Source organism: Streptomyces sp. NPDC126497, from assembly GCF_040302425.1.
Taxonomy (GTDB): Bacteria; Actinomycetota; Actinomycetes; order Streptomycetales; family Streptomycetaceae; genus Streptomyces.
Genome location: NZ_JBEORT010000048.1, coordinates 2,270 through 47,592 on the forward strand (window position 1 = coordinate 2,270; position 45,323 = coordinate 47,592).

The window sequence follows — 45,323 nt, forward strand, 5'->3', positions numbered from 1 at the left end:
CAGTTCCCGGTGATGTCCGGGAACTGCGCCACGACGCCTTCACGTTGACCGGGCGACCGGACCGGCGGCACGGAGGCGCCGACCCCTGCCGGTCCCCCCGCACCACAACCGCACACCCCGCCGTTCCCCCGCACTGTGACGTGTGGCACGATGCTGGCCACCCCACCGGCACAGCCCTCACAGGAGACACTCCTCGTGCAGCCTTCCGCCGTCCCGGAGCTCGCCCACACGCACACCCGGCCCATCCACTGGGTCGCCACCGCCACGGCTCTCGCCGGTGTCGTGGCCCTCTCCTCGGTCCTGCAGCCCGACGCCGCCACCGCGGCCCCGCCCCCCGGACCGCAGACGAGGAGCGCCCCGGCGCACACCGCCCCGCCCGACCCCGCGGCCGCCGAGTTCCCCCTCGACTGCGGCCGGGTGAAGCCCGTGGTGAAGAAGAAGGCCTCCGGCGACCTCGACGGCGACGGCCGCCCGGAGACCGTGGCCGTGGTCCACTGCGACAGCCCGATGGGCACCCCGCCCGACGGCGTGTACGTCCTCACCCGGGGCGCGGGCGGCACGGCACCGCGCGTGGTCGCCACCCTCGTCGACCCCGAGGACCGTACCAACGTCGGCGACTTCGCCGTGCGTGACGGCGAGGTCACCGCCACGCTCTTCGGCTACTCCTCCGCCGACGTGCCCCGTTGCTGTCCCGATGTGCGCGAGAACGTGAAGTGGCGGTGGAAGAACGGCACGTTCGTGAGGTCCGCCCCGTCCGGCGCCCGGAGCGTGTGACCCGCGCGCGGGCGTGCGGCAGGGCACGTGTCCCGACCCGTGAGGAACCAGGCGTTCGTGACGCGTCGTGCCATACCGGTCACCCGGCGTCCGGCCCGTGCACCTCGACGCCGTCCGAAACCCTGCGGACGTGGATGCACTCGCCCGGGCACTCCCGCGCCGAGTCGACCACATCCGTGAGCAGCGGCAGCGGCACGGGCGTCGTCGCCCCCCGGTCCTGCAACAGCTCGTCCCGCGGGCCCTTCACATAGGCCAGACCGTCGATGTCCAGCTCGAACACCTCGGGTGCGTACTGGGCGCAGATGCCGTCACCGGTACACAGGTCCTGGTCGATCCAGACCTCCAGGTCCTCGCCGCCGACCCCGGCCTCCTGCTGCACGCTCATCTCTCCTGCCGTTTCCTGCGTCGAACCGAACGGGAATCCGGCCAGCTCTGACGGGTGTTGAACACTTCGACCCTACCTTCGCCTGGGTTCCAATCATCTTCGGTGGGTATTCCCCTGGCGTGAGGGAGAGCGCAAGGGTGAAGATCGGACACACCCCGACCGTCTTTGTGATCTAGGGGTTTCAATCGACACCCGCCCAGGTAGGGTCTGGAAGCGTCCAGCTCCCCTTGGAGGAGGTGAGGACCGTGGCAGCCCACGACGACGACATGAACCGCGGCATCCGCCCGGGACGCGGGTCCGACGACCCGGCCGGGCAGATTGCCTACCTTGAGCAGGAGATCGCCGTCCTGCGACGCAAGCTCGCCGACTCTCCGCGACACACGAGGATTCTCGAAGAGCGGATCGTCGAGCTGCAGACCAATCTGGCCGGCGTGTCCGCCCAGAACGAACGACTCGCGGGCACGCTCCGTGAGGCCCGCGACCAGATCGTGGCCCTCAAGGAGGAAGTCGACCGGCTCGCGCAGCCCCCGGCCGGCTTCGGCGTCTTCCTCACGGCGAACGAGGACGGCACGGCCGACATCTTCACCGGCGGCCGCAAGCTGCGGGTGAACGTCAGCCCCGGCGTCGAGCTCGACGAGCTCCGGCGCGGCCAGGAAGTGATGCTCAACGAAGCGCTCAACGTGGTCGAGGCCATGGAGTTCGAGCGCGTCGGGGACATCGTCACCCTCAAGGAGATCCTCGAGGACGGCGAGCGGGCCCTGGTGGTCGGGCACACCGACGAGGAACGGGTGGTGCGGCTCGCCGAGCCGCTGCTGGACGTCACCATCCGCCCCGGCGACGCCCTGCTCATGGAGCCCCGCTCCGGATACGTCTACGAGGTCGTCCCCAAGAGCGAGGTCGAGGAGCTCGTCCTCGAGGAAGTCCCCGACATCGGCTACGAGCAGATCGGCGGCCTCGGCGGCCAGATCGAGGCCATCCGCGACGCCGTCGAGCTGCCGTACCTCTACCCGGACCTGTTCAAGGAGCACGAACTGCGGCCGCCCAAGGGCGTGCTGCTCTACGGGCCCCCCGGATGCGGAAAGACGCTCATCGCCAAGGCCGTCGCCAACTCGCTGGCCAAGAAGGTCGCCGAGGTCACCGGCCAGGCCGCCGGCAAGAGCTTCTTCCTCAACATCAAGGGCCCCGAGCTGCTGAACAAGTACGTCGGCGAGACCGAGCGGCAGATCCGCCTGGTCTTCCAGCGGGCCCGGGAGAAGGCCAGCGAGGGCACCCCCGTCATCGTCTTCTTCGACGAGATGGAATCCCTCTTCCGCACCCGTGGCTCCGGCGTCAGCTCGGACGTGGAGAACACCATCGTCCCGCAGCTGCTCGCCGAGATCGACGGCGTGGAGGGCCTGCAGAACGTGGTCGTGATCGGCGCCTCCAACCGCGAGGACATGATCGACCCCGCCATCCTGCGGCCCGGCCGGCTGGACGTGAAGATCAAGATCGAGCGTCCGGACGCCGAGGCGGCCCAGGACATCTTCGGCAAGTACCTCACCGAGCGCCTCCCGCTGCACGGCGACGACCTCGCCGAGCACGCCGGCGACAAGGCCATGACGGTCCAGAGCATGATCCGGACCGCCGTGGAACAGATGTACGCCGAGTCCGAGGAGAACCGCTTCCTGGAAGTCACCTACGCCAACGGCGACAAGGAAGTCCTCTACTTCAAGGACTTCAATTCCGGCGCCATGATCGAGAACATCGTGGGCCGCGCCAAGAAGATGGCGATCAAGGACTTCCTCGAGAAGAACCAGAAGGGCCTGCGCGTCTCCCACCTGCTCCAGGCCTGCGTGGACGAGTTCAAGGAGAACGAGGACCTGCCCAACACCACCAACCCGGACGACTGGGCCCGGATCTCCGGGAAGAAGGGTGAGCGGATCGTCTACATCCGTACGCTCATCACCGGAAAGCAGGGATCGGACACCGGACGCTCCATCGACACGGTGGCGAATACCGGTCAGTACCTGTAAAAGCCAGGGCGGCTGCGGGTGCCCTCCGTGGGTACCCGCAGCCGGCTGCTTTCGGTGCCACGGCTGGAGCACAGCAATGACGCAAATGATCTCCCCACCAGCGCAAAGGCGTTCTAGGCTCTCTGGTACCGCCGAGTCGCGCAGTGCGGGGACGGGCACCGCACACGCACCGGAGCGCCGGCGGTACAGCAGCGCCCCCGACCGGGGACGCCGCCGGGCAAGGAGGGCCGCATGACCGTACGGCGAGTAATGGGCATCGAGACGGAGTACGGCATCTCCGTCCCCGGCCACCCCAACGCCAATGCCATGCTCACCTCGTCCCAGATCGTGAACGCCTACGCGGCGGCGATGCACCGGGCCCGCCGGGCCCGCTGGGACTTCGAGGAGGAGAATCCGCTGCGGGACGCGCGAGGCTTCGACCTCGCCCGCGAGGCCGCCGACGCCAGCCAGCTCACCGACGAGGACATCGGCCTGGCCAACGTCATCCTCACCAACGGCGCGCGGCTCTACGTGGACCACGCCCATCCGGAGTACAGCGCCCCCGAGGTCACCAACCCGCGCGACGCCGTCCTCTGGGACAAGGCCGGGGAGCGGATCATGGCCGAGGCGGCGGAGCGGGCCGGCCAGCTCCCCGGCGCCCAGCCGATCCACCTCTACAAGAACAACACCGACAACAAGGGCGCCTCCTACGGCACGCACGAGAACTACCTGATGAAGCGGGAGACCCCCTTCTCGGACATCGTGCGCCACCTGACGCCGTTCTTCGTCACCCGCCAGGTCTTCACCGGCGCCGGCCGCGTCGGCATCGGCCAGGACGGCCACGAGCACGGCTTCCAGCTCAGCCAGCGGGCGGACTACTTCGAGGTCGAGGTGGGCCTGGAGACGACGCTGAAGCGCCCGATCATCAACACGCGCGACGAACCGCACGCGGACGCGGAGAAGTACCGCCGGCTGCACGTGATCATCGGCGACGCGAACCTGTCCGAGATCTCGACGTACCTGAAGCTGGGCACGACGGCACTGGTGCTGTCCATGATCGAGGACGGCTTCATCGCGGTGGACCTGGCGGTCGACCAGCCGGTGCGGACCCTGCACCAGGTCTCGCACGATCCGACCCTGAAACGGCTCGTCACGCTGCGCAGCGGGCGGACCCTGACCGCCGTGCAGCTCCAGATGGAGTACTACGAGCTGGCGCGCAAGTACGTCGAGGAGCGGTTCGGGGCGGACGCCGACGAGCAGACCAAGGACGTCCTGGCGCGCTGGGAGGACACGCTCGCCCGCCTGGAGAGCGATCCGATGAGCCTGGCCGGGGAGCTGGACTGGGTCGCCAAGCGGGAGCTCATGGAGGGCTACCGGCGCAGGGACGGCCTGGACTGGGACGCCGCCCGGCTGCACCTGGTGGACCTGCAGTACGCCGACGTGCGCCCGGAGAAGGGCCTGTACAACCGTCTGGTGGCCCGTGGACGGATGAAGCGGCTGCTGGACGAGGGAGAGGTCGAGCGGGCGCGCACGAAGCCTCCGGAGGACACCCGGGCGTACTTCCGCGGGCGCTGTCTGGAGCAGTACGCGGACGACGTCGCGGCGGCCTCCTGGGACTCGGTGATCTTCGATCTGCCGGGCCGGGACTCGCTGCAGCGGGTTCCAACCCTGGAACCGCTTCGCGGAACGCGTAATCACGTCAAGGAGCTCCTGGACCGCTGCCGTACGGCGGAAGACCTGGTCAGGGTGCTGTCGGGAAACTGAGCGGGTACCCGGGTACCCGGGAAGGGCCGGCCGGACAGGGTGGAGAACGCCGGGTCCGGGAATCATCGAGGTGGTCCCCGCGGGTTGGAGCAACCGCGGGGGCATTGTCGGACCCGGCGAGTAGGGTCTGATCTTGACCGAGCAAGTGTGTCGGGCGAACCGAGCGGGGTGAGGGTGATGGCGACCAAGGACACCGGCGGCGGACAGCAGAAGGCCACCCGGTCCACGGAGGAGGTCGAGGAGCAGGCGGCGGAGGCGCAGGCTTCGGAGGACCTCAAGGAGCGACAGGAAAAGCTGAGCGAGGACGTGGACGACGTCCTGGACGAGATCGACGACGTGCTCGAGGCCAACGCCGAGGATTTCGTGAGGTCCTTCGTTCAGAAGGGTGGACAGTAAGCCGCATACGCGGACGACGCCACGAGGCGTTCGCGGCGCCGGGAGGAAAGGCCGCGGGCGGCGTTCGCCGGCGGCACGTCCCTGCGCGGCGGCCTTCGAGCGTCCTGCCGGGAGCACTCGGGCGAGTGCTCCCGGCGGCGCCGGAAGGCGAAAGGGCGGGTGGCTCGCAAGGAGGTGCCCGCCCCGTCCGGGCATGAGCGCGGCCGTGGCTGCGACGAGGCGGAGCCCCGCGGCGAGTGGCGCCGCGGGAACGGTGCCGCGGAGGGGCCGGCGGGCCGGTGCGGGGCGGCGTACCACCTTCGTCGCAAGTGCGGCCTCACTCCAGTGGCGTTGGACGCGGTGCTCGCGGAGCGGCAGGGCGTCCGTCGTGCATGTCGTGCCGCCCCGGCCGGGCATGTGGATCACTGCCACGAGACGGGTAGGGTCCGTGGCGTACTGTGCTTCAGCCGCACCGTGGCGCTGGGGCAGTTCAAGGATCGGCCCGATGCCATAAGGCGGGCTGCCGCATACGTGGAAGGAATCGCGTGGAAGCCAACACTCGTAGCACCGGGCGTCTGCCAGCTGCCTTCCTGACGCCAGGCTCTTCCTCCTTCATGGACTTCCTCTCCGAGCACCAGCCGGAGCTGCTGCCGGGCAAGAGGTCGTTGCCGCCCGTGAAGGGCGTGATCGAGGCCCCGCACGGGACGACGATCGTGGCCGTCACGTTCCCGGGCGGCGTGGTTCTCGCCGGTGACCGGCGGGCCACCATGGGGAACGTCATCGCGCAGCGGGACATCGAGAAGGTGTTCCCGGCCGATGAGTACTCGGCGGTGGGGATCGCCGGTACGGCGGGGCTGGCCGTGGAGATGGTGAAGCTGTTCCAGCTGGAGCTGGAGCACTTCGAGAAGGTCGAGGGCGCGCAGCTGTCGCTGGAGGGCAAGGCGAACCGGCTGTCGACGATGATCCGCTCGAACCTGGGCATGGCCATGCAGGGGCTGGCCGTGGTCCCGCTGTTCGCCGGGTACGACGTGGACCGGGAGAAGGGGCGGATCTTCTCCTACGACGTCACGGGCGGGCGTTCGGAGGAGCACGGGTACGCCGCGACCGGTTCCGGGTCGATCTTCGCGCGCGGCGCGATGAAGAAGCTGTTCCGGGACGACCTGAGTGAGGCCGAGGCCACCACGCTGGTGGTGCAGGCGCTGTACGACGCGGCAGACGACGACTCGGCGACCGGCGGTCCCGATGTCGCCCGCCGGATCTACCCGATCGTCACCGTGATCACCGAGGACGGCTTCCGCCGGCTCACCGAGGACGAGGCGGCCGACATCGCCCGGTCGGTGCTGGAGCGGCGGCTGGAGCAGCCGGACGGTCCGCGGGCCTCGCTGCTGTAGGCGCGGGCGGGTTGTTCGGTTGTTTGGTGGTCCAGTGACTTTGACAGGAAGGGACGGATAACCGGTGTCGACGCCGTTCTATGTCTCACCCCAGCAGGCGATGGCGGACCGGGCGGAGTACGCCCGCAAGGGCATCGCCCGCGGCCGCAGCCTGGTCGTGCTGCAGTACACCGACGGGATCGTGTTCGTCGGTGAGAACCCGTCCCGCGCGCTGCACAAGTTCAGCGAGATCTACGACCGGATCGGGTTCGCCGCGGCCGGCAAGTACAACGAGTACGAGAACCTGCGGATCGGAGGCGTGCGCTACGCCGATCTGCGGGGTTACACCTACGACCGGGACGACGTGACGGCCCGGGGCCTGGCGAACGTGTACGCGCAGACGCTGGGGACGATCTTCTCGAGCGTGGGGGAGAAGCCGTACGAGGTGGAGCTGGTGGTGGCCGAGGTCGGGGAGACCCCGGAGCAGGACCAGATCTACCGGCTGCCGCACGACGGGTCCATCGTGGACGAGCACGGCTCGGTGGCGGTGGGGGGCAACGCGGAGCAGATCAGCGGATACCTCGATCAGCGGCACCGGGACGGGATGACGCTGGCGGAGGCGCTGAAGCTGGCGGTGCAGTCGTTGTCCCGCGACACCAACGGCAGCGAGCGGGAGATCCCCGCGGAGCGGCTGGAGGTGGCGGTGCTGGACCGGACGCGCCCGCAGAAGCGGAAGTTCAAGCGGATCGAGGGGCGCCAGCTGTCCCGTCTGCTGGAAGCCGGTGCCGTGGAGACGGCCTCCGGGGCGGAGGCGGGGACGGACTCCGGCGGAGACGTCGAGTAGCCCGGCTGCGGCTGCGGCTGCGGCTGTGGCTGTGGCTTCGGCGGGGCCCGGGTGGCGCCTGCGGCCGGTGGGTGGGTCGGGGCCGGGTCGGGGGTGTCCGTCCTCGGGCCGGCGCGGATCACGCGTGCTGGAGGGGGTGCGGGGTGCGGACGCGCCGGTCGCTGCGGGCGGCCGCCCCCGCCCCGTTCCCTCCGCGCCGCGGGCGGCGTTCCCGCCGTTCCCCCCTGCGGGCAGTCGGGCCGCCGGGGTGAAGGGGAAGGCACCCCGTAAGCGCCGGGCCGTGCGGATTCCCCGGTCGGCCGCAAACCGTCAGTGCGGGGATCGCGCCGGGGCCGTGGAGCCCCGTACCACCAGCTCGACCTGGATGTCACCCCCCGGGGGCACGCGGCCCTCCAGGACCGCCAACAGCGCCTGCATCCCCCGCTCCCCGAACAGCTCCGCGTCCAGCCGGACGGTCGTCAGCTCCGGATCGATCGCCGTCGCCAGCGCCAGGTCGTCCAGCCCGGTGACGGACAGCTCCTCCGGGATCCGCAGCCCCAGCCGCCGCGCCGCCTTGTAGGTCCCGGCCGCCAGCTGGTCGTCGTCACAGATCACGGCGGTCGGGCGGGGCGCCGGCGCCCCGGCGAGCGCGGCCTCCGCCGAGGCCTGCGCACCCTTGATCGAGATGGGCGCCCGCGCCGTGCGCAACGACGTGTCCGGAACCTCCCGCAGCCGCGCCGCCAGCTCCCGCGCGCGCACCTCGAAGGTCCAGGACGCCACGTCCGCCGCCAGGTGGAGGAAGTGGCGGTGGCCCAGGGCCAGGAGGTGGTCGGTGACCTGGCGGACGCCGTCGGCGATGTCGAGGTTGACCGTGGCCGCGCCCACACTGCCGTCCGGGTCGCTGTCCAGCATCACCAGCGGCAGCTGGTCGCCGCGGATCGCGGTGAGGGCCTCCGCGGCCATGGAGGAGGCGATGACGCCGTCCAGGGCGGCCTGCGCGGACGCGAAGGGGTCGCGGGCGGGGCCGATGCCCTCGGGGGAGGGGTAGAGGACCACGCCGAAGCCGTGCCGCGAGGCGACCCGGGCCGCTCCCGTGTAGACGCCGGCGAAGAACTCCGTGGTGAGGGCGGGGACGACCAGCAGGACCGTGCGGGTGCGGCCCAGGCGCAGGTTGCGGGCGGCCAGGTTGGGTCGGTAGCCCAGGGAGCGCGCGGCCTCGCGGACGCGTTCCGCCGTGGTCTCGGAGACCCGGCCGCGCCACTTGTCGCCGAGGACCAGGGAGACCGCGGCCTGGGAGACCCCGGCGGCCCGGGCGACGTCCCGGCTGGTGGGGCGGGTGCCGGCTCGGGGCATCGTCGGGCCGCTCCTTCGTCTGGACTGGTGAACAGCGGACATGGTACGTATGGAGACCGTAGTTATACGTAAAACGTCCAGTGGAGGGCCCGCATGGCCACGGGATACCTGGAGATCCTCCGGGCGCGACACGCCGCCCGGCTGCTCGTGGGCACGCTCGTGGGACGGCTGCCCAACGCGACCGCCGCCATCGCGATCGTGCTGTTCGTGCGCGCGGAGGGCGGCACGTACAGCCTGGCCGGTGCGCTGGCGGCGGTGTACGGCGTCGCCAACGCCGTCGGGCAGCCGGTGCTGGGGCGGCTGGTGGACCTGCGCGGGCAGCCGCGGGTGCAGCTGCCGGCCGCCGTGCTGTCGGCGCTGGCGATGGCGCTGTTCGCCTTCACGGGGACCGGGTCGCCCGCGGTGGCCTACGGCGCGGTGGCCGCGGCGGGGCTCTTCACCCCGCCCCTGGAGGGCGGGCTGCGCGCCCTGTGGTCGTCCGTGCTGCCCGAGGAGGACCATGTCCACCGGGCGTACGCCATGGACGCCGTGGCGCAGGAGGTGATGTTCACCGTCGGGCCGCTGCTGGTGACGGTGTGCGCCTCGCTGTGGTCGGCGCAGGCCGCGCTGCTCGTGCTGAACGTCATCGGGGTGCTGGGCGCCCTCTCCGTGGTCGTCTCGCCGCCCTCGCGCGCCTGGCGGTCGGCGCCGCGCGAGGCGCACTGGCTGGGCGCGCTGCGCTCGCCGGGGCTGCTCGCGCTGCTGGGCGCCTTCCTGGCCGTGGGGATGGCGCTGGGGTCCATCACCGTGGCGGCGGTGTCCTACGCGGACGAGCACGGCGGTGACCAGGTGTACGGCTGGCTGATGGCCGGGATCGGGCTGGGCGCGCTCATCGGCGGTACGGCGTACGGGGCGCGGCAGTGGGCGGGGGAGCCCGCGCGGCGACTGAGGGTGCTGGTGGCCCTCCTGGCGGTGTGTTACCTGCCGCTGATGCTGATGCCCGGCGTGGTGGCCATGACGTTGCTCACCGTGGTCGCCGGGCTCTTCCTGGCCCCGGCCATCGCCTGCGCCTTCGTGCTGGTCGACCGGCACGCGCCGCGCGGCACGGTCACCGAGGCCTTCTCCTGGCTGGTGACCACCTTCACCGTCGGAGCGTCGGTCGGAACGGGTCTCACCGGACCGGTCGTCGAGGCGGGCGGGGCGCTGTGGGGGTTCGCCGTGCCGGGGGTCGCGGGCGGCGTGTCGCTGCTGGTTCTGACCGCCACGGGACGGGTACTGGCAGGTCCCGCCGGGAGGGCGGTGGTCGCGGCCCGTTCGGAAAATGATCCAAATCGTGCCGTCGAACCCCGTTTCAGGTCGGGGGATCGGGCGTAATGTTCCCTCATGGACCGCCGCATTTTCGGGCTGGAGAACGAGTACGGCGTCACGTGCACGTTCAGGGGACAGCGCCGCCTGTCGCCTGACGAGGTGGCGCGGTACCTCTTCCGCCGTGTCGTGTCATGGGGCCGCAGCAGCAATGTCTTTCTGCGGAACGGCGCCCGCCTCTATCTCGACGTGGGATCGCATCCGGAATACGCAACGCCGGAATGCGACAACGTGACCGAACTGGTCACCCACGACAAGGCCGGCGAGCGCATTCTCGAAGGGCTCCTGGTGGACGCCGAACGACGCCTGCACGAGGAGGGAATCGCGGGCGACGTCTACCTCTTCAAGAACAACACCGACTCCGCCGGCAACTCCTACGGCTGTCACGAGAATTACCTGGTGGCCCGGCACGGGGAGTTCTCGCGGCTCGCGGACATCCTCATCCCCTTCCTGGTGACCAGGCAGCTGCTGTGCGGCGCGGGCAAGGTGCTGCAGACACCGCGCGGCGCCGTGTACTGCGTCAGCCAGCGGGCCGAGCACATCTGGGAGGGCGTCTCCTCGGCGACGACCCGTTCGAGGCCCATCATCAACACGCGCGACGAGCCGCACGCGGACGCCGAGCGCTACCGCCGGCTGCACGTCATCGTGGGCGACTCGAACATGTCCGAGACGACCATGCTGCTCAAGGTCGGCGCCACCGACCTGGTGCTGCGCATGATCGAGGCGGGCACCGTGATGCGCGACCTCACCCTGGAGAACCCGATCCGGGCGATCCGCGAGGTCAGCCACGACATCACCGGGCGCAGGAAGGTGCGCCTGGCCAGCGGCCGGGAGGCGTCCGCGCTGGAGGTGCAGCGCGAGTACTACGAGAAGGCGCTGGACTTCTGCGAGCGCCGGGGCATCCGCACCGGCACCGTGGAGCAGGTGCTGGAGCTGTGGGGCCGCACGCTGGACGCGATCGAGTCCGAGGACCTCGACCGCATCGGCACCGAGATCGACTGGGTCATGAAGTACAAGCTCCTGGAGCGGTACCGGGCCAAGCACAACATGACGATGTCGCACCCGAGGGTCGCGCAGATAGACCTCGCCTACCACGACATCCACCGCCGGCGGGGTCTGTACTACCTGCTGGAGAAAAAGGGGCAAGCGGCCCGGATCTGCAACGATTTGAAGATCTTCGAGGGCAAGTCCGTTCCGCCGCAGACCACTCGGGCCCGGCTGCGCGGCGACTTCATCCGGCGGGCCCAGGAACAGCGCCGCGACTTCACCGTCGACTGGGTGCACCTCAAGCTCAACGACCAGGCCCAGCGCACCGTGTTGTGCAAGGACCCGTTCCGTTCGGTGGACGAACGGGTGGAGAAGCTGATCGCCGGAATGTGAGAGGCGCGTTCCGCCAGGGGCCGGAAAATCCCCGGAACGTCACACGGGCGCCGTACGTTACACCGTGCGGCGCCCTTCGCACGCCGTAGAGTTGCGCGGACGCCATCCACAAGATCGACGATTACGAGGCCCCCACCGTGCGCCGACGCTCACTTCTCATTGCCGTTCCCGCCGGACTGGCCACCCTCGCCGCGTGCGGCGACGACAAGTCCGACTCGGGCAAGGCCAGCGACAGCGCGTCGCCCTCGGCGCAGGAGACGTCCGCGGCCCCGCCGCCGAAGATCGTCGACGGACCGCTGCCGGCGATCACCGCGGGCACGGAGTTCGGGGAGAAGCCGACGGTCGCCAAGGGCAGCGGCGACCCCTCCAAGGACCTCGCGGTCAAGACGGTCATCGCGGGCGGCGGCAGGACGGTCGCGGAGAACGACTTCGTCGTCGCCCACTACCTGGGCCAGGTGTGGAGCACCGCGAAGGTGTTCGACAACTCCTACGACCGCAAGAGCCCGCTGGCCATCCAGCTCGCCCAGGGCACCATCATCGACGGCTGGCGGTACGCGCTGACCGGCAAGAAGACCGGCAGCCGCGTCCAGATGGCCGTCCCGCCCACCTGGGGGTACGGCGAGCAGGGCAACGAGCAGGCGGGGATCAAGGGCACCGACACGCTGGTGTTCGTGGTCGACATCCAGGACACGTTCAACGCCAAGAGCTCCGCCAAGGGCACCGAGGTGCCCCAGGACGACGAGGACCTGCCGAAGGTCGGCACCAACACCGACGGCAAGGCGCCCGCCATCGAGGTGCCCGACGCGAACGCCCCGGAGAAGCTCGTGTCGAGCTACGTCATCGAGGGCGACGGCGAGGAGGTCGGCGCCGAGAACAGCGTCCTGGTGCAGTACAAGGGGGTGCTGTGGGACGGCGGCAAGGAGTTCGACTCCACGTACGGCCGGGGTCAGCTGACGTCGTTCTCGCTGCAGCAGGTCGTCAAGGGCTGGGCGCAGGGACTGACCGGGAAGAAGGTCGGCAGCCGGGTCCTCATCGTCATCCCGCCGGAGCTGGGCTACGGCGACAACCCGCCGCAGGGCAGCGAGATCAAGAAGGACTCCACGCTGGTCTTCTCGGTCGACATCCTCGCGAAGCTGTGAGGCCGTGGGGATGTAAGACTGTGCGTGTTCGCCTTTCCGCAGACAAGCAGGAGCGTTAGACGTGAGCATCGACAAGCCCGAGATCGACTTCCCGGGCGGCGAGCCCCCGGCGGACCTCGAGATCAAGGACATCTGGGAGGGCGACGGCGAGGTGGCGCAGGCGGGCCAGACCGTCACCGTGCACTACGTCGGTGTCGCTTTCAGCACGGGCGAGGAGTTCGACGCCAGCTGGAACCGTGGCACTCCCTTCCGCTTCCCGCTGGGCGGCGGCCGGGTCATCAAGGGCTGGGACCAGGGCGTGCAGGGCATGAAGGTCGGCGGCCGCCGCCAGCTGACCATCCCCGCCCACCTCGCCTACGGCGACCAGAGCCCCACCCCGGCGATCAAGCCCGGTGAGACCCTGATCTTCGTGGTCGACCTGCTCGGCGTCTGATCCGACCGGAGTCGACCGTCCGGGGCCCACGCCTGTCCGGGCGTGGGCCCTCGGCTTTTGCCGTGCCACCCCGGGACGGTACGGTCATCGGTCGTAAGCACCTGAGGGAGGCGAAGCGGGTCGATGGCCATTGCCAAGGCCGAGCGGCTGATGAACCTGGCGCTGTGTCTGCTCGGGACGCGCCGGCCGCTCAGCAAGCGCGAGCTGCGCGAATCCATCGAGGCGTACCTCGAAGCGGGCTCGGACGACTCCTTCAACCGCATGTTCGAGCGCGACAAGGACGACCTGCGCGAGCTCGGACTGGTCATCGAGACCGTGGAGAACCTCGACGGCGAGGTCGGCTACCTCGCCCGCCGCGACAGCAACCGGCTGCCGCCCATCACCCTCGACGCCGAGGAGGCCGCCGCCCTCGGGCTCGCCGCCAAGGTGTGGCAGCAGGCCCGGCTCGCCGGAGCGGCCAGCGGCGCCCTGCAGAAGCTGCGCGCGGCCGGCCTTCCCGAGGACGTCGACCCGTACGGCGCCCACGGCGCGCTGGAGCCGCGCATCCCGGTGCACGAGGCCGCGTTCGAGCCGCTGATGCTGGCCTGCCGGGACCGCCGGCCGGTCGTCTTCGACTACCGCAAGGCCAACGCCGCCCAGCCCGGGCAGCGGCACGTCGAACCGTGGGCGCTGGAGTGCTGGCGCGGTCACTGGTACCTGGCCGGCTGGGACCGGGACCGGGGCGCCGAACGGGTCTTCCGGCTCTCCCGGATCACCGGGAAGGTGCGCTCGCGCAGCGGCCGGTTCACCGTTCCGGTGCCGGACGTCGTCACCGTGCGGGAGACCGTGGCGAGCTGGGCCGGGGAGACCGCGGACCGCTCGGCGCGGATCCGGCTGCGCTCCGACGCCGGTTACCCCCTGCGGGCGAGGGCCACCGCGGTGCGGGAGCTCGGCGACGGCTGGGACGAGCTGGAGATCCCGTACGGGCACGGCCTGGACGCCTGGCTGGTGGAGTTCGGACCGGACGTGGTGGTCCTGGAGCCCGCGGAGCTGCGGGCCGACGTGGTGGACCGGCTGCGTGCCGTGGCCAAGGGCTGAGGGAGAGCGGACGAGAACGTGGCAGGCAAACCGGTCAGGCCCGTGAACGCCATCGACCAGACCCGGCGGATGCTCTCCCTGGTGACGTATCTGCGCGAGCGCCCCGGCGCCCGGATCGAGGACGTGGCGCGCGCCTTCGGGATCACCGAGGACGAGCTGGTCTCCGACCTCGACGTGCTGCCCATGTGCGGCACCAGCTTCCGCGGCGGCGATCTGCTGGACATCGACACCGACGGCGAGCGCATCTGGTGGCACAACCCGGCCGCCCTCGGCGCGGAGGCGGCCGAGCCGCTGCGGCTCGCCGCCGACGAGGCCACCGCGCTGCTGGTCGCCGCCCGTGCCGTGGCCACGCTGCCGGGGCTGCGGGAGGGCGACCGGCAGGCGCTGCTGCGGGCCACCGCGAAGGTGGAGACCGCGGCCGGCGAGGCGGCCGGCGCCAGCGCCCGGCTGTCGGTGACCTTCGAGTCCGAGGGCGGCGTCTTCGCGGACGTCGACCGGGCCATCGCCGAGCGCCGCAGACTGTGGATCCGCTACTACTCGCCCGCGCGCGACGAGGTCACCGAGCGGGAGATCGACCCCATCCGTCTGGTCAGCGTGGGCCACACCTATGTAGAGGCCTGGTGCCGGCGCTCCGAGGCGCGCCGCACCTTCCGGCTCGACCGGGTCGCCGAGATCCGGATCCTCGACGAGCCGTCCGCGCCGCCCGAGGTCGAGCTGCGGGACCTGTCGGAGGCGCTGGTGCAGCCGGCGGCCGAGGACCCCGAGGTGGTGGTCGAGGTCGGTCCGGGCGGGCGCTGGGTCGCGGAGTACTACCCGCACGACAGCGCGGACGAGCTCCCCGACGGCGGGCTGCGCATCACCCTGCGCACCCCCGACCCGGCCTCGCTCAGACGGCTGGCCCTGCGGCTCGGCCGCGACGGCCGCATCGTCGCGCCGCACGGGCTGGCCGACAGCGCCCGGCAGGCGGCCCGTGAGGCGCTCGCGGCGTACGACGGGGCCGAGGCGGCCGGACGACCGGGACCGCACGGACAGGACGACAGGCAGGAGCGAGGGCTGTGAGCGAGTCGGCGGCGTCCGGTGCGCGGGCCATGACGGCGGCGTCCGCGTTCGCGGGGATGAGGAACGTGACCCCGGTGATGTTCCGGGCGGGCTGCCCGGACTGCCGGGAGCGCTTCGAGCTCGCCGCGAGCGCGCTGCGCCTGGCCATCGGCGCCAGCAGCCGCACCACCTTCTACTCCTTCACCTGCCCCGGGTGCGGGGCCGCCGTCCGCAAGCCGGCGGGGGAGCGGATCGTGGAGCTGCTGACCGGCGGCGGGGTCCGGACGCTGCGGCTGCACTCGACGGTCTAGGCTCGTCCTCATGTTCTGGCCGATGTTCGCGGTTGCCGTGGGGTTCCTGGGTCTGCTGGTGCTCGGGGTGCTCGCCGTCCGGGTCTTCGTCGAGGCGGAACGCCTCGGCAGACAGGTCGCGGACTCGGCGCGCCGCATCGGCCGCGCGGCGGAGGACCTGGAACGGGCGGCGACCGTCGCGGGCCGTTCCGCCGGAGCCCTCTGAGCGGCCGCGGCCGCTCCCGGCGCGTCCTCGCCCTGTCACCCTGTGGGTCGCGGCGGGTACGCTGCTGATCGCGGCCCGGAGACGAGGCCCGGACCGCGGACGGGAGTACGCACGGGGATTGCCTCACGTTCACCCCCGAGCGTTACGATCGCTGACGACACGATCGTCCGGACACATGTCCGACCGGTCGGACGGCCCCCACCCCCAGCAGCCTCGGTGAGAAGGTAAAGACTTATGTTCGGTGGCAAGATCGGCGCTCCCGAGTTGATTCTCATCCTCGTCGTCGTCATTTTGTTGTTCGGCGCGAAGAAGCTTCCGGACATGGCGCGGTCGCTCGGCAAGTCGGCCCGCATCCTCAAGAGCGAGGCCAAGGCGATGAAGGAGGACAAGTCCTCCGCCCCCGCCGACCCGCCGGCCCCCGGGGAGGAGCCCTCGGCGCAGCGCACCATCCAGGCCGCCCCCGGCGACGTGACCAGCTCCCGCCCGGTGGCGGAGCCGACGGACACGACCAAGCGCTGACGCAGGGCCGGGGACTCCGGCCCGCCGCACGAGATGGGAACGTGGGTTGCTCAAGTCTGCCCGCAAGCAGGAGAGGGATCCCGAGGGGCGGATGTCCCTCGCGGAGCACCTTCGTGAGCTCCGCAACCGACTCGCGAAAGCGCTGCTGGCCATCGTCCTGGTGACGATCGTCGCAGCCTTCTTCTACAACGACATCATCAATCTGATCACGCGGCCGATCCTCGACTCGGTCGGCTGTGACCAGACCTTCGAACAGCTGGCGAGGACCAGAGACGACAAGCCCTGCGCGCAGATCACCATCAACGGTCTGCTCACCCCCTTCACGCTGGCGCTGAAGGTGTCGCTGATGGCGGGCGTCGTGCTCGCCTCGCCGGTCTGGCTCTACCAGCTGTGGGCCTTCGTCGCACCCGGTCTGCACCGGCACGAGAAGAAGTACGCCTACGCGTTCGTCGGCACCGGCGCGCCGCTGTTCATGATGGGTGCCTACTTCTCCTACACGGTGCTGCCCACCACGGCGAAGGTCCTGCTCGACTTCACGCCGGCGAGCACGACCAACCTGCTGCCGCTGGACGACCTGCTCGACCTCGTGCTGCGCATGGTGCTGGTCTTCGGCCTCTCCTTCGAGCTGCCGCTGCTGCTGATCATGCTCAACCTCACCGGGGTGCTGAGCGGCAGCCGGATGCTCGGCTGGTGGCGCGGCATGATCATGGGCATCACGCTGTTCGCGGCCATCGCCACGCCGAGCACCGACCCGCTGACCATGCTCATGCTCGCCGGACCGATCTGGATCCTGTACTTCGGCGCGGTCGCCGTGGCCCTGCTCAACGACCGCCGCAAGCGCCGGCTGGAGGCCCTGGGGCCCGCCGACGACGAGGCGTCCGAGCTGGACCTCACCCCGGAGGCGATCGATCCGGTGGAGCCGGTGGCCGCCCTGCCCGAGCAGGCCACCAAGGACCGGGTCAACGGTTATGACGACGTGACCTGAGGACCGCCTCGCAGCTCATAGGGTCATCCCCGTGACCAGCGAGATCACCCTCTTCGTCAACCCCACCGCGGGCCGCGGCCGGGGCGCCCGCGCGGCGCGCCCGGCCGCTTCCGCGTTGCGGGACGCCGGCTTCTCGGTGCGGACCGTGGTCGGCGACGACCCGCGGGACGCCCTGGCCCGGGCGCGCGCCGCCGTCGAGGAGGGCACCGGCGCCCTGATCGCCGTCGGCGGCGACGGAATGGCGAACCTCGCCCTGCAGGCCGTCGTCGGCACCGGCACCCCCTTCGGCCTGGTCGCCGCCGGGACCGGCAACGACTTCGCCCGCGCCCTCGGCATGCCCCTGCGGGAACCGGCCGCGGCCGGCCGGATGATCGCCGACGCCCTCAAGTGCGGCCGGGTCCGCGACATCGACCTCGGCCGGGTCGGCGACCGCTGGTTCGGCGCCGTGCTCGCCTCCGGATTCGACTCGCGGGTCAACGACCGGGGCAACCGGATGCGGCTGCCCCTCGGACGCCTGAAGTACGACGTCGCGATCGTCGCCGAGCTGGCCGCCTTCCGGCCGCTGCCGTACCGGATCACCCTCGACGGCGGCGGGGTCCGTGAGGTCGAGGCGACGCTGGTGGCCGTCGGGAACGGGCCGTCGTACGGCGGCGGCATGCGGATATGCCCCGGGGCGGACCTCACCGACGGGCTGTTCGACATCACGGTGGTCGGCCGGTGCAGCCGGGCCGCACTGCTGCGGGTGTTCCCGAGGGTGTACCGGGGGACGCACGTCGACCACCCCGCGATCACCGTGCTGCGGGCGGCGAGCGTGGAGCTGGCCGCCGAGGAGGTCACCGGGTACGCGGACGGGGAGCCGGTGGGCCCGCTGCCGCTGACCGCGCGGTGCGTGCCGGGCGCCCTGCGGGTCGTCGGTCCCTGAACCGGACGGCCCCGCCGCCCGCCGGGGCGGTCACGGATAATGATCGTCCTGTTGTCGGTGCGGCCCGGTACGCTCGAAAGCACGATGACAGAGGACCTCTCACCGGCCGAGCGGTACGCGGCAGCACGCAGGCGCGCTGCCGAGCAGGCCACCGCGCTCGCCTCCTTCCGCGAGATGTACGACTTCGGCCTCGACCCCTTCCAGATCGAGGCCTGCCAGGCGCTCGAGGCGGGGAAGGGCGTGCTGGTCGCCGCGCCCACCGGCTCCGGCAAGACGATCGTCGGCGAGTTCGCCGTCCACCTCGCCCTCCGGCAGGGCAAGAAGTGCTTCTACACGACACCCATCAAGGCGCTGTCGAACCAGAAGTACGCCGACCTGTGCCGTCGCTACGGCGCCGCGAAGGTGGGCCTGCTCACCGGCGACAACAGCGTCAACCCCGACGCCCCGGTGGTCGTGATGACCACCGAGGTGCTGCGGAACATGCTGTACGCCGGGTCGCAGACCCTCCTGGGCCTCGGCTACGTGGTGATGGACGAGGTGCACTACCTCTCCGACCGCTTCCGCGGCGCCGTCTGGGAGGAAGTGATCATCCACCTCCCCGAGTCGGTGACCCTGGTGTCCCTGTCGGCGACGGTGTCGAACGCGGAGGAGTTCGGCGACTGGCTGGACACCGTCCGCGGCGACACCCAGGTGATCGTCTCCGAGCACCGGCCCGTGCCGCTGTTCCAGCACGTGCTCGCCGGGCGCCGGATCTACGACCTGTTCGAGGAGGGCGAGGGCCGCAAGAAGGCCGTCAACCCCGACCTCACGCGCATGGCCCGTCTGGAGGCCAGCCGCCCGTCCTGGGGCGACCGCCGGCGCGGGCGGGGCAACACGCGCGAGGCCGACCGGGAGCGGGAGCGCAGACAGCGCTCGCGCGTGTGGACGCCGAGCCGGCCCGAGGTCATCGAGCGGCTCGACTCCGAGGGCCTGCTGCCCGCCATCACCTTCATCTTCAGCCGCGCCGCCTGCGAGGCCGCCGTCCAGCAGTGCCTGTACGCGGGCCTCAGGCTCAACGACGAGGAGGCGCGGGCGAAGGTCCGCTCCCTGGTCGAGGAGCGCACCGCCTCCATCCCCACCGAGGACCTGCACGTCCTGGGCTACTACGAGTGGCTGGAGGGCCTGGAGCGCGGCATCGCGGCCCACCACGCGGGCATGCTGCCGACGTTCAAGGAGGTCGTCGAGGAACTGTTCGTGCGCGGCCTGGTGAAGGCCGTGTTCGCCACCGAGACCCTCGCCCTCGGCATCAACATGCCCGCCCGCTCGGTGGTGCTGGAGAAGCTCGTCAAGTGGAACGGCGAGCAGCACGCCGACATCACCCCCGGCGAGTTCACCCAGCTGACCGGCCGGGCCGGCCGGCGCGGCATCGACGTCGAGGGCCACGCGGTGGTGCTGTGGCAGCGCGGGATGAACCCCGAGCACCTCGCGGGACTGGCCGGCACGCGCACCTATCCGCTGCGCTCCAGCTTCAAGCCGTCGTACAACATGGCGGTCAACCTGGTCGAGCAGTTCGGCCGGCACCGTTCGCGCGAGCTCCTCGAGACGTCGTTCGCGCAGTTCCAGGCGGACAAGTCGGTCGTGGGCATCTCCCGGCAGGTGCAGCGCAACGAGGAGGGGCTCGAGGGCTACAAGGCCTCCATGACCTGCCACCTCGGCGACTTCGAGGAGTACGCGCGGCTGCGCCGCGAGCTGAAGGACCGGGAGAACGAGCTGGCCCGGCAGGGCGCGGTGCAGCGCCGCGCGGAGGCCGCCGTCGCGCTGGAGAAGCTCAAGCCCGGCGACATCATCCACGTGCCCACCGGCAAGTACGCGGGACTGGCGCTGGTCCTCGACCCGGGCCTGTCCGCGGGGCGGTCCAACGGCCACCGCGGCTTCGACCACCACGACGGTCCGCGCCCGCTGGTGCTGACCGCCGAGCGACAGGTCAAGCGGCTGGCGTCGATCGACTTCCCGGTGCCGGTCGAGGCGCTGGAGCGGATGCGGATCCCGAAGTCCTTCAACCCGCGCTCCCCGCAGTCCCGCCGTGACCTCGCCTCCGCGCTGCGCACCAAGGCCGGGCACATCGTCCCGGAGCGGCACCGCAAGCAGCGCGCCCAGGCGGCCGACGACCGGGAGATCGCGCGGCTGCGCAAGACGCTGCGGGCCCACCCCTGCCACGGCTGCCAGGACCGCGAGGACCACGCCCGCTGGGCCGAGCGCTACCACCGGCTGCTGCGCGACACCTCGCAGCTGGAGCGCCGTATCGAGGGCCGGACGAACACCATCGCCCGCACCTTCGACCGGATCGTGGCGCTGCTGACCGAGATGGACTACCTGCGCGGCGACGAGGTCACCGAGCACGGCAAGCGGCTGGCCCGGCTGTACGGCGAACTCGACCTGCTGGCCAGCGAATGCCTGCGCGAGGGCGTATGGGAGGGGCTCGGTCCCGCCGAACTCGCCGCGTGCGTGTCGGCGCTGGTGTACGAGGCCAGGGTCGCCGACGACGCGATGGCGCCCAAGCTGCCCTCGGGCAGGGCGAAGGCGGCGCTCGGCGAGATGGTCCGCATCTGGGGCCGGCTGGACGCCCTGGAGGAGGACTTCCGGATCAGCCAGACGGAGGGCGTGGGCCAGCGCGAACCCGACCTCGGCTTCGCCTGGGCCGCCTACATGTGGGCTTCGGGCAAGGGGCTGGACGAGGTGCTGCGCGAGGCGGAGATGCCGGCCGGTGACTTCGTGCGCTGGTGCAAGCAGGTCATCGACGTGCTCGGCCAGATCTCGGCCGCGGCGCCGGCCGCCGAGGGCTCGACGGTCGCCAGGAACGCCCGCAAGGCGGTCGACGGGCTGCTGCGCGGGGTGGTCGCCTACTCGTCCGTGGGCTGAACCGCCCGGCCCGTCACCCCAGGAAGCCCGGTGCGCCCCGTGCGCGCCGGGCTTCTGCCTTCCGTGCGCCCTCCCCGGGAGCGTCACCGCCCGGTTCGACGGGCAGGATCGGAGGGACCGAGGGCCTCTCACCCGTGCCGGTGAGGGGGTTTCGCACGCCCGGTCGCGGTGACGGAATGTGTTCGAAAGGACGCGCACCGTGTAAACGACCTGAGCGTACTCCTGCCCCGGGGGTCGTTTCCGGCACTTGCGGAATATGACATGGCGATGATCCCGCCGGACTAGGCTCGCCCACAGCGCACCGAGTTGAGATGAATTCGTGCGCTTGTTCCCTTGTGTGCAGGTTTCCCCACCGTCGGTCGATTCGTTTCAGAGGGCTCACATGGCGAGTGTCCAACTTCCCCACACACGCGTGCTGGTGCTGCCGGCCATAGTGATGGCCGCGGTGACCGGAGCCGCCGTCGCCCTGGTGACGGAACCCGCCCGGATCGCCGTCGGCGCGTGCGGCGCCGTCGCGACCCTGCTGGTGACCGCCGCCGCGGCCGAGGCGGTGCGCCGCGGCCGGGCCCTGCGGGAGGCGCGGGCCGAACACGACCGTCACCGCGCGTATCTGGAGGCCCGGATCGCCGCCCACGACACGGAGACGGACCACTTCATCCGGCGGGTCGCCCCCGCGGCCCTGGACTACCTGCACAGCGGCAACGACCCCGACGAGGTGATCCGGGGCCTGCCCCGGCTCGATCCGGCCTGGCGCGACCTGCCGGAGTACCAGGTCCGGATGCTGCGGACGATGCTCAAGATCATCGACGACGAGGAGAACCTGCGCGACTCCGCCCAGCGCTCCTTCGTCAGCATCGCCCGCCGCGTCCAGGCCATCGTCCACCAGCAGGCCAAGGAACTCCGGGAGATGGAGGAGGACCACGGCCGCAACCCCGAGGTCTTCGACGACCTGCTGCGCATCGACCACGGCACCGCGCTGATCGGCCGCCTCGCCGACTCCATCTCCGTCCTCGGCGGCGGCCGTCCCGGACGCCAGTGGCCCAGCCCCGTCGCGCTCTACAGCGTGCTGCGCGGCGCCATGTCCCGCATCCTCGAGTACCGCCGCATCGACCTGAGGTCGATCGCCAAGATCAACATCAAGGGCATCTACGTCGAACCGGTCATCCACGCCGCCGCCGAACTCCTCGACAACGCCACCCGCTACTCGCCGCCGACCTCCAAGGTGAGCGTCACCGCCACCGAGGTGCAGACCGGCGTCGCCATCGAGATCGAGGACGCCGGCGTCAGTCTCGACGAGCAGGCCCGCGCCCGCATCGAGGGCATCCTCGAACAGGCCCAGAAGGGCACCGACCTCCAGGAGATCGGGGAGAACCCGCGCCTCGGCCTCGCCGTCGTCGGCCGGCTCTGCACGGCGTTCGACATGCAGGTCTCGCTGCGCCCCTCCGCCTACGGCGGCGTCCGCGCCGTCCTCGTCGTGCCCAGCGAGATGATCACCGACGAGCCCGGTGTGGGCCTCGCCCACGGCATCGGGGCGACCTCCGTGCCCCGTCCGGTGGACGCCCTCCCGGGTCCGGAGCGCACCCCCAAGCGTCGCCGCCCCACCAGCCCCCGCATCCCCGACACCGTCTCCCTCGAGGACGACGTCCCCGAGGTCACCGAGTGGGCCGCGAGCGGGCTGCCGCAGCGCCGCAGCCGGGTGAAGACCCCGCTGGCCCAGCAGTACGCCGAGCAGGCGGCCGCCGAACGGGCCGAGCGGGAGGCCAGGGAACGGGGCGAGGAGTACCACGACATCTGGGCCCGCCCCGAGCCCGAGAAGAAGAAGCGGAACGACCGCGAACCCGGGCTGTGGGTCGACGCCTTCTGGGAGGGCCTGAAGAAGGACCTCGACCCGGGCGTCCACCCCACCGACTTCACCCGGAACCCGACCGCCTACCTGCATCTCATCAACGAACCGGCCCGCACCGAGGCCGATGACGAGGGAGACCCCAAGTGATCCAGCAGCGAGCCAACTTCGACTGGATGCTCAAGGAGCTCGCCGACGGCGTACCCGGCGTCGAGATGATCGTGGTGCTCTCCGCCGACGGCCTGCGCATCGCCCGCCACGGCGGCGACCCGGACGCCGCCGACCGGGTCGCCGCCGCCTGCGCGGGCGTACAGAGCCTCGCCGGGGCCGTCGCGCAGGAACTCCCGCACGGTGACGGCGAGATGAAGATGGTGCTCATCGAGATCGACCAGGGCTACTTCTACCTGATGGCGGCCGGCGCCAACGCCTATCTCGCGGTGCTCTCCGACATGACCTGCGAACCCGGCCGCATGGGCGGCATGATGCGCGACCTCGTCGTCCGCATCGGCGCCCACCTGACCAGTCCGCCCCGACGGAACGGGCAGACCGTATGACTCCTCCGCAACGCCAGAGGCGCTTCCCCCGGGCCGTCCCCCCTCCGCGGCCGGCCGGGCCGGCCGGTGGGAAGAGGGGCGGCGGCAACCCGGAGCGTCTGTACGTCGTCGCCGGGCCGGACGGCGAACGTGCGGACATCGATCTCGTCACGCTGATCGTGGCCGGCTCCCCGGACCCCCCGCCCTCCGCCACCCCCGAGCAGGCGGCGCTGCTCCGGCTCTGTGCCGCCCCCCTGTCCGCGGCCGAACTGTCGGCCTACCTCAACCTGCCGTTCAGCGCGGTGACCGTGCTGCTCACCGAGATGCTGGCGGCGGAACTGGTCCAGGCGCGCTTCCCGATCGTCCGCAAGGCGCTGCCCGACCGTTCCCTTCTCGAAGCGGTGATGCATGGACTTCAAAGGCTCTGAGACCATCCCGGGCCCCCGCGCCGAGGACCGGCTGCCGCACACGGCACAGGCCGCGGTGAAGATCGTGATCGTGGGCGGGTTCGGGGTCGGCAAGACGACCATGGTCGGCTCGGTCAGCGAGATCAAACCGCTGACCACCGAGGAGACCATGACACAGGCCGGCATCGGGGTCGACGACGACTTCGGGTCCGCGTCCAAGACCGCCACCACGGTCGCCATGGACTTCGGCCGTATCAAGATCACCGACCAGCTGGTGCTGTACCTGTTCGGCACCCCGGGCCAGGAGCGTTTCTGGTTCCTGTGGAACGGACTGTTCGAGGGGGCGCTGGGCGCGGTCGTGCTGGTCGACACCCGCCGCCTCGAAGTCAGCTTCGACGTCATGGGGCGGCTGGAGGAGCGCGGTGTGCCGTTCGTCGTCGCGGTCAACTCCTTCCCGGACGCCCCGCGCCACCCCGTCGCGGACCTGCGGTCCGCCCTCGACCTGTCCGAGCGGATCCCGATCGTGGAGTGCGACGTGCGACGCCGCGCCTCCAGCCGTGACGTGCTGATGACCCTGATGCGGTTCCTGCACTCGCTCGCCATGACGGGCTCGCTCACCTGACCCCGGGGCCCCCTCCCGCCCCAGCCCCCGCTTTCCCCCTCGGAGCGACCACTGTGACGCCTGAACCCACTTCCCCGACGGGAGACTCCCCGGCCGGAACGGACACCCCCCGGACCGGCCCGCCCCCCGGCTGCCCCGCGCACGGCCGGGGCCCCGGCGGGCTGAGCCGGCTGCACGAGTCGCCGGACCTGAAGAGGCTGTACGAGCACCTGCGGGCCGAGCACGGCCCGGTGGCGCCCGTACTGCTCCACGACGACGTGCCGGTGTGGGTGGTCCTCGGCCACGCCGAGAACCAGCAGCTGGTGCGCAGCCCCGCGCAGTACTGCAAGGACAGCCGGATCTGGTCCGCGCTCGCGGAGGGCCTGGTCAAGCCCGACCATCCGCTGATGCCGCACATCGCCTGGCAGCCGATGTGCGCCCACGCCGAGGGCGACGAGCACCGGCGGCTGCGCGGCGCCATCGACGCGGCCGTGGCGGCCACCGACTTCCGCGGCCTGCGCCGGCACGTCAACCGCAGCGTCCAGCGCGTCGTCAACCGGTTCTGCGAGGCGGGCGAGGCCGACCTGGTCGGTCAGTACGCCGAGCACCTGCCGATGGCCGTGATGTGCCACGTCCTCGGCATGCCCGACGAGTACGGGGACCGGATCGTCGAGGCCGCTCGCGACATGATCAGGGGCACCGAGACCGCGATCGCCAGCAACGCCTACGTCATGGGGGCGCTGGAACGCCTCACCGCCCGCAGCCGGGCCCGGCCGCTCGACGACTTCGCCGGCCACCTGGTCGGGCACCCGGCCGGACTGACCGACGAGGAGATCGCCCAGCACCTCCGCGTGGTGCTCATCGCCGCCTACGAGGCCACCGCCAACCTCCTCGCCAACGTGCTGCGCCAGGTGCTGATCGACCCGCGCTTCCGCTCCCAGCTCAACGGCGGTCAGATGACCGTGCCCCAGGCGGTGGAGCAACTGCTCTGGGACGAGCCGCCGTTCAGCACCATCTTCGCCTACTTCGCCAAGCAGGACACCGAGCTCGGCGGCCGGCGCATCCGCAAGGGCGACGGGCTGCTGTTCGCGCCGGCGCCGGCCAACGTCGATCCCCGGGTGCGTCCCGACCCGACCGCCGACATGCAGGGCAACCGCTCGCACCTCGCCTTCGGCGGCGGCGCACACGAGTGCCCCGGCCAGGACATCGGCCGTGTGATCGCCGAAGTCGGCGTCGACGCGCTGCTCATGCGGCTGCCCGACGTGGAGCTCAGCATCGACGAGGAGGAGCTGTCCTTCACCGAGTCCATCGCCTCGCGGCATCTGGTGGAGCTGCCCGTCCACTTCACGCCCCGGCCGCAGCAGGACGAGCTGCAGCGGCCCAGCCACGAGAACGACGCGCCCCCGCAGCATGACTGGCACATCGGCGTCACCCGGCCGCGGACCGGGCCGGACGGGGCGGCCCCGGTCCCGCCCGAGTCGCCCGCCGTGCCGGAGCCCGTGCCGGCGCCCGTGCCGGCGGTGACGGAACCCGCCCCGCCGCAGGGCGCCTGGCAGCGCTTCCTGCGCTGGTGGCGCGGCTACTGACCGGCCGCCCAGTCCTCGTGGGAGGGCCAGGCCGCGAGCGTCCGGCCACTGGTGAACCGGTGCTCCACACCCGTCACTGGATCGGTGAACTCCAGCTTCCGCGCCAGCAGCTGCAGCGGACGCCGGAAGTCACCGGCCGGGGCGGGGGCGGCCACCTCCGGATACAGCGGATCGCCGAGGATCGGCACGCCCAGGGCGTTCATGTGCACCCGCAGCTGATGGGTCTGCCCGGTGCCGGGCACCAGCCGGTACCGGGCGAGGCCGTCGGCCCGGTGCTCGGCGAGCTCGACGCGGGTCACCGCGTTCGGCTCGCCCCCGACCTCTTCGGCGGTCAGCACCCCGCGCTCCTTCACGATCCGGCTGCGGACGGTCCGGGGCAGGTCCAGCGCCGGGTCGTACGGGGCGACGGCCTCGTACTCCTTGCGCACCAGCCGGTCGCGGAACAGCGTCTGGTACGCGCCGCGCTCCCCGGGCCGCACCGTGAACAGCACCAGGCCCGCGGTGAGCCGGTCGAGGCGGTGTGCGGCGCCCAGCTCCGGGACGCCCAGCTCCCGGCGGAGCCGGGCGAGCGCGGTCTGGACGACATGGCCGCCGCGCGGAGTGGTGGCCAGGAAGTGGGGCTTGTCGGCGACGACGATGTGCTCGTCCCGGTGGACGACCTCCAACGGGAACGGCACCGGCACCTCGGCCGGCGGCTCCCGGTGGAACCACAGGAACATGCCGGGCGCGTACGGCGTCTCCGCCGGTACGGGTCGTCCGTCCGCCCCGACGATCAGCCCCGCGGTGAACATCCCGTCCACCACCCCCGGCCCGGCCGACAGCCGCTGCACCAGGTGTTCCCGCACCGTGGCCCATCGGTCGCCGGCGGGCAGCCGCAGCCGCACCGGGTCCACACCGTCGCGCTGGGGCAGGGGAGGGGGCGGAATCGGCCGTCTGCGTCTCACACCGGGCAAGCGTACGGGGCCGCTCAGCCGTGGTTCCCGGTCGCCCGTCTCAGCTCCGCCTCGATCTCGTGGAGCGGTCTGCCCTCGGCCCGGGCGTACTCGGCCACCGCGACGCGGACGTCACGGGCGAGGTCGCGCCAGGCCCGCCAGGCGGTCTCCCAGGTGCTGGTCTGGCGTCCGCTCCACGGGGCGCGGGCGGGCGGGCCGTAGGCGTCCCGCAGCTGCCGGACCCGGTTGTGCGCCTCGTCCGCCGCGCGCTGCTTGGCCACGAGCTCGTCGAAGGTGTGTGCCACGCGCCCGGATCCTGGGGCAGCGCCCCGCCCCGACGCACTCGCCACGCCGCAGTGCCGGGGGCGACGCGTCACGGTTCCCCCGTCCGGCGGACCGGCGCGGCGCCGGCGCGGACCGGGATGTCCGCGCGGCCCGGCGCCCGCAGGGTGCCGTCGCGCCCCCTCGGCTCCGCCCGGGCGGGGGCCTCCGTCGCCCCGGGGCGTTCAGGCACGGGGAGGCGGGGCCGCCCGCGGCGGGCGCCTCCCCGGTCCGTCAGGCGGAGGTGTCCGCGGTCTCCTGTTCCGCCTCGACACGGGCGTTCCACTCCCGCTTGGAGGCCTGCCAGCCGTCCTCGTTGTGGCCGAGCCGCCAGTAACCGGAGATCGACAGGTCCTCGCGCGGAACGCCGCGCTCGACCCGCAGCAGACGGCGCAGCTCCTTCACGAAGTGGGCCTCGCCGTGGACGAAGGCGTGCACCCGGCCCTCGGGGAAGTCGAGCGCGCGGACGGCCTCCACCAGAGCCTCGCCGACGGGCCGGTCACCGCGGTGCAGCCAGCGGACCTCCACATCGGAGTCGATCTTCAGCTCCTCCTCGGGGCCGGGGACCTCGACGAAGGCGAACGCCCGGGCGCCGTGCGGCAGCGCCTCCAGGGAACGGGCGATCGCGGGCAGCGCGCTCTCGTCGCCGGCGAGCAGGTGCCAGTCGGCGGCCGGATCGGGCGCGTAGGCGCCGCCGGGACCGAGGAACCGGACGACCTCGCCCGGCCGGACCTTCGCCGCCCAGGGGCCGGCCAGGCCCTCGTCGCCGTGGACCACGAAGTCCAGCGTCAGCTCGCGGTGCTCGGCGTCCCACTGGCGCACCGTGTACGTCCGGGTCACCGGCCACTGCTCGCGCGGGAACTCCGCACGGACGCGCTGGAGGTCGAAGGGCTCCGGATACGTCACCCCCGCCGCCGGGAACAGCAGCTTGACGTAGTGATCGGTGCAGGTGTCCGCCGAGAAGTCGGAGAGACCCTCACCGCCGAGCACCACCCGCTGCAGGTGCGGGGTCAGCCGCTCGGTGCGGACGACCTCGGCGGTGTGCGGCGCGCGCGGCGCGCGTCCCGGTCGCTCTGCCATGAGGAGCCTCCCAGCGTCCATGGTTAGGGTTACCTAAGCTAGCACCTCGGTCCTGGTCGGCGCCCCGTCGGCGGACATCCCGTCCGGTCCGGCCGTGGATGCGGCCCGCCGCGTACGGCCCACTGCGCGCGGCCTCACGTCGAGAGGGTCGTCAGCAGGCGCTGCAGCGAACCGCCCAGGCCCCAGCGGGCGGCCAGGGCCTCCGCCCCGGCCGGGTCGCGCGGCCCGCGCGGCAGCGCCGTGTCGACGTCCGGGAGCGGGACGTCGTCCGCGACCCGGACGACCTCGGGGGCGACCGCGAGATACGGCCGCGCCTCGTCCAGACGCCTGCGCTGCGACGGCGTGAGCCCGGACCGCCGGTCGTCCACGGCCGCCAGGATCCCGGCCAGGTCGCCGAACTCGGCCAGCAGCTTGGCCGCCGTCTTCTCCCCGATGCCCGGCACGCCGGGCAGACCGTCGCTCGGGTCACCGCGCAGCAGCGCCAGATCCGCGTACCCCCCGCCGCCCACCCCATACTTCCCGCGCAGGACCGCCTCGTCGGTGACCTGGAGCGTGCCCACGCCCTTCAGCGGGTACAGCACCCGCACCCCGCGCGCGTCGTCCACCAGCTGATAGAGGTCGCGGTCGCCGGTGACGATGTCCACCGGGCCCGTCGCCCGCGCGGCGAACGTGCCGATCACGTCGTCCGCCTCGTACCCCGCGGCCCCCACCCGCGCGATGCCCACCGCGTCCAGCACGCTCTCGATGACCGGCACCTGCGGCGACAGTGTGTCCGGCACCTCCTCCCGGTCCGGGCCCGCCGCGCGCTCCTCGGCGACGCGGTGCGCCTTGTAGGAGGGGATCAGCTCCACCCGCCACTTCGGACGCCAGTCGGCGTCCATGCAGGCCACCAGGTGGTCCGGGCGGTGGTCCTTGACCAGGCGGTCGATGAAGTCGAGCAGCCCGCGCACGGCGTTCACCGGGGTGCCGTCCGGGGCCCTGACGGACTCGGGGACGCCGAAGTAGGCGCGGAAGTACAGGGAGGCGGTGTCGAGGAGCATCAGTCGTCCGGTCACGCACCGCATCATGCCGCACACCGCTGACAACGAACGGCGGGAGCACCCGGTGGCGTCCTGCGCACCGTGTTGCGTCCTGCGCATGATGTGTGACGCGTCACACGAAAGTGTTTGGCCCGTGCGAAACCGGGGAGGCGCGGCCCCGGAGCGATGCCGGTTACAGATTCAACTGTTTTGGACCGCGTGAGCCGTCCGCCGGGCGTCGCTCCCGCCATTTGCCGTCGAGACAAGAGGTACGCGTGTCATCCAGGCTTGAGGCCGAGCATCTGTTCAAGGTGTTCGGCAGACGACCGGACCAGGCGGTCGAACGACTGCGCCAGGGCGAAGCCGACCGGGAGGAGCTGCGCGCCGACGGCGTCACCGCCGCGGTTGTCGACGCCTCCTTCACCGTGGAACCGGGCGAGATCTTCGTCGTCATGGGCCTGTCGGGCTCCGGCAAGTCCACCCTGCTGCGGATGCTGAACGGCCTGCTGGAGCCGACCGCCGGGCACGTGCGCTTCGACGGTCAGGACCTGACCGCGCTGTCCGACCGGGAACTGCGCCAGGTCCGCTCCCGGAAGATCAGCATGGTCTTCCAGCACTTCGCGCTGTTCCCGCACCGCAGTGTCCGCGACAACGCCGCCTACGGTCTGGAAGTGCAGGGCGTGCCCCGCGCCGAGCGCGAGCGCCGCGCCGACGAGGCGCTCGCCCTGTGCGGCCTGGCCGGCTGGGAGAAGTCGTGGCCCGACGAGCTGTCCGGCGGCATGCAGCAGCGCGTCGGTCTGGCCCGCGCGCTCGCCACCGACGCCGACCTGCTGCTGATGGACGAGTCCTTCAGCGCGCTCGACCCGCTGATCCGCCGCGACATGCAGGACCAGCTGATCGAACTGCAGAAGAAGCTGAAGAAGACGATCGTCTTCATCACCCACGACCTCAACGAGGCCATGCGCCTGGGCGACCGGATCGCGGTGATGCGGGACGGCCGCATCGTGCAGATCGGCACCGCGCAGGACATCCTCATCCGGCCCGCCAACGACTACGTCGCCTCCTTCACCCAGGACGTCGACCGTTCCCGCGTGCTCACCGCCGGGGCCGTGATGGACTCCGAGGTGCGCGGCGACGAGGCCGACTGCGGCTGCGAGACCGCCACGCCCGACACCCCGTTCACCGAGCTGTGCGCGATCAGCGCACGCGTCCCGCACCCCGTGGCGGTGCTCGGCCGGGACGACGCCCTCGTCGGCGTCGTGCCCCGGCAGCGCCTCGTCGGCTTCCTCGGAGACGAGGAGTCCGACCCCGGTGTCTGCGACACCCCGCGCGACAAGGGCGGCAAGAAGGTGATGGCCCGTGCCTAGGATCCCGCTCGGCGACTGGGTCAACAGCGCCGTCGACTGGCTGCTCGCCAACGTCACCTGGCTGTTCGACTTCTTCAAGGCCGTCTTCACCGGCGCCTACGACGGGGTCAACGCCGTCCTCCAGGCCCCCGAACCGCTGATCCTCTGCGGCATCTTCGCGGTCATCGCCTTCTGGCTGCGCGGCACCTTCGCCGGTGTCCTCACCTTCTTCGGCTTCGCCTTCCTGGACTCCCTCGACCTGTGGGAGGACTCGATGGTGACGCTGGCGCTGGTCGTCGTCGCCACCGTCATCGCGCTGGTCGTATCGGTGCCGCTGGGCATCTGGGCGGCCCGCTCGGACCGGGTCAGCGCCGTCGTCCGGCCGGTCCTCGACTTCATGCAGACGCTGCCGGCGATGATCTACCTCATCCCGGCGATCCTGTTCTTCGGAACCGGCTCCGCCCCGGGCATCGTCGCCACCCTGATCTTCGCGCTGGCCCCCGGCGTGCGCATGACCGAGCTGGGCATCCGCCAGGTCGACAGGGAACTGGTCGAGGCCGCCGAGGCGTTCGGCACCAGCCCCCGCAACACCCTGCTGCGCGTCCAGCTCCCGCTGGCGCTGCCCACGGTGATGGCGGGCGTCAACCAGGTCATCATGCTCGGCCTGTCCATGGCGGCGATCGCCGGCATGGTCGGCACCGGCGGCCTGGGCGGCGCGGTCATCGAGGCCATCGGCCAGCTGAACATCGGCCTCGGCGCCGAGTCGGGCATCGCCATCGTCATCCTGGCGATCTACCTGGACCGCATGACCAGCGCCCTGGGCACCCAGGTCTCCCCGCTCGGCCGGCGCGCCGCCGCCAAGGCGCGCGCCGCGCAGGGGTTCAGGATCCGGTCCTACCGGCCCCGCCCGCAGGTCGCCGTGATCGGCGTCGTCGTCCTCGCCCTGGTCGCGGGCGGCATGGGGATCTTCGGCGGCGGCGCCGGCACCACCACCACCGCCGACGGCGGGAACGTCGGCGACGGCAAGAAGATCACCATCGGCTACATCCCCTGGGACGAGGGCGTCGCCTCCACCTTCCTGTGGAAGGAGGTCCTCGAGCGGCGCGGCTACGAGGTCGAGGCCAAGCAGTTCGAGGCCGGCCCGCTCTACACCGCCCTCGCCCAGGGCAACGTCGACTTCCAGACCGACGCCTGGCTGCCCACCACCCACGAGGCGTACTGGAAGAAGTACGGCGGACGGCTCGACGACCTCGGCACCTGGTACGAGGAGACGTCGCTGGAACTGACCGTCCCGGCGTACATGGAGGACGTCGACTCGCTGGAGGACCTGAAGGGCAGGGCCGCCGCCTTCGACGGGAGGATCACCGGCATCGAGTCCGGCGCCGGCATGATGGGCCTGCTGAAGGACAAGGTCATGGGGGACTACGGCCTGGACGAGGAGTACGAGGTCGTCGACAGCTCCACGCCGGCGATGCTGGCCGAGCTCAAGCGGGCCTACGGCAAGAAGGAACCGGTCGTCGTCACGCTCTGGTCGCCGCACTGGGCGTACAGCGACTACGACCTGAAGAAGCTGAAGGACCCCAAGGGCTCCTGGGGCAAGGGCGACGGCGTGCACCTGGTGTCCCGCAAGGGATTCGCCGAGGACGACCCGGTCGTCGGGAAGTGGCTGAAGGACTTCTCGATGACCGAGGAGCAGCTCACCGGCCTCGAGGCCGAGATCAACAAGGCCGGCAAGGGCGGGCAGCAGGAAGCCGTCCGTGCCTGGATCGGGGACAACCCGGGCGTCGTCGACGAGCTGGCCCCGGTCGCCCCCGGATCCGGCGACGCACCCGCCGAGGCGAAGCGGGCGCTGGACGTGGCCTGGTTCCCCTGGGAGGAGGACGTCGCCGTCACCCACCTGTGGAAGAACGTCCTGGAACGGCGCGGCTACACGCTGAACCTCAAGCAGATGGACGTCGGCCCGGTCTACACCGGCCTCGCCTCCGGGGACCTCGACCTCAACTTCGACGCCTGGCTGCCGCACTCGCAGAAGAACTTCTACGAGCCGAAGAAGGACAGACTCACCGACCTCGGCACGTGGTACGAACCGGTCTCGCTGGAGATCTCCGTCCCCTCCTACGTCAAGGACGTCAGGTCCCTGGCGGACCTCAAGGGCAAGGCCGACCTGTTCGGCGGGCGGATCGTCGGCATCGAAGCGGGCACCGGCCAGATGGACCTCCTCAAGAACAAGGTCCTGCCGGCCTACGGCCTGGACGAGGAGTACGAGGTCGTCGACGGCTCCTCGCCGGCGATGCTGGCCGAGCTCAAGCGGGCCTACGCCAAGAAGGAGCCGATCGCGGTCACGCTCTGGTCGCCGCACTGGTCCTACAGCGAGTACGAGCTGAGCAAGCTCGAGGACCCGAAGCGCGCCTGGGGCGCGAGCAACACCATCCACACCATCGCGAGCAGGAAGTTCCCCGAGCAGTACCCGCAGCTCACGAAGTGGATCAAGGATTTCCGCATGAGTGAGGACGAGCTCGGCACCCTGGAGAAGGAGATCAAGGACCGCGGCCAGGGCAACGAGGAGGAGGCCGTCGCCGCCTGGCTCGAGAAGCACCCGGACATGGTGGAGCGGATGACTCCGCGGTAACCGCCGTACCGCCGCCCCGGGGGGGCGGGTCCGGCCCCCCGGGGCGGCCGGGCCCGCCCCTCACGCGTGTCCGCGACCGGACGGGAGCACGGAGGGATCCGGTCGGCCGCGCGGCGCGGCGTCCTGCCCGGCCCTCCCCGTGACCTTCCGCCGGACCCGGGGAACAATGGCGGGAACACCCCTTCTCGTGCGCGCGAGGGGACCGCCCGGCGGCCGGCGCGAACCGTGAGGCCGGTACCGGCCGCGGGACGGCGACGCGACGGGCGCCTGAAACGGCGTGCCGAACATGCGTAGGGTGCAGACAACACGAGCAGGAGTGCGCCGGATCCGCGGTGTACGGGGTGCGGGACGGTCGGCGGAGGAGGGAGCCGGAGCGATGGGCGACCACAAGGAACAGCCCTTGCGGGTGGGCGCGGCCGTGCGGCGGCGACGCCGCGCGCTCGACCTCACCCTCGCCGTCGTGGCCGAGCGCAGCGGCCTGTCGGTCCCGTTCCTCAGCCAGATCGAGAACGAGCGGGCGCGCCCCAGCCAGAACTCCCTGGAGAAGGTCGCCGACGCCCTGCGCACCACGGCCGTGGAACTCCTCGCCGCCGCCGACCCGGCGTGCAGCGTGGACGTGGTCCGCGCCGAGGGCGCCGAGCCCTGGGCGGAACCGCACGTGCGCTCCCTGGTGCGCGGGCACCACCAGATGCACGCCTCCGAGTTCACCGGCGACCATGACGCCGGCCGCGAACTCCAGTTCCGCAACGACCAGTTGATGTACGTCGCGGACGGCGCCGTGGAGATCGAGGCGGAGGGCCGCGCGTACCGTCTCGGCCGCGGCGACACCCTGTACCTCACCGGAGGCGTCCGGCACCGCTGGCGGGCCACGGTCCCGGAGACGCGGCTGCTGGTCGTCGCCGTCGCCGAGCACATCGAGGCGCTGCGGGACGGGCCGCGCCGGTGAGGCCCGCCCGGGTCGTCTCCCTCGTCCCGTCGCTGACGGAGGCCGTGGCGCTCTCCGCCCCCGGCTCCCTGGCCGGCGCCACCGACTGGTGCGCGCACCCGGCCGGACTGGACGTCGTACGCGTCGGCGGCACGAAGAACCCGAGGACCGACCGGATCGTCGGCCTCGCCCCCGACCTGGTGATCGCCAACGAGGAGGAGAACCGCGGCAGCGACCTGGCGGCCCTGCGCGCGGCGGGTCTCGACGTGCTGGTGACCGAGGTGCGGACGCTGCCCCAGGCCTTCCGCGAGCTGGACCGGGTGCTCACCGCGTGCGGGGTGCGGGCCCGCCCCCGCTGGCTGGACGAGGCCGAGGCGGCCTGGGCGGCCCCGCCCGCGCCCGCGGAGCGCCGGACGGCGGTCGTTCCCGTGTGGCGGCGGCCCTGGATGGTATTGGGCCGCGACACCTTCGCGGGAGACCTGCTCTCCCGCCTCGGCGTCGACCACCTGTACGCGAACCACCCGGAGCGCTATCCGCGGATCCCGCTCGACGCGCTGCGCGCGGCGGACGCGGACCTCGTCGTGCTTCCCGACGAGCCCTACCGCTTCACCGCCGACGACGGCCCGGAGGCCTTCCCCGGGGTGCCCTGCGCGCTCGTCGACGGCCGCCGCCTCACCTGGTACGGGCCGTCGCTGGCCGAGGCGCCGGCGGTGCTGGGACGGGCCCTGCGAGCAGCGCTCCGCTGAACGGGGCGCACGCCGCCGCCGGGGAGCGCCCCTCCACGGCGGCATAAGCTGGGCTTATGAGCACAACGGATGACCACGACCCACCAGGGCGCCGCTCCGCGAGCCCGGGGTCCCTGGCTCACCGGGTGCCGGACCTCGGGGCGCTGGAGCTGCTGCTGGCGGTGGCGCGGCTGGGGAGCCTGGGCGGGGCGGCGCGGGAGCTGGGCATCACCCAGCCCGCCGCCAGCAGCCGGATCCGCTCGATGGAACGACAGCTCGGCGTGGCCCTGGTCGACCGGTCGCCGCGCGGGTCACGGCTGACGGACGCGGGCGCGCTGGTCACCGACTGGGCGCGGCGGATCGTGGAGGCGGCGGAGGCCTTCGACGCGGGCGCACAGGCGCTGCGGGACCGCAGGGACTCACGGCTGAGGGTGGCGGCGAGCATGACGATCGCCGAGTACCTGCTGCCGGGCTGGCTGCTCGCGCTGCGCGCGGAGCGGCCGGACACGGCGGTCTCGCTGCTGGCCGGGAACTCGGCGGCGGTGGCGGAGCGGCTGCTGTCGGGGGAGGCGGACCTGGGGTTCGTGGAGGGGCTGACGGTGCCGGCGGGGCTGGATTCCGCGGTGATCGCCCACGACCGGCTGATCGTGGTCGCGGCGCCGTCGCACGCGTGGGCCCGCCGGCGGCGGCCGGTCGCGGAGGAGGAACTGGCGAGCACGCCGTTGATCCTGCGGGAGAAGGGGTCGGGGACGCGGCAGGTCCTGGACGCGGCGCTCGGAGGACTGGCCCGGCCGTTGATCGAGTTGTCCTCGACCACGGCGGTGAAGGCGGCGGCGGTGGGCGGTGCGGGGCCGGCGGTGCTCAGCGAACTGGCGGTGGGGGAGGAGCTGGCGATGCGGCGGCTGGTGCGGATCCCCGTCCACGGGATCGCCCTGGCCCGGGATCTGCGTGCGGTGTGGCCCACGGGACACCGCCCGACGGGGCCGGCGCGGGACCTGCTGTCACTGACGCGGGGGTGAGCCCGGCGCGGGGGCCGGACGGTGGTGGCGACTGCTCGCGGTGCGCGACGGCGGCGGTGGCCGGCGCACGCACGACGCGTGCGTCCTCGCCCGTCTCCGGGTGCCACTGGACGCCCAGGACCCACGTGGGCCCCGGGAGTTCGACGGCCTCCACCGTGCCGTCCTGCGCGTACGCCGAGGGGATCAGGCCGGTGCCCAGGCGGTCCACCGACTGGTGGTGGCAGGTGGGCACGGAGGTCCGCTCCGGGGCGATGCCGGCGTAGCGCGTGCCGGGGACCGGCCTGACCGGGTGGCGGCCGAAGACGCCCGGAGCCCCCGCGTGGCCGTCGATGTGCTGGACGAGGGTGCCGCCCAGGGCGACGTTCAGCAGCTGCATGCCCCGGCAGACGCACAGCAGCGGGATCCGGCGGTGCAGGGCCGCCCCGATCAGGGCGGGTTCCCAGGCGTCCCTGGCCCGGTCGGGCGGCCCGGTGCGCGCGTCGGGCTCGGCGCCGTAGCGGACGGGCTCCACGTCCGGGCCGCCCGCGATCAGCAGGCCGTCGAGGCGGGCGACGGCGTCCGCCGCCCGCTCCGGCGCGTCCGGCGGGAGCAGCGCGGCCAGTCCGCCCGCCCGCTGCACCAGCCGCGGATAGCCGGCCGGCAGCAGCACGGCGTCCAGCCGCCACGCCCCCCAGCGCACCCCGGACTCCGCGTACGTGCTGATGCCGATGAGCGGCCCGGCCACCCTGCGTTCCCCCTTCCTGCCTCCCGCCCGCCTCAGTCCCGTGCCAGCTCCGCCTCGGCCGCCGCCAGCGCCGCGAACTCCTCCTCCGGCGCCTTCGCCACCAGATGCCTGCGGCTGTACAGCCCGAAGTACGCCACCGCCACGCCGTACACGGCCAGCGCGATGAACGCGGCCGTCACGTCCACCAGGAACGTCGCCACCAGCGCCGCGCAGGCCAGCACCAGCGCGACGGAGGAGGTCAGCACGCCGCCCGGCGTCCGGTACGGCCGGGGCAGTCCCGGCTCGCGGCGGCGCAGCACGATGTGCGAGAGCGACATCAACGCGTACGAGATCGTCGCGCCGAAGACCGCGATGTTCAGCATCCGGGCCCCGTCGCCCGTCCCGGCGGCCAGCCCGAAGCCGATCGCGCCCGGTACGAGGAGACCCGGGTAGGGCACCCTGCGACTGCTGGTGAGGGAGAGGAACCTGGGCAGGTAGCCCGCCCGGGACAGGGCGAACAACTGCCGCGAACCGGCGTAGATCAGAGAGAAGAACGAGGCGACCAGTCCCGCCAGGCCCGCGTAGTTCACGATCCGGCTCAGTGCCGTGGCCTCGCCGTCCGGCTGGAGCGCCTCCACCAGCGGGTTGCCCGCGTCCTGGACGGCGGCCGAGCCGCGCGCCCCGGCCGCCGCGAGGAAGGTCACCACGGCCAGCACCACCAGGATGCCCATGGACCAGCGGATCGCCCTCGGCAGGGTGCGGGCCGGTTCCCTGGCCTCCTCGGCGGCCAGCGGTACGCCCTCCACCCCCAGGAAGAACCACATGCCGAACGGGAACGCCGCCCAGACGCCCAGCAGCCCCATCGGCAGCCAGGAGTTCGCGCCGAACGCCGAGGGGTCCACCGGGATGTCGTCGAGCGAGGAGGCGTCGAACCCGGGCAGCGCCCCCAGTGCGAACACCACCAGCGCCGCCACCGCGACGCCCGTGACCACGAAGCTGAAGCGCAGCGCCTCGCCCACGCCCCACAGGTGGATGCCGGTGAAGACGACGAAGCAGGCCAGGTACACCGGCCAGCCGGACTCCAGGCCGAACAGGCCCAGCGACTCGACGTAGTCGCCGATGAAGAGGGAGATCGCGGCGGGCGCGAGCACGTACTCGATGAGGATCGCGGTCCCGGTGAGGAATCCGCCCCACGGCCCCATCGCCCGGCGGGCGAAGCCGTAGCCGCCGCCCGCCGTGGGCAGGACCGAGGACAGCTCGGCCAGGGCGAACACCATGCAGGTGTACATGGCGCCCATCAGCACCATGGCGATCGCCAGGCCGCCGAAGCCGCCCTCGGCCAGGCCGAAGTTCCAGCCCGAGTAGTCGCCGGACACGACGTAGGCGACGCCGAGACCGGTCAGCAGCAGCCAGCCGGCGCTGCCGCGGCGCAGCTTCCTGCGTTCGAGGTAGTCGTCCGCCTCACCGGCGGGCTCACGGGACGCGGACGGACGGCTCACAGGACGACTCCCCGGGGGTGACGGCGGAGGGGCGGCGGAGCAATGGAACGGATCCAGACCTTTGCGGACCCATACCCTCGTGGCGCGGACTCCGTGAGCGCAAGCCCCGTGCGCCGAACGGCGGTGAACCCGGTCGCGTCACGCCCTCACGCCAGGAACCCCCGCAGCAGCGCCGCCGTCCCCGCGCAGTGCTCGCGCATCGTCTCCCGCGCGCCGTCCGCGTCCCCCTCCAGCACCGCCTCCACCAGGGCGGTGTGCTGCCGCTGAGAGTGCTCCAGGTTGCGCACCAGCAGCGGGATGCAGTCCAGCAGGTCGTTCACCGTCGCCCGTACCGCCGCGTACTGCGCGGCCAGCGTCGGCGAGCCGCACAGCTCCGCCAGGGTGAGGTGGAACAGCGTGTCAAGGCGCCGGTAGTCCGCCAGCGGCGCCTCCCGCGTGCCGGCCAGCGCCCCGCGCAGCCGCGCCGCCCGCTCCTGCGGCAGTCCGTGCGCCGCGCACAGCCCCGCCGCGCCCACCTCCAGCACCTCCCGGAAGCGCAGCACGTCCTCGATGTCGACCCCGGCGATCCGCCGCCGCAGCTCCTCCCCGCCGGTGTCCGTCGGACGGGGCAGCACAAACGTTCCGCCGTACCGGCCGCGCCGCGACTCCACCAGGCCCTGGTCCTGGAGCACCTTCAGCACCTCGCGCAGCGTCACCCGGCTGATCCCCAGCCGCTCCGCCAGCTCCCGCTCGGCCGGCAGCCGCTCCCCGCCCGCCACCAGGCCCAGCCGCACCACCTGGAGGATCTGCTCCAGCGCCTCCTCGAAGCCGTTGCCCGCGCGGACCTGCCGCAGCACCGGTGCCAGGCGGTCCCCGACCGCGCCGACCGCTTCCTGTGGCATCCGGCCGTGCCCCCTTCCCAGGCAATGGTCCCCGGCAATACCTTATGGCTGCCGGCGTGACCGTAGAAGCCCGAGGAGGACCTCCCGTGGCAGACCGCACACCCCCGCTCTCCGTCGAGGAGCTGCACGCCCTCGTCGCCGGCGGTGAGATCGACACCGTCGTCCTGGCCTTCCCCGACATGCAGGGGCGGCTCCAGGGGAAGCGGTTCGCCGCGCGCTTCTTCCTCGACGAGGTGCTGCGGCACGGCACCGAGGGCTGCAACTACCTGCTCGCCGTCGACGCCGACATGAACACCGTCGACGGCTACGCCATGTCCTCCTGGGAGACCGGCTACGGCGACTTCGCCATGTACCCCGACCTCGACACCCTGCGCCGGGTGCCGTGGAACGAGGGCACCGCCCTGGCCGTCGCCGACCTCGCCTGGGCCGACGGCTCCCCGGTCGTCGCCGCCCCCCGGCAGATACTCCGCCGCCAGCTGGACCGCCTCGCCGCCCTCGGCCACACCGCCCGGGTCGGCACCGAGCTGGAGTTCATCGTCTTCAAGGACACCTACGAGCAGGCCTGGGACGCCGGCTACCGCGGGCTCACCCCCGCCAACCGGTACAACGTCGACTACTCGGTGCTCGGCACCGGCCGCGTCGAGCCCCTGCTGCGCCGCGTCCGCAACGAGATGGCCGGCGCCGGACTCGCCGTCGAGTCCGCCAAGGGCGAGTGCAACCCCGGCCAGCACGAGATCGTCTTCCGCTACGACGAAGCCCTGGTCACCTGCGACCAGCACGCGATCTACAAGACCGGCGCCAAGGAGATCGCCGCCCAGGAGGGCGTCTCGATCACCTTCATGGCCAAGTACAACGAGCGCGAGGGCAACTCCTGCCACATCCACCTCTCCCTCGCCGGTCCCGGCGGCGCCAGCGTCATGCCGGACTCCGCCGAGGAGCCGGACACCATGTCCGAGGTGATGCGCCACTTCCTCGCCGGGCAGCTCGTCGCGCTCCGCGAGTTCTCCCTGCTCTACGCCCCGCACATCAACTCGTACAAGAGGTTCCAGCCCGGCTCCTTCGCCCCGACCGCCGTCGCCTGGGGGTACGACAACCGCACCTGCGCCCTGCGCGTGGTCGGCCACGGCCGCTCCCTGCGCTTCGAGAACCGGCTGCCCGGCGGCGACGTCAACCCGTACCTCGCCGTGGCCGGCATGGTCGCCGCGGGGCTGTACGGCATCGAGCAGGAGCTCCAGCCGCCCGAGCCCTGCTCCGGCAACGCCTACACCGCCGGCTTCGAGCACGTCCCCACCACCCTGCGCGAGGCCGCCGGGCTGTGGGAGAACAGCGCGCTCGCCAAGGCGGCCTTCGGCGACGACGTCGTCGCGCACTACCGCAACATGGCGCGCGTCGAGATCGACGCCTTCGACGCCGCGGTCACCGACTGGGAGCTGCGCCGCTCCTTCGAACGCATGTGAGGCCCGCCGTGTCCGACCAGCCCCCCGAGCTCCAGGTGCGCAACCCCGCGACCGAGGAGGTCATCGCCACCGTCCCGGCCGCGACCCCCGCCGACGTCGACGCCGCCGTCATACGCGCCGCACGCGCGCAGACCGCGTGGGCCGCCCTCGCGCCCGGCGACCGGGCCCGGCTGCTGCGCCGGTTCGCCGCCGCGGTCGACGGGCACCTCGAGGAACTGGCCCGGCTGGAGGTCCGCGAGGCCGGCCACACCCTCGGCAACGCCCGCTGGGAGGCCGACAACGTCCGTGACCTGCTCGACTACGCGGCCGGGGGAGTGGAACGCCTCACCGGCCGCCAGATCCCGGTCCCCGGCGGGGTGGACGTCACCTTCCTCGAACCCCTCGGCGTCGTCGGCGTCATCGCCCCCTGGAACTTCCCGATGCCCATCGCGGCCTGGGGCACCGCACCCGCCCTCGCCGCCGGCAACGCGGTGCTCCTCAAACCCGCCGAGACCACCCCCCTCACCGCCCTGCGCCTGGCCGGACTGGCCCTGGAGGCGGGCCTGCCCGAGGGCTTGTTCCAGGTGCTCCCCGGACACGGCCCGGTCGCCGGGAACGCCCTCGTCGAACACCCCGGCGTCGCCAAGATCGTGTTCACCGGGTCGACGGCCGTGGGCAGACGGGTGTGGGCCAAGGGCGCGGACCGCCTCAAGCGCGTCACCCTCGAACTCGGCGGCAAGAGCCCCAACATCGTCTTCGCCGACGCCGACCTGGAGGCCGCCGCCGCGGCCGCCCCCATGTCCTTCCTCGACAACGCGGGGCAGGACTGCTGCGCCCGCACCCGCATCCTCGTCGAGCGCCGCGCGCACGACCGGTTCCTGGAACTGCTCGCCCCCGCGATCGAGGCGGTCCGGGTGGGCGACCCGGCCGACGAGACCGTGGACATGGGCCCGCTGATCTCCGCCGCCCAGCTCGCCCGCGTCCGCTCCTACGTCACCGACGACCTCGACGGCATCCGCGGCAAGGCCCCCGAGGGCCCCGGCCACTGGTTCCCGCCCACCGTCCTCACCGGTGTCGACCCCCGCGCACGCGTGGCCGTCGAGGAGGTCTTCGGACCCGTCGCCGTCGTCCTCCCCTTCGACGACGAGGCCGACGCCGTACGCCTGGCCAACGCCACCGACTACGACCTCTCCGGCTCGGTCTGGACCCGGGACGTCGGCCGCGCCCTGCGCGTCTCCCGCGCCGTCCGCGCCGGGAACCTGTCCGTCAACTCCCACTCCAGCGTCCGCTACTGGACCCCCTTCGGCGGGTTCAAGCAGTCCGGCGTCGGCCGAGAGCTCGGCCCGGACGCGCTGGCCGCCTTCACCGAGACCAAGAACGTCTTCATCAGCACGGAGGCCTGAGCGCACATGAGCGAAGAGAACGTCTGCCGCCGGCTGACCGGCCGCACCGCCGTCGTCACCGGAGCCGGCAGCGGCATCGGCCTCGCGACCGCCCGCCGGCTCGCCTCCGAGGGCGCGCACGTCGTCTGCGGGGACGTCGACGAGGTCCGCGGGAAGGCCGCCGCCGAGGAGACCGGCGGCACCTTCGTCGAGGTCGACGTCACCGACCCCGAGCAGGTCGAGGCGCTGTTCAAGACCGCGTACGACACCTACGGCAGCGTCGACGTCGCCTTCAACAACGCCGGGATCTCGCCGCCCGACGACGACTCCATCCTGGAGACGGGACTGGAGGCGTGGAGGCGTGTCCAGGAGGTCAACCTCACCTCCGTGTACCTGTGCTGCAAGGCCGCCATCCCGTACATGCGGCGCCAGGGCCGGGGCTCCATCATCAACACCGCCTCCTTCGTGGCCCGGATGGGGGCGGCCACCAGCCAGATCTCGTACACCGCCTCCAAGGGCGGCGTCCTCGCCATGTCCAGGGAACTCGGCGTGCAGTTCGCCCGCGAGGGCATCCGCGTCAACGCCCTGTGCCCCGGACCGGTCAACACCCCGCTCCTGCGGGAGCTGTTCGCCAAGGACCCCGAGCGCGCCGCCCGGCGCCTGGTGCACATCCCGCTCGGCCGGTTCGCCGAGGCCGAGGAGATCGCCGCCGCCGTCGCCTTCCTGGCCAGCGACGACTCCTCCTTCGTCAACGCCACCGACTTCCTGGTGGACGGCGGGATCTCGGGGGCGTACGTCACACCGCTCTAGGGTTGGCCCTACAGTGCCCGGATGAGCATGTCGTCCCCGCCCGGCTGGTACCGCGATCCGTACGCGCCGCACCTGGAACGCTGGTGGGACGGCACGGCCTGGACCGGGCACCGGCGCACGCCCGGGGCCCCCGCCGTGCCGCCGGCGCCGTCCGCGGGCGGCGCCGGCCGCGTGCGGGCGGTCGCCCTCACCACCGCCGGCGCCGTGCTGGTCGCGGCGGTCGTCACCGGCGCGGTGCTCCTCGGCGGGAACGAGCGCGGACCGGGGACGCGCACCGCTCCGACGCCCACCACTTCCGCCCCCGGGTCCCCGTCACCCTCCCCGTCCGGTCCGCCCGCCGGCGCCCCGGACGTGGTCGAGGACCAGCTCAACGGGATCACCTTCCCGCTCCTCGACGGCTGGGTCCGCCCCGAGAACGTGGTCCAGGACGACGTCGTCATGACCACCGACGGCACCTACGACTGCCCCGGCGACGGCAGCGTCTGCCGGCACGGCCTCGTCATCTCCCGCACGGTCACCGGGAACGACGAGACCTCGCCGCGGGCGCTCGCCGAGGAGGACGTCTCCGAGGCCGCCGACGCGGCCTTCGACAGGGACGTCACCGGCCGGCGCCCCTACGGCGGCCTGGAATCCCACGAGGCCGTGAGGTCCGGCCCGGTCGCGGTGGCGGGCCGCGCCGGCTACTTCGTGCGGTGGCGCGTCACCACCGCCGAGGGGCCCGGCGGCTACGTGCAGTCACTGGTGTTCCCCTCCAGCGTCGGCACCGGCTCCCCGGTCCTCGTCCGCTACGTCTTCGACGCCGGACGGGACGGACCGCCCCTCGCCGACATGGACCGCATCACCGAGGGCATCCGCTCGGTCACCGACCCGGCCTCCGGGGGCGGCGTCGGCAGCAGCATCGGGCCGGCGGACTGAGCCGTCACAGGAACGTGCGGCCCTCACCCCGGTACGTCGGCACCGTCGCCGTCACCGCGTCGCCCTCCACCAGGTGCAGCGCGTCGAACCGTTCGCACAGCTCGCCCGCCTTGGCGTGCCGGAACCACACCCGGTCGCCGATCAGCAGATCGTCGGCGGGCGGGCCCAGCAGCGGCGTCTGCACCTCGCCGGCCCCCTCCTGGGGGTCGTACCGCAGCCCCTCGGGCAGATACGGCGCCGGCAGCCGGTCCGCGCCGGGCGCGCCCGACGCCGGATACCCCCCGCCCAGCACCGTCACCACGCCGACCCCCGGCCGCCGCACGACGGGCAGGGCGAACAGGGCCGCCGGACGCCCGCTGAACGACGTGTAGGTGTCGAACAGCCGCGGCACGTACAGCCCCGAACCGGCCGCGATCTCGGTGACCGCGTCCTCCGCGGCGGTGTGCTGCACACTCCCCGTGCCCCCGCCGTTGACGAACTCCAGCCCCGGTACGACCTCCCGCACCGCCCGCACCACCGCCGCCCGCCGCTCGGCGAGTTCGCGGCGCGCGGCGGCCTGCATCAGCCGTACCGCCCGCGACCGCAGCGGCCGCCCGGCCACCGCGTCGCCGACACCGGCCACATGGCCCTCGTACGCCATGATCCCGACGACCTCGAACCCGGGCCGCCGGACCACCGCGCGCGCGAACCCGGCGACCTGGGCGGGGGAGTGCAGCGGGGAACGCCGCGCGCCGATCCGCACCCGTCCGCCGAACAGCCTGAGCGAGGTGTCCAGCTCCAGGCAGACCCGGACCGTCTCGCCACCGCCCGCGCGGGAGGCGTCGATCAGGTCGAGCTGCGCCGGATCGTCGACCATGACCGTGACGGCGGCGGCGAGCCCGGGATCGGCGGCGAGCTCGGCGTAACCGGCGCGGTCGGCGGAGGGGTAGGCCAGCAGGACGTCGTCGAAACCGGAGCGGGCCAGCCACAGGGACTCGGCCAGGGTGAACGACATGACGCCCGCGAAACCGTCCCGGGCGAGGACCCGTTCGAGCAGCGCACGGCAGCGCACGGACTTGCTGGCGACCCGGACCGGCTTCCCGCCGGCCCTGCGGACCAGGTCGTCCGCGTTGGCGTCGAAGGCGTCCAGGTCCACGATCGCGAAGGGGGCGTCGAGAGGGGCGGTGGCCCTGTCGTAACGGGCCCGGTCGGCGGGGCGCGCGGTCATGGACGCAGCCTGCCAGACGGGATTACCGCACGGTAGGGGATGTTCCGGGCAGATGCCGCGGCCCTGCGGACTGGTTCCCGTTCGGCGCGGACCACGCCGTAGAGTGACGCGCACGCACGGCGGAACAGGGGCCGGCCGCGGGCCGGGCCGGGATGACGCGCCGTCCGTGCGGGTATCCGTGCCCGGGACGAGTCCGTGCCGGGCGGGCACGACGAAACGGGGGGTGCATGAGCACGGAAGCGCGCCGCGCCTCCCATCCCCCGCGCCCCACCGCCCCTCCGCGACCCGCGCACCCGCCGGCACCGGCCGGGCCCGGCGCGGACGAACGGGAGGGGCCGCAGGACCCGGCCCGCCCCGCGGCCCCGGAGGCCGGCGTGCCCCGGGGGCGTACCTCCGGCGGCTCCGGCCCCTTCGACTCCCGCGAACCGGCCCGCACGG

At 72.4% G+C, this 45,323-nt stretch carries 42 protein-coding genes and 2 pseudogenes; 34 read left to right on the forward strand and 10 right to left on the reverse strand.

Annotated features, from left to right (window positions below; all coding sequences use genetic code 11):
- The first annotated feature begins 195 nt into the window (after window positions 1-195).
- Window positions 196-774, forward strand: a complete 579-nt coding sequence (locus ABTY20_RS20520; RefSeq protein WP_351998443.1) for a hypothetical protein — start codon at window positions 196-198, stop codon at window positions 772-774.
- 79 nt (window positions 775-853) lie between these two features.
- Here ABTY20_RS20520 and ABTY20_RS20525 read toward each other — a convergent pair whose 3' ends face one another.
- On the reverse strand, window positions 854-1,159 hold the full coding sequence (locus tag ABTY20_RS20525) for a ferredoxin (RefSeq protein WP_351998444.1): 306 nt from the start codon (window positions 1,157-1,159) through the stop codon (window positions 854-856).
- Between the two features lie 245 nt (window positions 1,160-1,404).
- Between ABTY20_RS20525 and arc the strand changes: the two genes are divergently transcribed.
- From arc to prcA, 6 genes are all read left to right on the forward strand, one after another.
- Window positions 1,405-3,171 carry a proteasome ATPase gene (gene arc, locus ABTY20_RS20530; RefSeq protein WP_351998445.1) on the forward strand — a complete coding sequence of 589 codons (1,767 nt, stop codon included), beginning with the start codon at window positions 1,405-1,407 and terminating at the stop codon, window positions 3,169-3,171.
- A 231-nt stretch (window positions 3,172-3,402) separates the two neighbouring features.
- The gene (dop, locus tag ABTY20_RS20535; RefSeq protein ID WP_351998446.1) at window positions 3,403-4,914 is read left to right on the forward strand and encodes a depupylase/deamidase Dop; all 1,512 of its coding nucleotides are present in this window, start codon (window positions 3,403-3,405) and stop codon (window positions 4,912-4,914) included.
- Between the two features lie 177 nt (window positions 4,915-5,091).
- Entirely contained in the window at window positions 5,092-5,310 is a 219-nt protein-coding gene (locus ABTY20_RS20540; protein WP_217130297.1) for a ubiquitin-like protein Pup, read from the forward strand.
- Window positions 5,311-5,484: 174 nt separating this feature from the next.
- The gene (locus tag ABTY20_RS20545; protein WP_351998479.1) at window positions 5,485-5,883 is read left to right on the forward strand and encodes an endonuclease domain-containing protein; all 399 of its coding nucleotides are present in this window, start codon (window positions 5,485-5,487) and stop codon (window positions 5,881-5,883) included.
- On the forward strand, window positions 5,835-6,680 hold the full coding sequence (gene prcB / locus ABTY20_RS20550) for a proteasome subunit beta (protein WP_351998447.1): 846 nt from the start codon (window positions 5,835-5,837) through the stop codon (window positions 6,678-6,680). The genes ABTY20_RS20545 and prcB overlap by 49 nt, the downstream gene beginning before the upstream one ends.
- 64 nt (window positions 6,681-6,744) lie before the next feature.
- Entirely contained in the window at window positions 6,745-7,503 is a 759-nt protein-coding gene (gene prcA / locus ABTY20_RS20555; protein ID WP_351998448.1) for a proteasome subunit alpha, read from the forward strand.
- A 309-nt stretch (window positions 7,504-7,812) separates the two neighbouring features.
- Here the strand turns inward: prcA and ABTY20_RS20560 are convergent, their stop codons facing one another.
- The gene (locus ABTY20_RS20560; protein ID WP_351998449.1) at window positions 7,813-8,835 is read right to left on the reverse strand and encodes a LacI family DNA-binding transcriptional regulator; all 1,023 of its coding nucleotides are present in this window, start codon (window positions 8,833-8,835) and stop codon (window positions 7,813-7,815) included.
- A gap of 93 nt (window positions 8,836-8,928) precedes the next feature.
- Here ABTY20_RS20560 and ABTY20_RS20565 point away from each other — a divergent pair, with 93 nt between their 5' ends.
- From ABTY20_RS20565 to ABTY20_RS20645, 17 genes are all read left to right on the forward strand, one after another.
- Entirely contained in the window at window positions 8,929-10,188 is a 1,260-nt protein-coding gene (locus tag ABTY20_RS20565; RefSeq protein ID WP_351998450.1) for an MFS transporter, read from the forward strand.
- Window positions 10,189-10,197: 9 nt separating this feature from the next.
- Entirely contained in the window at window positions 10,198-11,559 is a 1,362-nt protein-coding gene (gene pafA / locus ABTY20_RS20570; RefSeq protein ID WP_142196373.1) for a Pup--protein ligase, read from the forward strand.
- 137 nt (window positions 11,560-11,696) lie between these two features.
- The gene (locus tag ABTY20_RS20575) at window positions 11,697-12,698 is read left to right on the forward strand and encodes an FKBP-type peptidyl-prolyl cis-trans isomerase (RefSeq protein ID WP_351998451.1); all 1,002 of its coding nucleotides are present in this window, start codon (window positions 11,697-11,699) and stop codon (window positions 12,696-12,698) included.
- 61 nt (window positions 12,699-12,759) lie between these two features.
- A complete protein-coding gene (locus ABTY20_RS20580; protein ID WP_018570341.1) occupies window positions 12,760-13,131 on the forward strand; it encodes an FKBP-type peptidyl-prolyl cis-trans isomerase in 372 nt (123 codons plus the stop codon).
- A gap of 123 nt (window positions 13,132-13,254) precedes the next feature.
- A complete protein-coding gene (locus tag ABTY20_RS20585; RefSeq protein ID WP_351998452.1) occupies window positions 13,255-14,208 on the forward strand; it encodes a helix-turn-helix transcriptional regulator in 954 nt (317 codons plus the stop codon).
- An 18-nt stretch (window positions 14,209-14,226) separates the two neighbouring features.
- Window positions 14,227-15,267, forward strand: a complete 1,041-nt coding sequence (locus tag ABTY20_RS20590) for a helix-turn-helix transcriptional regulator (protein ID WP_351998453.1) — start codon at window positions 14,227-14,229, stop codon at window positions 15,265-15,267.
- Entirely contained in the window at window positions 15,264-15,557 is a 294-nt protein-coding gene (locus tag ABTY20_RS20595; protein ID WP_351998454.1) for a hypothetical protein, read from the forward strand. Before ABTY20_RS20590 ends, ABTY20_RS20595 begins: the two co-directional genes overlap by 4 nt.
- Before the next feature lie 10 nt (window positions 15,558-15,567).
- Window positions 15,568-15,762 carry a hypothetical protein gene (locus ABTY20_RS20600; protein WP_351998455.1) on the forward strand — a complete coding sequence of 65 codons (195 nt, stop codon included), beginning with the start codon at window positions 15,568-15,570 and terminating at the stop codon, window positions 15,760-15,762.
- A 234-nt stretch (window positions 15,763-15,996) separates the two neighbouring features.
- Window positions 15,997-16,281 carry a Sec-independent protein translocase subunit TatA gene (gene tatA, locus ABTY20_RS20605; RefSeq protein ID WP_351998456.1) on the forward strand — a complete coding sequence of 95 codons (285 nt, stop codon included), beginning with the start codon at window positions 15,997-15,999 and terminating at the stop codon, window positions 16,279-16,281.
- Window positions 16,282-16,327: 46 nt separating this feature from the next.
- The gene (gene tatC, locus ABTY20_RS20610) at window positions 16,328-17,266 is read left to right on the forward strand and encodes a twin-arginine translocase subunit TatC (protein ID WP_351998457.1); all 939 of its coding nucleotides are present in this window, start codon (window positions 16,328-16,330) and stop codon (window positions 17,264-17,266) included.
- A gap of 31 nt (window positions 17,267-17,297) precedes the next feature.
- On the forward strand, window positions 17,298-18,188 hold the full coding sequence (locus ABTY20_RS20615) for a diacylglycerol kinase (RefSeq protein WP_351998458.1): 891 nt from the start codon (window positions 17,298-17,300) through the stop codon (window positions 18,186-18,188).
- A gap of 39 nt (window positions 18,189-18,227) precedes the next feature.
- Window positions 18,228-21,086, forward strand: coding sequence for a DEAD/DEAH box helicase (locus ABTY20_RS20620; RefSeq protein ID WP_351998459.1), 2,859 nt, complete (start codon window positions 18,228-18,230; stop codon window positions 21,084-21,086).
- Between the two features lie 382 nt (window positions 21,087-21,468).
- On the forward strand, window positions 21,469-23,079 hold the full coding sequence (locus tag ABTY20_RS20625) for an ATP-binding protein (protein ID WP_351998460.1): 1,611 nt from the start codon (window positions 21,469-21,471) through the stop codon (window positions 23,077-23,079).
- Window positions 23,076-23,483: a roadblock/LC7 domain-containing protein gene (locus ABTY20_RS20630; protein WP_351998461.1), complete on the forward strand. Its 408-nt coding sequence runs from the start codon at window positions 23,076-23,078 to the stop codon at window positions 23,481-23,483. The genes ABTY20_RS20625 and ABTY20_RS20630 overlap by 4 nt, the downstream gene beginning before the upstream one ends.
- On the forward strand, window positions 23,480-23,890 hold the full coding sequence (locus ABTY20_RS20635) for a DUF742 domain-containing protein (protein ID WP_351998462.1): 411 nt from the start codon (window positions 23,480-23,482) through the stop codon (window positions 23,888-23,890). Before ABTY20_RS20630 ends, ABTY20_RS20635 begins: the two co-directional genes overlap by 4 nt.
- Entirely contained in the window at window positions 23,871-24,491 is a 621-nt protein-coding gene (locus tag ABTY20_RS20640; RefSeq protein ID WP_351998463.1) for a GTP-binding protein, read from the forward strand. The genes ABTY20_RS20635 and ABTY20_RS20640 overlap by 20 nt, the downstream gene beginning before the upstream one ends.
- Window positions 24,492-24,544: 53 nt before the next feature.
- Complete coding sequence (locus tag ABTY20_RS20645) at window positions 24,545-26,056, forward strand: cytochrome P450 (RefSeq protein ID WP_351998464.1); 1,512 nt, start codon at window positions 24,545-24,547, stop codon at window positions 26,054-26,056.
- Here the strand turns inward: ABTY20_RS20645 and ABTY20_RS20650 are convergent.
- The 4 genes from ABTY20_RS20650 to ABTY20_RS20665 all read right to left on the reverse strand — a co-directional run bounded on the left by ABTY20_RS20650 (window position 26,050) and on the right by ABTY20_RS20665 (window position 29,429).
- Window positions 26,050-27,000, reverse strand: coding sequence for an RluA family pseudouridine synthase (locus ABTY20_RS20650; RefSeq protein ID WP_351998465.1), 951 nt, complete (start codon window positions 26,998-27,000; stop codon window positions 26,050-26,052). The two genes, ABTY20_RS20645 and ABTY20_RS20650, sit on opposite strands and share 7 nt — an antisense overlap.
- Before the next feature lie 23 nt (window positions 27,001-27,023).
- Window positions 27,024-27,293, reverse strand: a complete 270-nt coding sequence (locus ABTY20_RS20655; RefSeq protein ID WP_351998466.1) for a hypothetical protein — start codon at window positions 27,291-27,293, stop codon at window positions 27,024-27,026.
- Window positions 27,294-27,543: 250 nt separating this feature from the next.
- A complete protein-coding gene (locus tag ABTY20_RS20660; RefSeq protein WP_351998467.1) occupies window positions 27,544-28,389 on the reverse strand; it encodes a siderophore-interacting protein in 846 nt (281 codons plus the stop codon).
- Window positions 28,390-28,523: 134 nt separating this feature from the next.
- Window positions 28,524-29,429: a 5'-3' exonuclease gene (locus ABTY20_RS20665; RefSeq protein ID WP_351998480.1), complete on the reverse strand. Its 906-nt coding sequence runs from the start codon at window positions 29,427-29,429 to the stop codon at window positions 28,524-28,526.
- A gap of 254 nt (window positions 29,430-29,683) precedes the next feature.
- Here ABTY20_RS20665 and ABTY20_RS20670 point away from each other — a divergent pair, with 254 nt between their 5' ends.
- The 5 genes from ABTY20_RS20670 to ABTY20_RS20690 all read left to right on the forward strand — a co-directional run bounded on the left by ABTY20_RS20670 (window position 29,684) and on the right by ABTY20_RS20690 (window position 36,052).
- Entirely contained in the window at window positions 29,684-30,775 is a 1,092-nt protein-coding gene (locus tag ABTY20_RS20670; protein ID WP_351998468.1) for a quaternary amine ABC transporter ATP-binding protein, read from the forward strand.
- Window positions 30,768-33,383: an ABC transporter permease/substrate binding protein gene (locus ABTY20_RS20675; RefSeq protein WP_351998469.1), complete on the forward strand. Its 2,616-nt coding sequence runs from the start codon at window positions 30,768-30,770 to the stop codon at window positions 33,381-33,383. Before ABTY20_RS20670 ends, ABTY20_RS20675 begins: the two co-directional genes overlap by 8 nt.
- 376 nt (window positions 33,384-33,759) lie before the next feature.
- Window positions 33,760-34,329, forward strand: a complete 570-nt coding sequence (locus ABTY20_RS20680; RefSeq protein WP_351998470.1) for a helix-turn-helix domain-containing protein — start codon at window positions 33,760-33,762, stop codon at window positions 34,327-34,329.
- A complete protein-coding gene (locus tag ABTY20_RS20685) occupies window positions 34,326-35,054 on the forward strand; it encodes a helical backbone metal receptor (RefSeq protein ID WP_351998471.1) in 729 nt (242 codons plus the stop codon). Before ABTY20_RS20680 ends, ABTY20_RS20685 begins: the two co-directional genes overlap by 4 nt.
- Before the next feature lie 56 nt (window positions 35,055-35,110).
- The gene (locus ABTY20_RS20690) at window positions 35,111-36,052 is read left to right on the forward strand and encodes a LysR family transcriptional regulator (protein WP_351998472.1); all 942 of its coding nucleotides are present in this window, start codon (window positions 35,111-35,113) and stop codon (window positions 36,050-36,052) included.
- 43 nt (window positions 36,053-36,095) lie between these two features.
- Here the strand turns inward: ABTY20_RS20690 and ABTY20_RS20695 are convergent.
- The 3 genes and pseudogenes from ABTY20_RS20695 to ABTY20_RS20705 form a co-directional block, all read right to left on the reverse strand.
- Window positions 36,096-36,776 (reverse strand): annotated as a pseudogene (locus ABTY20_RS20695) (gamma-glutamyl-gamma-aminobutyrate hydrolase family protein); the annotation flags it as partial.
- Window positions 36,777-36,808: 32 nt separating this feature from the next.
- Window positions 36,809-38,254: an ethanolamine permease gene (gene eat, locus ABTY20_RS20700; protein WP_351998473.1), complete on the reverse strand. Its 1,446-nt coding sequence runs from the start codon at window positions 38,252-38,254 to the stop codon at window positions 36,809-36,811.
- A 146-nt stretch (window positions 38,255-38,400) separates the two neighbouring features.
- Window positions 38,401-39,135, reverse strand: coding sequence for a FadR/GntR family transcriptional regulator (locus tag ABTY20_RS20705; protein ID WP_351998474.1), 735 nt, complete (start codon window positions 39,133-39,135; stop codon window positions 38,401-38,403).
- An 86-nt stretch (window positions 39,136-39,221) separates the two neighbouring features.
- Between ABTY20_RS20705 and ABTY20_RS20710 the strand changes: the two genes are divergently transcribed.
- Genes ABTY20_RS20710 through ABTY20_RS20725 form a run of 4 tightly spaced genes read left to right on the forward strand, consistent with a single transcriptional unit; the run spans window position 39,222 to window position 43,678 of the window.
- Window positions 39,222-40,592, forward strand: coding sequence for a glutamine synthetase family protein (locus ABTY20_RS20710; RefSeq protein ID WP_351998475.1), 1,371 nt, complete (start codon window positions 39,222-39,224; stop codon window positions 40,590-40,592).
- Between the two features lie 8 nt (window positions 40,593-40,600).
- The gene (locus ABTY20_RS20715; RefSeq protein ID WP_351998476.1) at window positions 40,601-41,974 is read left to right on the forward strand and encodes an aldehyde dehydrogenase family protein; all 1,374 of its coding nucleotides are present in this window, start codon (window positions 40,601-40,603) and stop codon (window positions 41,972-41,974) included.
- 6 nt (window positions 41,975-41,980) lie between these two features.
- On the forward strand, window positions 41,981-42,763 hold the full coding sequence (locus ABTY20_RS20720; RefSeq protein ID WP_351998477.1) for a 3-oxoacyl-ACP reductase: 783 nt from the start codon (window positions 41,981-41,983) through the stop codon (window positions 42,761-42,763).
- A 27-nt stretch (window positions 42,764-42,790) separates the two neighbouring features.
- Window positions 42,791-43,678, forward strand: a complete 888-nt coding sequence (locus ABTY20_RS20725; protein ID WP_351998481.1) for a DUF2510 domain-containing protein — start codon at window positions 42,791-42,793, stop codon at window positions 43,676-43,678.
- Window positions 43,679-43,682: 4 nt separating this feature from the next.
- On the opposite strand, the gene ABTY20_RS20730 is transcribed toward ABTY20_RS20725, so the two are convergent.
- Complete coding sequence (locus ABTY20_RS20730) at window positions 43,683-44,885, reverse strand: amino acid deaminase/aldolase (RefSeq protein WP_351998478.1); 1,203 nt, start codon at window positions 44,883-44,885, stop codon at window positions 43,683-43,685.
- 227 nt (window positions 44,886-45,112) lie between these two features.
- On the opposite strand from ABTY20_RS20730, the pseudogene ABTY20_RS20735 reads away from it, so the two are divergent.
- Window positions 45,113-45,323: pseudogene (locus ABTY20_RS20735) on the forward strand (hypothetical protein); the annotation flags it as partial.

Coding starts and splice junctions, on each gene's coding strand:
- ABTY20_RS20560 (WP_351998449.1), bottom strand. CDS start 8,835: ATGCCCCGAGCCGGCACCCGCCCCACCAGCCGGGACGTCGCCCGGGCC.
- tatA (WP_351998456.1), top strand. CDS start 15,997: ATGTTCGGTGGCAAGATCGGCGCTCCCGAGTTGATTCTCATCCTCGTC.
- pafA (WP_142196373.1), top strand. CDS start 10,198: ATGGACCGCCGCATTTTCGGGCTGGAGAACGAGTACGGCGTCACGTGC.
- ABTY20_RS20725 (WP_351998481.1), top strand. CDS start 42,791: ATGTCGTCCCCGCCCGGCTGGTACCGCGATCCGTACGCGCCGCACCTG.
- ABTY20_RS20620 (WP_351998459.1), top strand. CDS start 18,228: ATGATCGTCCTGTTGTCGGTGCGGCCCGGTACGCTCGAAAGCACGATG.
- ABTY20_RS20665 (WP_351998480.1), bottom strand. CDS start 29,429: ATGCTCCTCGACACCGCCTCCCTGTACTTCCGCGCCTACTTCGGCGTC.
- ABTY20_RS20540 (WP_217130297.1), top strand. CDS start 5,092: ATGGCGACCAAGGACACCGGCGGCGGACAGCAGAAGGCCACCCGGTCC.
- ABTY20_RS20525 (WP_351998444.1), bottom strand. CDS start 1,159: ATGAGCGTGCAGCAGGAGGCCGGGGTCGGCGGCGAGGACCTGGAGGTC.
- ABTY20_RS20625 (WP_351998460.1), top strand. CDS start 21,469: ATGGCGAGTGTCCAACTTCCCCACACACGCGTGCTGGTGCTGCCGGCC.
- ABTY20_RS20565 (WP_351998450.1), top strand. CDS start 8,929: ATGGCCACGGGATACCTGGAGATCCTCCGGGCGCGACACGCCGCCCGG.
- ABTY20_RS20640 (WP_351998463.1), top strand. CDS start 23,871: ATGGACTTCAAAGGCTCTGAGACCATCCCGGGCCCCCGCGCCGAGGAC.
- ABTY20_RS20585 (WP_351998452.1), top strand. CDS start 13,255: ATGGCCATTGCCAAGGCCGAGCGGCTGATGAACCTGGCGCTGTGTCTG.
- ABTY20_RS20730 (WP_351998478.1), bottom strand. CDS start 44,885: ATGACCGCGCGCCCCGCCGACCGGGCCCGTTACGACAGGGCCACCGCC.
- ABTY20_RS20635 (WP_351998462.1), top strand. CDS start 23,480: ATGACTCCTCCGCAACGCCAGAGGCGCTTCCCCCGGGCCGTCCCCCCT.
- ABTY20_RS20705 (WP_351998474.1), bottom strand. CDS start 39,135: ATGCCACAGGAAGCGGTCGGCGCGGTCGGGGACCGCCTGGCACCGGTG.
- ABTY20_RS20680 (WP_351998470.1), top strand. CDS start 33,760: ATGGGCGACCACAAGGAACAGCCCTTGCGGGTGGGCGCGGCCGTGCGG.
- dop (WP_351998446.1), top strand. CDS start 3,403: ATGACCGTACGGCGAGTAATGGGCATCGAGACGGAGTACGGCATCTCC.
- ABTY20_RS20690 (WP_351998472.1), top strand. CDS start 35,111: ATGAGCACAACGGATGACCACGACCCACCAGGGCGCCGCTCCGCGAGC.
- ABTY20_RS20600 (WP_351998455.1), top strand. CDS start 15,568: ATGTTCTGGCCGATGTTCGCGGTTGCCGTGGGGTTCCTGGGTCTGCTG.
- ABTY20_RS20660 (WP_351998467.1), bottom strand. CDS start 28,389: ATGGCAGAGCGACCGGGACGCGCGCCGCGCGCGCCGCACACCGCCGAG.
- ABTY20_RS20720 (WP_351998477.1), top strand. CDS start 41,981: ATGAGCGAAGAGAACGTCTGCCGCCGGCTGACCGGCCGCACCGCCGTC.